Annotated in this window: 59 protein-coding genes, 1 pseudogene and 1 riboswitch (1 of these 61 cut by a window edge); of the genes and pseudogenes, 25 read left to right on the top strand and 35 right to left on the bottom strand. The window is 49.6% G+C overall.

The features are described from left to right. A protein-coding gene (locus C1752_RS22855) for a PAS domain S-box protein (RefSeq protein WP_110988371.1) crosses the window boundary here: on the bottom strand, window positions 1-202 show its start. 4397 nt of this gene lie to the left of the window's left edge; 202 of the gene's 4599 nt are visible here — the first part of the coding sequence; it begins with the start codon at window positions 200-202; its stop codon lies beyond the left edge, outside the window. Between the two features lie 433 nt (window positions 203-635). Between C1752_RS22855 and C1752_RS22850 the strand changes: the two genes are divergently transcribed. The 6 genes from C1752_RS22850 to C1752_RS22825 all read left to right on the top strand — a co-directional run bounded on the left by C1752_RS22850 (window position 636) and on the right by C1752_RS22825 (window position 4887). Further along, window positions 636-899, top strand: coding sequence for an RNA recognition motif domain-containing protein (locus tag C1752_RS22850; protein ID WP_110988370.1), 264 nt, complete (start codon window positions 636-638; stop codon window positions 897-899). Between the two features lie 99 nt (window positions 900-998). Continuing rightward, window positions 999-1805, top strand: a complete 807-nt coding sequence (locus C1752_RS22845) for a WecB/TagA/CpsF family glycosyltransferase (RefSeq protein ID WP_110988369.1) — start codon at window positions 999-1001, stop codon at window positions 1803-1805. 114 nt (window positions 1806-1919) lie between these two features. Beyond that, window positions 1920-2414, top strand: a complete 495-nt coding sequence (locus C1752_RS22840) for a hypothetical protein (protein WP_110988368.1) — start codon at window positions 1920-1922, stop codon at window positions 2412-2414. Window positions 2415-2539: 125 nt separating this feature from the next. Further along, window positions 2540-3643 (top strand): rod shape-determining protein, encoded by a 1104-nt coding sequence (locus C1752_RS22835; protein WP_110988367.1) that lies wholly within the window; start codon window positions 2540-2542, stop codon window positions 3641-3643. 68 nt (window positions 3644-3711) lie between these two features. After that, window positions 3712-4023 (top strand): hypothetical protein, encoded by a 312-nt coding sequence (locus C1752_RS22830; RefSeq protein ID WP_110988366.1) that lies wholly within the window; start codon window positions 3712-3714, stop codon window positions 4021-4023. A 417-nt stretch (window positions 4024-4440) separates the two neighbouring features. Continuing rightward, a complete protein-coding gene (locus C1752_RS22825) occupies window positions 4441-4887 on the top strand; it encodes a copper resistance protein CopD (RefSeq protein WP_110988365.1) in 447 nt (148 codons plus the stop codon). A 225-nt stretch (window positions 4888-5112) separates the two neighbouring features. On the opposite strand, the gene C1752_RS22820 is transcribed toward C1752_RS22825, so the two are convergent. Next, complete coding sequence (locus C1752_RS22820) at window positions 5113-5733, bottom strand: hypothetical protein (RefSeq protein ID WP_146242409.1); 621 nt, start codon at window positions 5731-5733, stop codon at window positions 5113-5115. A gap of 323 nt (window positions 5734-6056) precedes the next feature. Here C1752_RS22820 and C1752_RS22815 point away from each other — a divergent pair, with 323 nt between their 5' ends. From C1752_RS22815 to C1752_RS22805, 3 genes are all read left to right on the top strand, one after another. Then, on the top strand, window positions 6057-6605 hold the full coding sequence (locus tag C1752_RS22815; RefSeq protein ID WP_110988363.1) for a tetratricopeptide repeat protein: 549 nt from the start codon (window positions 6057-6059) through the stop codon (window positions 6603-6605). A 243-nt stretch (window positions 6606-6848) separates the two neighbouring features. Beyond that, a complete protein-coding gene (locus tag C1752_RS22810) occupies window positions 6849-7355 on the top strand; it encodes a hypothetical protein (RefSeq protein ID WP_110988362.1) in 507 nt (168 codons plus the stop codon). A gap of 90 nt (window positions 7356-7445) precedes the next feature. Beyond that, on the top strand, window positions 7446-9992 hold the full coding sequence (locus tag C1752_RS22805) for a glycogen/starch/alpha-glucan phosphorylase (RefSeq protein WP_110988376.1): 2547 nt from the start codon (window positions 7446-7448) through the stop codon (window positions 9990-9992). A gap of 21 nt (window positions 9993-10013) precedes the next feature. Here the strand turns inward: C1752_RS22805 and C1752_RS22800 are convergent, their stop codons facing one another. The 6 genes from C1752_RS22800 to C1752_RS22775 all read right to left on the bottom strand — a co-directional run bounded on the left by C1752_RS22800 (window position 10014) and on the right by C1752_RS22775 (window position 17326). After that, on the bottom strand, window positions 10014-10913 hold the full coding sequence (locus C1752_RS22800; RefSeq protein WP_110988361.1) for a sigma-70 family RNA polymerase sigma factor: 900 nt from the start codon (window positions 10911-10913) through the stop codon (window positions 10014-10016). Between the two features lie 52 nt (window positions 10914-10965). After that, entirely contained in the window at window positions 10966-11190 is a 225-nt protein-coding gene (locus C1752_RS28130; protein WP_158535165.1) for a hypothetical protein, read from the bottom strand. Window positions 11191-11344: 154 nt separating this feature from the next. After that, window positions 11345-12706 carry a CCA tRNA nucleotidyltransferase gene (locus C1752_RS22790; RefSeq protein ID WP_110988359.1) on the bottom strand — a complete coding sequence of 454 codons (1362 nt, stop codon included), beginning with the start codon at window positions 12704-12706 and terminating at the stop codon, window positions 11345-11347. A 129-nt stretch (window positions 12707-12835) separates the two neighbouring features. Continuing rightward, on the bottom strand, window positions 12836-15574 hold the full coding sequence (locus C1752_RS22785) for a cation-translocating P-type ATPase (protein ID WP_110988358.1): 2739 nt from the start codon (window positions 15572-15574) through the stop codon (window positions 12836-12838). Between the two features lie 82 nt (window positions 15575-15656). Beyond that, window positions 15657-16541, bottom strand: coding sequence for a DUF6544 family protein (locus tag C1752_RS22780; RefSeq protein WP_199464491.1), 885 nt, complete (start codon window positions 16539-16541; stop codon window positions 15657-15659). Window positions 16542-16660: 119 nt separating this feature from the next. Further along, entirely contained in the window at window positions 16661-17326 is a 666-nt protein-coding gene (locus C1752_RS22775; protein WP_110988357.1) for an alternative oxidase, read from the bottom strand. A 450-nt stretch (window positions 17327-17776) separates the two neighbouring features. On the opposite strand from C1752_RS22775, the gene C1752_RS22765 reads away from it, so the two are divergent. After that, window positions 17777-18058, top strand: coding sequence for a hypothetical protein (locus C1752_RS22765; RefSeq protein ID WP_146242407.1), 282 nt, complete (start codon window positions 17777-17779; stop codon window positions 18056-18058). Window positions 18059-18496: 438 nt separating this feature from the next. After that, complete coding sequence (locus C1752_RS29445; protein WP_233501839.1) at window positions 18497-18700, top strand: hypothetical protein; 204 nt, start codon at window positions 18497-18499, stop codon at window positions 18698-18700. Between the two features lie 44 nt (window positions 18701-18744). Here C1752_RS29445 and C1752_RS22755 read toward each other — a convergent pair whose 3' ends face one another. From C1752_RS22755 to C1752_RS22745, 3 genes are read right to left on the bottom strand one after another with little or no spacing between them, the layout of a single operon-like run. Further along, window positions 18745-19866, bottom strand: coding sequence for an NAD(P)/FAD-dependent oxidoreductase (locus tag C1752_RS22755; protein WP_110988354.1), 1122 nt, complete (start codon window positions 19864-19866; stop codon window positions 18745-18747). Then, window positions 19863-21263, bottom strand: a complete 1401-nt coding sequence (locus tag C1752_RS22750; protein WP_110988353.1) for an FAD/NAD(P)-dependent oxidoreductase — start codon at window positions 21261-21263, stop codon at window positions 19863-19865. Before C1752_RS22750 ends, C1752_RS22755 begins: the two co-directional genes overlap by 4 nt. Continuing rightward, on the bottom strand, window positions 21256-21552 hold the full coding sequence (locus C1752_RS22745; RefSeq protein WP_110988352.1) for a (2Fe-2S)-binding protein: 297 nt from the start codon (window positions 21550-21552) through the stop codon (window positions 21256-21258). Before C1752_RS22745 ends, C1752_RS22750 begins: the two co-directional genes overlap by 8 nt. Window positions 21553-21784: 232 nt before the next feature. On the opposite strand from C1752_RS22745, the gene C1752_RS22740 reads away from it, so the two are divergent. Next, window positions 21785-22843, top strand: coding sequence for an ornithine cyclodeaminase family protein (locus C1752_RS22740; RefSeq protein WP_110988351.1), 1059 nt, complete (start codon window positions 21785-21787; stop codon window positions 22841-22843). 69 nt (window positions 22844-22912) lie between these two features. Here the strand turns inward: C1752_RS22740 and C1752_RS22735 are convergent, their stop codons facing one another. The 4 genes from C1752_RS22735 to C1752_RS28125 are packed head-to-tail and all read right to left on the bottom strand — an operon-like array spanning window position 22913 to window position 24867. Further along, window positions 22913-23191 (bottom strand): TehB family protein, encoded by a 279-nt coding sequence (locus tag C1752_RS22735; RefSeq protein ID WP_110988350.1) that lies wholly within the window; start codon window positions 23189-23191, stop codon window positions 22913-22915. A gap of 42 nt (window positions 23192-23233) precedes the next feature. Beyond that, window positions 23234-24328 carry an Acg family FMN-binding oxidoreductase gene (locus C1752_RS22730; protein WP_110988349.1) on the bottom strand — a complete coding sequence of 365 codons (1095 nt, stop codon included), beginning with the start codon at window positions 24326-24328 and terminating at the stop codon, window positions 23234-23236. A gap of 28 nt (window positions 24329-24356) precedes the next feature. Further along, complete coding sequence (locus C1752_RS28570; RefSeq protein WP_110988348.1) at window positions 24357-24608, bottom strand: hypothetical protein; 252 nt, start codon at window positions 24606-24608, stop codon at window positions 24357-24359. 34 nt (window positions 24609-24642) lie between these two features. Continuing rightward, complete coding sequence (locus tag C1752_RS28125; RefSeq protein WP_146242406.1) at window positions 24643-24867, bottom strand: hypothetical protein; 225 nt, start codon at window positions 24865-24867, stop codon at window positions 24643-24645. Between the two features lie 416 nt (window positions 24868-25283). Here C1752_RS28125 and C1752_RS22720 point away from each other — a divergent pair, with 416 nt between their 5' ends. From C1752_RS22720 to C1752_RS22700, 5 genes are all read left to right on the top strand, one after another. Beyond that, window positions 25284-25655 (top strand): cyclic nucleotide-binding domain-containing protein, encoded by a 372-nt coding sequence (locus C1752_RS22720; protein WP_110988347.1) that lies wholly within the window; start codon window positions 25284-25286, stop codon window positions 25653-25655. A 317-nt stretch (window positions 25656-25972) separates the two neighbouring features. Then, the gene (locus tag C1752_RS22715) at window positions 25973-26590 is read left to right on the top strand and encodes a CPBP family intramembrane glutamic endopeptidase (protein ID WP_146242405.1); all 618 of its coding nucleotides are present in this window, start codon (window positions 25973-25975) and stop codon (window positions 26588-26590) included. Window positions 26591-26767: 177 nt separating this feature from the next. After that, window positions 26768-27118 carry a DUF5335 family protein gene (locus C1752_RS22710; RefSeq protein ID WP_110988345.1) on the top strand — a complete coding sequence of 117 codons (351 nt, stop codon included), beginning with the start codon at window positions 26768-26770 and terminating at the stop codon, window positions 27116-27118. A gap of 29 nt (window positions 27119-27147) precedes the next feature. After that, complete coding sequence (locus C1752_RS22705; protein ID WP_110988344.1) at window positions 27148-28233, top strand: DJ-1/PfpI family protein; 1086 nt, start codon at window positions 27148-27150, stop codon at window positions 28231-28233. A gap of 153 nt (window positions 28234-28386) precedes the next feature. Further along, window positions 28387-31137, top strand: coding sequence for a cation-translocating P-type ATPase (locus tag C1752_RS22700; RefSeq protein ID WP_110988343.1), 2751 nt, complete (start codon window positions 28387-28389; stop codon window positions 31135-31137). A 101-nt stretch (window positions 31138-31238) separates the two neighbouring features. Here the strand turns inward: C1752_RS22700 and C1752_RS22695 are convergent, their stop codons facing one another. Continuing rightward, entirely contained in the window at window positions 31239-31679 is a 441-nt protein-coding gene (locus tag C1752_RS22695; RefSeq protein WP_110988342.1) for a pentapeptide repeat-containing protein, read from the bottom strand. A gap of 290 nt (window positions 31680-31969) precedes the next feature. Next, a riboswitch (Glutamine riboswitch) is annotated at window positions 31970-32055 on the top strand. A 37-nt stretch (window positions 32056-32092) separates the two neighbouring features. Between C1752_RS22695 and C1752_RS22690 the strand changes: the two genes are divergently transcribed. Further along, complete coding sequence (locus C1752_RS22690) at window positions 32093-32443, top strand: DUF4278 domain-containing protein (protein WP_110988341.1); 351 nt, start codon at window positions 32093-32095, stop codon at window positions 32441-32443. Between the two features lie 145 nt (window positions 32444-32588). Here C1752_RS22690 and C1752_RS22685 read toward each other — a convergent pair whose 3' ends face one another. The 18 genes from C1752_RS22685 to C1752_RS22605 form a co-directional block, all read right to left on the bottom strand. Then, window positions 32589-33038, bottom strand: a complete 450-nt coding sequence (locus tag C1752_RS22685; RefSeq protein WP_110988340.1) for a DUF6691 family protein — start codon at window positions 33036-33038, stop codon at window positions 32589-32591. Between the two features lie 10 nt (window positions 33039-33048). Next, on the bottom strand, window positions 33049-33477 hold the full coding sequence (locus C1752_RS22680) for a YeeE/YedE family protein (protein ID WP_110988339.1): 429 nt from the start codon (window positions 33475-33477) through the stop codon (window positions 33049-33051). 89 nt (window positions 33478-33566) lie between these two features. Continuing rightward, on the bottom strand, window positions 33567-33821 hold the full coding sequence (locus C1752_RS22675) for a hypothetical protein (protein WP_110988338.1): 255 nt from the start codon (window positions 33819-33821) through the stop codon (window positions 33567-33569). A gap of 237 nt (window positions 33822-34058) precedes the next feature. Continuing rightward, entirely contained in the window at window positions 34059-35375 is a 1317-nt protein-coding gene (locus C1752_RS22670; RefSeq protein ID WP_110988337.1) for a permease, read from the bottom strand. Between the two features lie 18 nt (window positions 35376-35393). After that, entirely contained in the window at window positions 35394-35639 is a 246-nt protein-coding gene (locus C1752_RS22665) for a thioredoxin family protein (protein WP_110988336.1), read from the bottom strand. Between the two features lie 226 nt (window positions 35640-35865). After that, window positions 35866-36645: a sulfite exporter TauE/SafE family protein gene (locus C1752_RS22660; protein ID WP_110988335.1), complete on the bottom strand. Its 780-nt coding sequence runs from the start codon at window positions 36643-36645 to the stop codon at window positions 35866-35868. A gap of 119 nt (window positions 36646-36764) precedes the next feature. Continuing rightward, the gene (locus tag C1752_RS22655) at window positions 36765-37253 is read right to left on the bottom strand and encodes a rhodanese-like domain-containing protein (protein WP_233501837.1); all 489 of its coding nucleotides are present in this window, start codon (window positions 37251-37253) and stop codon (window positions 36765-36767) included. An 80-nt stretch (window positions 37254-37333) separates the two neighbouring features. Beyond that, entirely contained in the window at window positions 37334-38032 is a 699-nt protein-coding gene (locus tag C1752_RS22650; protein WP_110988374.1) for an MBL fold metallo-hydrolase, read from the bottom strand. Between the two features lie 160 nt (window positions 38033-38192). After that, window positions 38193-38432 carry a hypothetical protein gene (locus tag C1752_RS28120; protein ID WP_146242404.1) on the bottom strand — a complete coding sequence of 80 codons (240 nt, stop codon included), beginning with the start codon at window positions 38430-38432 and terminating at the stop codon, window positions 38193-38195. Window positions 38433-38473: 41 nt separating this feature from the next. Then, a complete protein-coding gene (gene nifJ / locus C1752_RS22645; RefSeq protein ID WP_110988334.1) occupies window positions 38474-42106 on the bottom strand; it encodes a pyruvate:ferredoxin (flavodoxin) oxidoreductase in 3633 nt (1210 codons plus the stop codon). Between the two features lie 297 nt (window positions 42107-42403). After that, window positions 42404-43297, bottom strand: a complete 894-nt coding sequence (locus tag C1752_RS22640; RefSeq protein ID WP_146242403.1) for a hypothetical protein — start codon at window positions 43295-43297, stop codon at window positions 42404-42406. Further along, on the bottom strand, window positions 43278-44567 hold the full coding sequence (locus tag C1752_RS22635; RefSeq protein ID WP_110988332.1) for a hypothetical protein: 1290 nt from the start codon (window positions 44565-44567) through the stop codon (window positions 43278-43280). Before C1752_RS22635 ends, C1752_RS22640 begins: the two co-directional genes overlap by 20 nt. 371 nt (window positions 44568-44938) lie before the next feature. After that, window positions 44939-45256: a type II toxin-antitoxin system YhaV family toxin gene (locus tag C1752_RS22630; RefSeq protein WP_233501836.1), complete on the bottom strand. Its 318-nt coding sequence runs from the start codon at window positions 45254-45256 to the stop codon at window positions 44939-44941. Between the two features lie 173 nt (window positions 45257-45429). Further along, on the bottom strand, window positions 45430-45885 hold the full coding sequence (locus C1752_RS22625) for a helix-turn-helix transcriptional regulator (protein ID WP_110988331.1): 456 nt from the start codon (window positions 45883-45885) through the stop codon (window positions 45430-45432). 95 nt (window positions 45886-45980) lie between these two features. After that, the gene (locus C1752_RS22620) at window positions 45981-46484 is read right to left on the bottom strand and encodes a PIN domain-containing protein (protein ID WP_110988330.1); all 504 of its coding nucleotides are present in this window, start codon (window positions 46482-46484) and stop codon (window positions 45981-45983) included. Beyond that, window positions 46468-46719 carry a UPF0175 family protein gene (locus tag C1752_RS22615; RefSeq protein WP_110988329.1) on the bottom strand — a complete coding sequence of 84 codons (252 nt, stop codon included), beginning with the start codon at window positions 46717-46719 and terminating at the stop codon, window positions 46468-46470. The genes C1752_RS22620 and C1752_RS22615 overlap by 17 nt, the downstream gene beginning before the upstream one ends. Window positions 46720-46832: 113 nt before the next feature. After that, the gene (locus tag C1752_RS22610) at window positions 46833-47735 is read right to left on the bottom strand and encodes a geranylgeranylglycerol-phosphate geranylgeranyltransferase (RefSeq protein ID WP_110988328.1); all 903 of its coding nucleotides are present in this window, start codon (window positions 47733-47735) and stop codon (window positions 46833-46835) included. A 24-nt stretch (window positions 47736-47759) separates the two neighbouring features. After that, window positions 47760-48299, bottom strand: coding sequence for a hypothetical protein (locus C1752_RS22605; RefSeq protein ID WP_110988327.1), 540 nt, complete (start codon window positions 48297-48299; stop codon window positions 47760-47762). A 366-nt stretch (window positions 48300-48665) separates the two neighbouring features. Here C1752_RS22605 and C1752_RS22595 point away from each other — a divergent pair, with 366 nt between their 5' ends. From C1752_RS22595 to C1752_RS22565, 7 genes are all read left to right on the top strand, one after another. Next, window positions 48666-48878 carry a DUF2949 domain-containing protein gene (locus C1752_RS22595; protein WP_233501834.1) on the top strand — a complete coding sequence of 71 codons (213 nt, stop codon included), beginning with the start codon at window positions 48666-48668 and terminating at the stop codon, window positions 48876-48878. A 56-nt stretch (window positions 48879-48934) separates the two neighbouring features. Further along, a complete protein-coding gene (gene groL, locus C1752_RS22590; RefSeq protein ID WP_110988324.1) occupies window positions 48935-50548 on the top strand; it encodes a chaperonin GroEL in 1614 nt (537 codons plus the stop codon). 115 nt (window positions 50549-50663) lie between these two features. Next, a complete protein-coding gene (locus C1752_RS22585; protein WP_233501833.1) occupies window positions 50664-51185 on the top strand; it encodes a hydrogenase maturation protease in 522 nt (173 codons plus the stop codon). Next, entirely contained in the window at window positions 51173-51514 is a 342-nt protein-coding gene (hypA, locus tag C1752_RS22580; protein ID WP_110988322.1) for a hydrogenase maturation nickel metallochaperone HypA, read from the top strand. Before C1752_RS22585 ends, hypA begins: the two co-directional genes overlap by 13 nt. After that, complete coding sequence (gene hypB, locus C1752_RS22575; RefSeq protein ID WP_110988321.1) at window positions 51514-52359, top strand: hydrogenase nickel incorporation protein HypB; 846 nt, start codon at window positions 51514-51516, stop codon at window positions 52357-52359. Before hypA ends, hypB begins: the two co-directional genes overlap by 1 nt. 109 nt (window positions 52360-52468) lie before the next feature. Next, a complete protein-coding gene (gene hypF, locus C1752_RS22570) occupies window positions 52469-54856 on the top strand; it encodes a carbamoyltransferase HypF (RefSeq protein WP_110988320.1) in 2388 nt (795 codons plus the stop codon). After that, on the top strand, window positions 54847-55077 hold the full coding sequence (locus C1752_RS22565) for a HypC/HybG/HupF family hydrogenase formation chaperone (RefSeq protein WP_110988319.1): 231 nt from the start codon (window positions 54847-54849) through the stop codon (window positions 55075-55077). Before hypF ends, C1752_RS22565 begins: the two co-directional genes overlap by 10 nt. A gap of 494 nt (window positions 55078-55571) precedes the next feature. Here C1752_RS22565 and C1752_RS22555 read toward each other — a convergent pair. Beyond that, window positions 55572-56194 (bottom strand): annotated as a pseudogene (locus C1752_RS22555) (IS630 family transposase); the annotation flags it as partial. Window positions 56195-56320: the final 126 nt, after the last annotated feature.

The raw sequence follows: 56320 nt of genomic DNA, 5'->3' as shown, positions 1-56320 counted from the left end.
GGTCCAGTACGAGCGCACAACTGGTCTGCCGCTCTGTCATCGGTTCAAGGTCAGAAGCAACCGTTTCTTGGATTCGGGTTTGATGACGACTCGACGCCTGACTCATTAGGTCGATAACGTCTGCCAGCGGTGTATGAGGCGAAACCACTAGAGGAGAGCGGTCAAGCGCCTGCTCTAACGAGACAGTTAGGATTTGCTGCATTATTACCGAACAGTGAGGAAAAGCGGGAGCCTAAAAGTATGATTGGCAGTTGTGAAGAAACCAAGAACGGCTAGAAGTCTAAATATGTGGTTTTACGCTAAATATTTAGTAAATATCGTTAGGCAACCTGCCAGCCCCCTTCAAGGTCAGTCGTGACAGTTATTGCTCCCCCTGAATTGTATACCCGTTTTCCGCTTGTATATTCCCAGTATTGGTGACGAATAATTCAACAAAACGGATGTTGATGCCAAATATACAAGAGCTTTAATGCCCCTGGACTTTGCATTCTAAGAAATCAACGACATCGCTCACTTTCCTCACAACTTCCTCATGAGTGAGCCATAGGCTCTTAGAAAAGACAGTAGGCATCGCCCAAATTTCTATCGCTGCCAGACATATGGCCGCAATACCGTTCATTTTGGAGGAATACTCCATGTCAATTTACATCAGCAACCTTTCTTTTAAGGCCACTGCAACAGATATCAACAACGTCTTTTCAGACTATGGAACCATCAAAGGTATTCATATTCCCCAAGACCGAGAGACCGGTCGCTCTAGAGGCTTTGCCTTCGTAGAAATGGAACGTGCTAAAGAAGATTCTGCAATCAAAGCCCTCAACGGCATCGAGCTGATGGAACGTGCGCTCACCGTAAATAAGGCCAGACCTAAGGTAAGCCGCGATCTCAATAATCGCTAAGCCCTCTAGCCTTAGAGTCTCTGCAAGTCAACCCATGCTTGCAACAGCATCTCTCTTCCTGCATGTAAGGGGTTCTGAACCACAATTCCTCTAAAAACTATGACTCCATTTAGAGCATCTCATCGCATTCCGGTTACTGACATTGATATTCATGCGCTGTCTCTCAATCAGCACGTCCAGCAGATCATTCGCTGGGCTAAGCAGAATATGAGTCGCTCTGTCTGCGTTGCCAACGTCCATATGCTGATGGAAGCCCACTGGAATAATACCTTCAGGCAAATTTTGCGTTCGGCTGACTTAGTGACGCCAGACGGGATGCCGCTGGTGTGGATGCTGCGGTTATTGGGTGCTTACGGTCAAGAACGAGTCGCCGGGATGGATCTTTTTACAGGTCTCTGTCAAGAAGCTCAGAGCCAAAACGTGAGTATCTTCTGTGTGGGGTCTCAGACCCAAATTTTAGCTAAGATGCGCTGCCGTCTAGAGAATGAATACCCTGCTTTGCAGATCGCCGGGATGGAACCACTCCCCTTTCGATCGCTCACTGCCAGAGAAGATCGAGACCTAACCAATCAGATCAATCAGACTCAGGCGGGGCTGCTGTTCGTCTCTCTGGGCTGCCCCAAACAAGAACAGTGGATTGCTCAGCATCGCGGCAAAATCAACGCGACCATGATTGGCCTTGGGGGTGTCTTTCCGGTATACGCAGGGATTCACAAACACGCACCCCAGTGGGTCCGCACCTCGGGTCTGGAATGGGCCTATCGACTGTGCCAGGAACCCAGGAGGCTTTGGCGACGCTATGCATCAACCATTCCCCCGTTTATCTGGCTGGCGATTCAACAGCTCATCAGATGTAAGTGGATCGAAATGAAGAACTCCGATGCCATCAGAAATATTGGCTCTTAATCACAACCCCACCTTCATCGTTCTAGCAACAGCAGCATCACAACTTCCTCAATAGTTTTCGCTAGCCTCAGACATATAGAGAACGCTACGTATCAATTTCTGAGGGTAATGGTTATGACACATGCAACTTATCCCCCCTCCTCAAATCCTGATCTTGGCAAGCCGAGCGAAGACAGTAGACCTGATCCTCCAGCCTCGTCGCAAGACATGGAAGCACTCCAGCGAAGGGTCGATTCTGAAGTCAATCGCTTGAGCGCAGAGATTGCCAGTAACCGAGGCCAACCTCTAGAGCTGCTGGGGGCACTCGGGACTCTTGTAATCGTGCTAGCTGCTGTTTCAGGCTGGCTCGTGTTTCGGGTACAAAAGCTCGAAAATACGGCGCAGCTCAGCTTTGATCCAGCATTGAAAAGTCAAGTAGAGGTGCTTGACCAAAAACTACAAACCCTGGACCAAAAAGTTTCACAAGATTTAGTGGGTGAGCTGCAGGCCACTCAAAAGCAGTTGACTGAGATTGAGCAAAAACTTAAGTTAGTCGAGACGACAACACAATCTCTTAGTAGCCCAGCGGCAGAACCGCCAGCCCCCCCTAGCCAGCCTCAGGCTCAATAGAAAATTACGAACGGCCAGCAGGAGACAGATACAAATCCATCCCCTGCTAACCCAAACTAAAACCGCATCAATCAAAACTTTTCTCAATATGGTCGAGCCTTCTCAGCCTTTACCCCCTACTAGCCATGACTATTAGTACTTCTCATCCTGCCAGATGGCACGTCCCAACCCCCCATCTAGACTACCAACGCCTCTGGAATTCAGTACGCCGTCTTGGTCGCCTATCGAATCGCCTCGGCATCGATCTGGGTACCTCCAAGACCTCAATTTATAGCCCCGAGCAGGGCGTGGTTCTCCAAGAGCCATCGGTAGTGGCGATCAACAAAGAGACCTTAAAACCCATTGCCTTTGGGACCGCCGCCAAAGAACTCATTGGCCGCAACCCCGAAGAGATCGCGGTGATTCGCCCCATCCGTAACGGGGTTGTCACAGAGTTTGAGTTGACAGAACAGATGCTTCAACGCTTTATGAGACAAGCGCAAGGAGGGCATCCTGTTTTTCGCCCTCAGGTGGCAGCAGCTTGTGCTCACGGCGTCACTAGCATTGAGCGTTTGGCCTTGACGGAAGTCATGTCAGAAGCCGGCGCCCGCAAAGTTTCACTGATTGATAAGTCTATTGCAGCGGCGATTGGAGCCGGATTGCCCATCGATCATCCAACAGGCAATTTAATTGTCGATGTCGGGGGTGGGACAACAGAAGTCGCCATCGTCGGTCAGATGGGAACGGTCATCAATGTCACGAGTTGGGAAGCTGGAGAAGCAATTGACCAAGCCATTCAATACTTCTTGAAGTCACGCCATCACCTCCTGATCGGAGAACTCATGGCTGAAAACATCAAGATTAAGTATGGCTCTGCGTTTGCCAACCCTCAGCAGGACAATCAAGAGAGCAATATTTCGGGTCTCGACCCCGTTTCAGGGCTATGTAGAAGCGTAACTATTTGCCGGGGCGATCTCAGAGAGGCCATATCTAAACCCTTACACAGCATTGTAGATACCGTAAAGCGAATTTTAGAGCTAACGCCACCAGAGCTAATTTCAGACATCGCAGATCGCGGCGTCATCTTGACCGGCGGTGGGGCTTTGCTCACTGGCCTCGATCAGCTCATTAGCCATGAAGTCAACCTGTTTGTGCAGATGGCTTCAGACCCCCTTAACGGAGTCGCAATGGGTGCAGGCTACACGCTGGAAACCCCCGTTCCCCATAGCAAAATTTTGGTGGCTCAATAGCGGTCTTCAGTCAGTTTCTGAACGGCGGCTCTGAGAGCTTGTTATGGGTCAGGCGAGTTCTAAATATAGTGATTTCGTTTGGGGTAGATGTCGATGTCTCTGAGGCCAAGCTAGATATATCTGCGATCTCAACTCTGCTCAAGAATAGTATTAGCGTCGGTCAAGACGTGAAGATTCTTGCTCAAACCAGTGGATTGACCCAACTGGAGCTAGATAGCCTGGAGCCACCCTTAGGGAGTGTGACGCTCCAGAAAGCTGATCTGCATCGACTCTACAAACGATTGTCTGCCCTGAAAACGCAATCGGAGCTACTTTATCAAAAGTCGGGCATCAAGGTCGATGTTTCAGAACCTGAGGGTGAAGTCTTAGAGCCTCGATAGATCTGCTGGAGTTGGCCGTGCTAGGCTGCTCTGAAACTCAAAAAGAGGAAGAACTCAACCCTCACAACTTCCTCAGGTTCCTAACTTAAGGTTTTGGCAGAGTCAGCAATGACCCGCGATGCTGACGATAGCAGGCCAGATGAACCTTGACATCTGGTTTTAAGTGGAGTGTGGAGTTTACAGACAATTATGGACGAAGTACGGGGAAGAGATCTCATGGCCGATGAGGAACTGCTTTACCCTCGTCATGGTGCTGTTCGTAGGCAAAGCCATTATAGTCATTTGGCAGCAACCGACCCAAGCACAGCCAACAAAATTGATGCCAGAGGAAGCTCGCTGAACGTTCTCGATCTTAGTCTCCGCACTTGATATTGATATTTAGAGGTTTAGCGATGATTCATCATTACCTTAATACCGATGCTGTTTAAACTGCTTGTCATTCTGCACACGCTGGGGGCCACAGTTTGGACAGGGGGGCACCTCGTCCTTGCTGTCACGGTGCTGCCCAGCGCCCTGAGAAAACGTGATCCTGAACAAATTCATGCCTTTGAAGAAAAATTCGAAGGGTTTGGGCTATCTGCCCTGCTGCTTCAAGTAATCACGGGGCTGTGGCTGACCAGGATTTATTTTCCTAGTATTCAGACTTTTTTCGCCTTTGAATCTTATTTATCGACCTATATTGCCGTCAAGCTGGGCCTGTTGCTCGGCACTTTAGCATTAGCAATTCATGCCCGCTTCTTTATTATTCCCAATCTCACTAAAGAGACCCTGAATTCATTGGCCTATCATATTGCTGGGGTGACCACACTGGCCGTGCTGTTTGTTGTTCTGGGAGCTGGAATTCGCCTCGGAGGTTTACCTTAAAATCTTGTAGAGTTATAGAAAAGCTAAGTATTTTTAGGGAATTGGTTACTATCAGCTCTCAATCTCCCGCACCATTCGTAGCAGGTAACGGGCCTGCTGTAAGGACACCTTGAAGCAATAAAACAAGTCGAAGTCTCTTTAATAAAAGCCGTGGTAACTACGCTTGCAATTACCACGGCTCTTTAGAGAACAAATTAAACGTTTATCCTCCTTTTTCTCTAAACACTAACGATTGAGGTTGTAGCCAATGCCGAGAAAGACGCCAAAGTCTGTATCATCAATGAACCCGGCATGAACGCCAGTTGTGGCAGTGAGGTTCCGGTTGAGTGGAAGATCGACACCACCAGTGACCATGGGGCCAAAGTCTCCATCGGTAGTGACTGCCATGCCTCCTCCGAGGTAAGGAGCAAACAGGACTTGAGACTGACCGATCTTGCCTGCTTTAATGGGCGCAAAGTCAAAGGTTGCAGGCAACAAGAAAGTTGCATCATCTTCAAAGTCAGTGACGACGGCGGGACGAACTGAGAAGAACTCAGTCAGGCCAATCTTGCTGTAGATAATCAGACCATCTTCCCCGACAGAGGTGCCTCCAAAGCCACCAAAGTTACCGCCAATGCCGATATAGCTAGGTCCAGAGCGTGTGGCTTGGAAGGGCTGAGCTTCTTCCAAAGGAGCCTGACTCACGACTCCATCTTCTTGAAGCTGCAGAGATTGAGCTTGCTGACTTAGGGACTCAGCACTAGGAACCGGCTCAGAAGCCAGTGCCGCTTGAGCAATCAACGAAGCACCCACAATACCGACACAAGCGAGAGAATACTTCATCCAAGACAAACGACGGGTTTTCATTTTAAACCCCTCCATTTTTGATTTAATAAAATGTTTTGGACTAATAGCTCTGAAAACAAGAGATAAACTCTTTATTCCTTTGCTATACTTCTATTTTAGCGTTTTTAATCTGGAACAGCTTGCTTTTTGATCTCAATGACTTGCATTCATCCCATCAATGAAAGTGAGTTGTTTGACTGTTCCTGCCCAAGAGAATTTGGCGAAATATAAGTTAGGTGTCGTCCTTGAATCAGGCTTCACAGAAACGCCAAGTTTCACTGCTTATATCAATATAGAAACCTATTTCTACACTTATGCGTGGTTCCCGCGCTTAGGAGGAAGCGATGGCTGTTTTATCACGCATTTATAGGGTCTTGGGCGTCGTGGCTGCGATCGGCGTTGCGATCGCGACCCATAATCTTGACTGGACAAAGCCTAGCCTTGCAAAGTCTCAAGATCGTACTAACGCAGTCGAAATCGCCCTAGGTCAGCCAGAGGCGATCAATCGAGAAGATCAGTCTGTTATCCTCCACAGTGCCGGAATTCAAAAGGCTCTACAGGGCAACTATCTGGATGCAATTGAGGATTACAGCCAAGCACTACGGCTGTCTCCCCGCAATCCTGATATTTTCTTCAATCGTGCCGTTGCCCATTACGCTGTTGGGCACTCACAGCAAGCGCTGAGGGATTTTAATCACGTCATTCAACTGCAGCCCACGATGGCAGAAGCCTATGCAGATCGAGCAACCCTTCGCCTAGAGGCAGGAGATTCAGCGGGAGCCATCGCTGACGTTCAGAAAGCAGCCGATCTATTTGAGCAACAAGGTGAGCCAGATTTAGCCGCAGAGATGCGGGAATGGGTTCAGCAACACAACACAGGCTCTGACTTTTAAGCTGCTCCTTTCTGTTCGACCAGAAAGGGAAGCAGCAGGGCTTGTAGAAATACCCCAAGGCTCATAAGTTCCTCAACAAACTTTTCTAAGATCAAGGTGTAGAATCCCTGTGGCTTTGTCTGCAGCCAAAGCGCAAATGGAATGGCGTAGATAAACGATGCCAGATCTAAACTGTCTGGAGTCAGTCTGGGAACTCACATCCGTTGCTGTAATACAGCAGCCTAATCAAGGGAGGAGCGCAGCATGTTTGTTCGTTCTACCAAGCGAGTGAAGCTACTCGGGGCACTGGTCTTCCTGGCCGTGATGATGACCGGGACTGCGAATGCTGATATTCGTCGCTACAAAGATCTAACGCTGGCCCGCAACGCTGAGCCAACTAGCCATGTTCTTAGAGGGTATAACCGGGGGGCTATCTCCCTACACCACATCGTGGGTTCCCGAGATGGCGATCGCAATATGTGCATGGGCTATGGTTCCTACGATGCAGATCACATCATCAAGCTCGAACAACGGCTCCCGAATCTGACCCTTCAGGTCAGAAGCAAGTACCCAGATACAACTCTTGCCGTTATTGGCCCCCATCAAAAGCTCTACTGTGCCGATGATTCTCCATCGGGGAGGGCGGCCCAACTAGAACTGCACGATCTGAAGCGTGGAACCTACAAAGTCTGGGTCGGAGGTATTGATCAAGGTGCGGCTTTCAAATACACGCTGAAGGTCAGTCAGCCAGATGCCGTTTCACAGAAATAATGTATTCAATACGGTTGTTGCCTTATGTTTAGACATCCCTGGAATCCGGCCTCAGACCTTGAAGAAGAGACCTCGGGCCAGTCTGACTCGATGGACGTTCAGACTGGCCCCCAGATCGAAGATGACCGCACCGGCTTTAGTATTGAGACCCTGCGACGTGCGATCGCAGATAACCTCTACTACATTCAGGGCAAATTTCCTGAGATTGCCACCCAGTATGACTACTACATGGCCTTGGCGTATACCGTGCGCGATCGCATTCTCCACCGCTGGATCAACACCGTCAAAACCTACCGAGAGCAAGACGTAAAAGTCGTCTGCTATCTGTCTGCCGAATATCTCCCTGGTCCCCATCTGGGAAATAACCTCGTGAACCTCGGCATCTATCCGCAGGTTGAACAGGCCGTCAGAGCATCCGGTCTAGACCTCAATGCACTCCTCGCAGAAGAAGAAGAACCCGGCTTAGGCAATGGTGGCCTCGGGCGCTTAGCCGCCTGCTACATGGATTCCCTCGCCACCCTAGAAATCCCGGCCATTGGCTACGGCATTCGTTACGAGTACGGCATATTTGATCAAGAAATCCGCGATGGTTGGCAGGTGGAAATCACCGACAAATGGCTACGACTCGGCAATCCCTGGGAAATTCCGCGTCCTGAAAATGCGGTAGATGTGAAATTTGGTGGCTATACTGAGTCTTACACCGATGACCAAGGACACTATCGGGTTCGCTGGGTTCCCCATCAGGTGGTTAAGGGTGTCCCCTACGACACACCCATCTCAGGCTATCGCGTCAACACCACCAATACTCTCAGACTGTGGAAAGCAGAGGCACCGGAATCCTTTGATTTTCAAGCCTTTAACCTCGGTGACTACTATGGGGCAGTGGATACCAAAATTACCTCTGAAAACCTGACAAAGGTACTCTATCCCAACGATGAGCCGATTCAGGGAAAGCAACTTCGGTTAGAGCAGCAGTACTTTTTCGTCTCCTGTTCCTTGCAAAACCTGCTCAAAATTCATCTGCTCAGAGAAGATCCGTTAGAGACCTTTGCTGATAAATTTGCCATTCAACTCAATGACACTCACCCGGCGATTGGCATTGCTGAACTGATGCGATTGTTGGTAGACGAGTATCTGATCAATTGGGAAATTGCCTGGGACATCACTCAAGAGGCGTTTGCATTCACCAATCACACCCTACTTCCAGAAGCTCTGGAGACTTGGTCTCTAGAGCTATTCGGTCGTCTTCTCCCTCGCCATCTAGAAATCATCTACGAAATCAATCAGCGCTTTCTTGATCAGGTGCGGCTCAAGTATTTAGGAAACACTGACAAGCTGGCTCAGCTCTCTCTATTGGATGAACGTCGCGGGAAACGGATTCGGATGGCGCACCTCGCCTGTGTGGGCAGTCATGCCATTAATGGGGTCGCAGCCTTGCATACGGAACTGCTCAAAACTGGGGTGCTGCGCGATTTCTATGAGCTGTGGCCCGAGAAATTCAGCAATAAGACCAATGGCGTCACCCCTCGCCGCTGGATGGTTTTGATTAACCCTAGACTCACCCAACTCATCTCTCGCAACATTGGCGAAAGTTGGATCAAGCAGCTTGATGATTTGAGACAGCTTGCCCCCCTGGCGAATGATCCGAGTTTCTGTCATGAATGGCGGCAGGTGAAGCGGGCCGTAAAACAAGATCTAGCTGACTACATCCAGACGACCCAAGGGCTAACCATCAACCCAGACTCAATTTATGATGTCCAAGCCAAGCGCTTTCATGAATACAAGCGGCAGCATTTGAATGTGCTGCACATCGTCACGCTATACAACCGAATCAAGCACAACCCTGAGATTGAGATGACGCCTCGGACCTTTATCTTTGGCGGCAAGGCTGCACCGGGATATCGGATGGCGAAGCTGATCATTAAGCTGATTACTGCGGTGGGGGATGCGGTGAATCAAGATCCTGATGTTTGCGATCGCATCAAAATCGTCTTCATGCCCGACTTCAATGTCACCAACAGTCAGCGAATTTACCCGGCGGCGGATCTATCCGAGCAAATTTCTACCGCCGGTAAAGAAGCCTCTGGCACCGGCAACATGAAATTCTCAATGAACGGAGCCTTGACCATCGGCACCCTAGATGGAGCCAATATCGAAATCCGGGAAGCCGTCGGCGCTGAGAATTTCTATCTGTTTGGGCTAACGGCCCAGGAGGTAGCCGATCTCAAGGCAAGCAGCTACAACCCCCGAGCATATTACGATTCAAACGCTGCTCTGCGAGAGGCACTTGACTTGATCAGCTCAGGATACTTCTCTCACGGAGATGGCAGCTTGTTTCAACCCTTAGTTGAAGGGCTTTTGCACCACGATCCGTACCTAGTTCTTGCTGATTACCAGTCCTATATTGACTGCCAAGACTCCGTGGGACAGGCGTTTCAAGATCAGGAGACCTGGACCCGCACCGCGATTCTCAATGTCGCTCGGATTGGGAAATTCTCCTCTGACCGGGCGATCCGCGAGTACTGCCAAGACATTTGGCACGTCGATCCGGTCCACATTAAGCTTGAGGAGTATGTGCAGGCTAAAGCGGCTTTAGCAGGCGATCACTGCCTTGACGCGAACGCCTGTCCTTTCTAGCGAGTCTGCCGTTATGACGCTCTAAGCCGATAAGAGCTGCTGCAGTTCTCCTGATTTTCGCAGTTTAGAGATGGCCGACCGTTGAAGCTGCCTGACCCATTCACGACTGACTCCCATTTGCCGACTGATGTATTGCAGTGAACGAGGGACGCCATCATTGAGGCCATAGCGGAGGATCAAGACGGTTCGCTGATCGTCTGTAAGGTTTGTCAAAGTAGACCACATAGTCCCCCGCAGCAAATCCTGGTTTACGGTTTCGTCTGGTCCCATTGACTGTTGATCTTCAAGGAGATCAATCAGTTCCGTATTGCGCTCATCTCCGACCGGCCTATTCAGCGACTGTGGATTGGCCCTGCGCGCAGCAGTCAAGATCTGCTGCAGCCGATTTTGAGTCATATCGAGCTTTAGAGCGATTTCAACATCTGTGGGTTTTCTGCCCAATTGTTGAGACAGCTCTCGCTGAACCTTCTTAATCTTATTCAGCTTTTCAGAAACGTGAATCGGAAGCCTAATGGTGTGAGACTGCGTTGCGATCGCTCGGGTAATCGATTGGCGAATCCACCAGTAGGCATAGGTGCTGAACCGATACCCTCTAGAAGGGTCGAACTTCTCTACTGCCCTCGCAAGTCCCAGACTTCCTTCTTGGATCAGATCCAGCAGCTCTAGGCCCCGTTTCTGATACTTCTTCGCGATCATCACAACCAACCGCAGATTAGAGCGGATCATTTTCTGTTTGGCCTGCTGACCCCGTTGCTGAATCTGCTCCAATTCAGCCTGGGAGGCGTCCGCTGGAAGGTGCAGGAACAATTGCACTTGGCGACCCAATTCAACCTCTTCTTCGTGAGTCAATAATGGATATCGCCCAATATTGGACAGATAGGTCCCAAAGGTATCCTTAACAACTTTCACGGTATTAGACATACAACTCACCACCCCATTTTTTTAAGCATCGCTGCTCCACTAGCGGCTACCCCTAGCGATCAAACATTGATGTTTGCTGAGGGGACTCTGGCAGGCTTGAGCTAGCTTCGATGCGGCTCATGGTAATCGCAAAACTCAAAACAATCATCAGAATTACGAATGCCCAGAATAGCGTGAGTCCAAATCTGGGGAGCCAATAGTCCAGAAATAGCTTGAGATTGTTGGGTGACAGCATCATCAGTCCTCCTATCACTCGCTCTAAAATCTCTGCAAGCATCCCACCAGAAACGACGGTACGTTTGGTAAAGGCAGCAAGTGTTTCTCTACTTTTAGAATAGGAAAAAGACTTGTGAAACTTGTGAGGCAGTCTATTACAGCGATTGAGGTGTTGCGATCGCACTCAAAGCATTCACTCAATTTGGGGGTTCATTCTAGAGGGGAAAGTAATCTAGGACTAGCCTTTCTGCCTCACCTTTTGTTTGAACCACTCCATCAAGTGTCGCGAATAGCACCTTCGATAATATTGCGTTAAAGTCACGGCCCGGTTGATACCCGAGACAGATCAAATCATTTCCGTTTAGCAAGGGTTTTACCGTCTTCCACTCTTGCAAATACTGCCAGATGCGCTGACGCACAGTGAGGGGGCTTTGGGCTGTAACCAAAAGGAGAGTGGGAAGATCGTAACGCCGCAAACATTGGACCACCTGGCTGGGGCTGCGAGGGTAAATCAAAACGGAATGGATCTCTGCTTGCATTGGAGCTAAGGTACTCAAACGCTGGTGACTATGCTCACCTAAACAAAGATTCTCAGCGACTTTAGCTCGATCTTCACTTCTTAGCTGTGCCACCAATAGCTCCAAGATAAGTTGCCACGGCTGGATTGCTTTCACGCTCGGATCGAATAGGGTCAACCAGGATAAGGCCAATTGGGTCTGTTTCCACCACGCCTGATCAATCTTGAGCTGGGGATGGAGACATTTCAGGGCATCCAACTCTGACAACAAGACCAAAGCGGTTTCCCAGTTTGGCAATTTGAGAATGGCTTTTAGCTCTTTTTTTAAGCGTGACTGCAGGGCCGGAACAGGGTGGTGGTGAGTTTGTGTTTGCTGATAGATGCCAGATGCGATCGCATCTCGAATATACCCTTCTGTCTGAGGTTCAATCACAAACCCAAAGCGGGTCGCAAACCGCACCGCCCGAAAGATCCGAGTCGGGTCTTCAACAAAGCTATTGGGATGCAGTACCCGAATGTGCTGATGGTGCAGATCCGTCAGCCCACCAAAGAAGTCGAGTAGGACAGGGGTATTTTCTAAGCATCTTGGGGGTGTTAAACGCACCGCCAAGGCGTTTATTGTGAAATCTCGGCGAGATAAATCTTGCTGAATAGAACCCACGACAACATCTGGGTCAGCGGCAGGGTAGGGATAAGATTCTGTGCGGGCCGTGGCGATGTCGACGCTGAAATTGCCTAGTTGAGGATGCGATCGCCAAATCATCGTCGCCGTTTGAAAGCGTCCGTACACCTGAAGATGCGCCTCAGAGTAAAGCTTGTGTAGGGCACAGCCTAGTTCTGCAGCGCCCTGAACCGATGCAGAATGATTGGCATCTACAACTAAATCAAGCTCACGAAAATTGATGGCTTGCTCAGTCTGTTGCAGTAACAAATCACGCACCGCACCACCCACAAGATAGAGCGGCCAGTTTCTATCGTTAGCCTCTACTGCAGCCGCTGACAGCAATTCCTGGAGCGGTAAGGGCAGGGTCTGTAGTTTCGTCTGAATTGAAGAATGCATAGACCCATGAGTTAACTTTTCGGTTGGCTATCTCCACGATCGCGATAGCAGTTTTAGCCGCTATCTAGCTTCAGCCCATATCCTGGAACGACCTTAACCGATAGTCATTTGTGGCATTCCTTAGAGACCCTAGGCACCAGACCCGGAGCGCTGACGAAACATTTTCTTCTTAAATTCCACACTGAAAAAGACTAGTGCTCCTAACCCTAAACTGACACCTAAGTCAGTAGCCGACAGCGGCACCGTTTTAAACATTGTCTGGAGTAAGGGAACATAGACCACCAGAATCTGAAAGAGAAAGGTCACAATCACAGCCAGCAACGCAGGCTCGTTAGAGAACAAACCAATCTTAAAGAGAGAGTCTTGGTCAGAACGAACCGCCTGGGCAATACTAATCCGAGAAAACGCCAGTGTGCAAAACACCATTGTTTGCCAATTTTCCAGCCCCAAATCCCAGTAGCGGTAGCCCACTCCCAATAGAACAGCACCTAAAAACAGACCGATCCAGATGATGCTCTGACCAACACCCCGACCAAAGATACTCTCATTGGGTTCATAGGGGGCGCGTTTCATAATATTTCGCTCTGCGGGTTCAACACTCAAAGACAGCGCCAGGATGCCGTCAGCCAATAGATTGATCCACAAAATTTGGAGCGGCAGAAGCGGCAAGGGCATCCCCAGGAAAGGGGCAAACAGAATCACCCATAGTTCACCAAGATTGCCGGTGAGAGTGTACAGAATAAATTTACGGATGTTGTCATAGATCACCCGACCTTCACGGGTTGCCGCCACAATCGTGCTGAAGTTATCATCAAGCAACACAATGTCAGAAGCATCCTTGGCGACATCTGTACCCGTGATGCCCATCGAAATGCCGATATCCGCTTGCTTGAGGGCCGGGGCATCGTTAACGCCGTCTCCGGTCATCGCCGTAATTTGTCCAGAACACTGAAGGGCATGGATAATATCTAACTTATGCTGGGGGGCAACGCGGGCGTAGACAGAAACCTGCCCGACGGCATCACATAACTCTGCTTCAGTCAACCGATCTAGATCTTGCCCGGTGAGCAGCTTACCGTTGGCAGCAATTCCTAAATCTGCGGCAATATGTTGAGCGGTTAGAGGATGGTCGCCGGTAATCATCACGGGTCGAATTCCGGCGGTTTGACAGGTTTGTACGGCACCATACACATCTGAGCGAATCGGATCGATCATGCCCACTAATCCAACAAAGATCAGATGTTGTTCAACGGTGGAAAGGTCATCGGGGATTTCCTTGAGAGATTGGTAGGCCACGCCCAAGAGCCGCATTCCTTCTTGGGCAAGCTGATCATGGGTTTCGAGGATGCGATCGCATCTCTCCTCCGTCATCTGCTCAATGCGATCGGCCTCCCAAACCCAATCCGAAATCTTGAGCAGCCGGTCCACTGCACCCTTGCAGAACACAACGTATTGGCAAGGATCTGGCACCTGAGCAAAGGCCAAAGTGTCGGCAACCAGAGATAAGGCTGGGGAGCTGTCTGTTCCCCGACAATGTACGGTTGTCATTAGCTTCCGGTCTGAATCGAAGGGAACTTCCTTGATCCGGTGCAAACATGCTTCTAGATCTATTTTTTTCAGCCCCGCCTGAGCCGCAGCCACCACCAACGCCCCTTCCGTTGGATCACCAATCATACGGAAGCCCTGAGGCGCAGCATCATCAAGATTGAGAGCGGCATCATTACACAACGTCCCGGCCATGAGCAAAAGAGAATGTACAGGCTGCGTCTGGAAGTCGGTGGAAGGTTCACCGTCTAAGAGAGAGGAAGGATGCTGGGTGAGATCAATGCGTTTCCCTGCTGCCACTACAGAAGCAACGGTCATACGATTTTCGGTCAATGTCCCAGTCTTGTCTGTACAGATCACCGTCACCGAGCCGAGGGTTTCCACCGCAGGTAGTTTGCGGATCAGTGCCTGCTGCTTCAGCATTCGCTGGGCACCCAAAGACAGCGCAATCGTCACTACTGCCGGTAGACCTTCCGGGACTGCCGCTACGCCCAAACTGACAGCAATCATAAACATGGCCTGAAGTTCTTCGCCCCGCAGCAGACCCAGGCCAAAGACGATCAGAACCGTGACTAGAATTGCGATCGCAAGTTTCTGCCCCAGTTGATCGAGCCTTTTCTGCAGATGCGTCGGCTCTGACTTCACCGATTGAATGGCCGCCGCAATCTGCCCTAGCTCAGTGGACATAGCGGTCTCAGTGATGACGACCTCACCGCGACCATAGGTGACAATAGTGCCCATGTAGACCATATTTACGCGGTCCCCGAGCGGCAGATCGCCCTGATCTAATGCGTGAGAGACTTTATCAACCGCATCCGATTCCCCCGTGAGGGAGGCTTCCTGAACACGGAGGTTGGCGCTCTCTAAAATGCGTCCATCTGCTGGGACCAGATTGCCCGCTTCCAGGAGGACCACATCTCCCGGCACCAGCTCCCGAGAGGATAATTCTTGTACCTGTCCCGCTCGTTTGACTCTGACAGTGGGCACAGCCAGTCTGCGGAGAGATGCGATCGCCTGTTCTGCTTGATACTCCTGCCGAAAACCCAGCACTGCATTGAAAACAACAATCAGGAAAATAGCGATTGAGTCTTGAATATCGCCTAGAAATGCAGACAGAACCGCCGCCACAATCAAGATCAGAACCATCGTTGCGGTGAGCTGCTCTCGCAAAATTACCCACGGGTTCTTGGTCGCCTTCTCAACTAATTCGTTTGGCCCCTGCCGAGCGAGGCGCTGCTGTGCCTCTTCTTGACTCAAGCCTGTTGCGATAGTGCCAAATTTTTCTAAGACCGCTGGGGGGCTGAGTTGATACCAGGTGCTCATGTTTGCAATTTTAGGGGTTGCGATCGCATTTTCTACAGCCTAAATCTTTTATCATGCAAGCAGCCCCATTGGCATCATCAACCTATCCTTCAACAACCTGAGGATGTAGTGGTTGATTTAGGGACCCAAAACTGAACATTGAATCACCCTCTGGATCAACATCCAGTTGAGTAATACGCCCCCGCCAATAGCAAAAGGGACCGTCTTCAAGCAGCCAACTTACCTCTCCACGAGTCGGGATTCGGTAACCGCCAAGCACTTTGTAATCCGCAAAGGTTCCAAACCAAGGCGTCTCAATCTCTTGCCCCTCAACTAAGCGTGGTCGATCCGGCGCACTACTGCGAACAATATTGCCATTTAGATCAAAGTCAAAGCGCACAGCCGCTCGTTCTGGCCCAGCGGCAACTTCCACCGATGAAGGATCAAGTTCCCGCCACTGTAGGGAGGAATTATTGAGCAGAGCATCAGGACAAAAGACCAACTCCGCCAGATATCGCATCAGTTCACCTTTGTCTGTCCCCGCTCCTTCAGCCTTAGCAAGTGAAATAGAACCGAATAACCTAGCCTCTAGATACCCGTGGCCATCAACATAGCTATCAACCACCCTAATTTTGATTCGCGGGGCAGCCCGGAATCTTGCTCGCCAGACAAATCCTGGCTGTTGAATAGCAAAGTCTTGAGTGGCGGTAAAGGGAATCCACTCTCCCTGCTCAGACAGGCGCATCTCACCTGTTTGGTGAATCCGTATTGTTTCTGGGCAGCGCTGAGATGAGGGACAAGAGCGTAAAACAAAGTCACGGATCAGAGCTGGTGGATGAGTCGGCTGCTCCTGAGAATGGAACATTCTGAGCGTTGACACCTGTCGATCCCCAAGGATTTGGAACCGCCTCGCTAACCAGAGATGCACAATGATTAGAACGGATATCATCCCCAACAGAATTTTGATACTGAGGGATAAGTCAATCATGACAACCTCCTAACGATGCGCTACGGCGTAACTCTCTAATGGGTTGAACGTCTCCCAAAATGGCCTGAATGCATTTAATAGCTCCAAATTGGGAGGCGAGTGCAATATCACGGCTGCCGTTAGATTTCCTGAGGCAAAGCTTCTTGTGTATGGGGACTCTTGAAGGTTCGTTGAGCATCAGGGAGCTGACAAGCCTCCATTGTTTTGACATGCTCCATCTCATCATCTCGAATATTGATGAAGGTGTCATAAAGCGTCTCCACTACTGGACGACGCGATTCTGGCCGAGTCGTAGTTTGGAACTCATCGAACATATAGAGATCACCATCTCGGTAATATTTGACAGCCACCGGAGGGGCAGGCTGCTGTTTAAGGTCAGATTCATGCTCCTGCAGAAAGACATCGTAGGTGTGATAGGCATGCTGCTCCACGAGTTCCATAAATTGGTAAGCAGACCGAGGAGAAATGACGTAAATGCCGACGATAATCCAGTAGTAGAGTAACGCCGCGTGACGGGCCACAAACCGATCAATCCATTGTTCACTTCCACCCAATGACTCCATAATCAGTAAATGGTGCAGCTCATTCCAGGATTCAGCAAAGTGGACTTTGAGCCAGTCAGCCTTTCGCCACAGACCTAAAGTTTCGTAGAGGTGCAGCACAGACATATAGGCAAAATAGGGCACACGGGCAACGGTTTCTAAGACATAAAAACGAGGATAAGGGCGATCTCGATAGACAACGTTGATCACAAAAACCAAAATGCCAACCAAAATACGAATCATGCAGTTTCTCCTATGTGTTGGGTAAATGGCGCATGGTTTTATCTCTTATAAACGAGTCAAAACCTGATGCACCTTTGGGAAGAATGAAGTTGAAATGCAGTCCCTCATTTTCATTTCCAACCTAGAGCAGAAGCTTGAGGAACCTGTGAGGCACTCTGCAGCATTGAAAAGCGTAAGCAAACCTATCAAGATCATTACATTGGGGCCTACTCTCAGCCTGCTTAGCTCCTCAGTTGTTCCTCAAGATATTGACTTACAGTTGAAGGGAACAGACAAAGTACAGTAGGTGCTGAAAGCTATCGGGCGATGCAACACAATATCCCATTTAGCTGTAGCAGAGTTACTCGCTTAAATTTAGTCGAAACGTTATTCACTAAATCTGTCTCAGTAGTTGGCAGGATCGCTATGTTCTGCGGCTATTCGTTCCCATGTAACGTAAAGGGGGGCACTATGAAATCTTCTGTCAACCCATCCATGGGTGCGAGTCAGGACTATCAGCCTACGACTGAAAGCTCGCAACCTATCAAAGAACAGAGAGATACAGGCGTATATTCTTCTGGGACTCCGGTAAAAATCTCGAAGGGTTCTTTTCGAGGCTGTATCGGTCAGGTCGCAGCCTGTACCAATGATGGTGTCTTTTTTATCCGAAAACATTCAGACCCTCAGCAAGATAGGTGCGATCGCATGCCCAATGGTCCCTTCTTGGATGACGAATTTGAGTATATAGATTGACTCAATCCGAAGAAGCTAAAATAGCTTAAAATCGTTTGCGCCCCGACATAGTTCTGATCCAGTATTCTGCTTTCCCGTATATGACTTTAACAGCACAGGAATAATGAATAGACGAGAGGCGTCACTTTCAGATCTTGCAGACGTGCTATCAGTAGAGCGTGCCGCATTTGGTGGTGACGAAGAGGCTGAGCTGGTGAGGAACCTTCTAAACGACCCGAGTGCATAGCCTATCTTATCGTTGTTAGCCGTTGAAGATGATCGTGCTGTAGGGCACATTTTGTTCACCACAACCCATTTGACTACAACTCAAAACGCGCCGAAGATAGCGCTTCTAGCCCCCTGGCAGTTATACCGGATGCTCAGAAACAACGCATTGGCTTTCAGCTCATTGCCAGAGGACTTCGGCTTTTAGCAAAATCAGGAATAGATCTAGTCTTCGTGCTAGGACATCCAGGCTACTATCCACGCCACGGCTTCAAACCCGCGCAGCCTGTCGGATTTGAACCACCCTATCCTATTGCGGCTGAGAATGCAGAGGCATGGATGGTTCAAGCGCTTCGTCCCAATGTGATTGGCTCGTTTTCAGGAACGCTCATGTGCGCCGATGCACTCAAGAAGCCCGAACTCTGGCAAGAAGAGTAAAGTAAGCACTTTATCGTTCACGATTGAGTCTCTGCATGCTAAGGTCACGGCTGAAACCGCTTAATCGAAAAGGGTTCAATTGCAAGGGAACTCTTATCCTCTAAAATCAGTTCCGACAGAATGCGCCCCACAACAGGCGATAACTGGAAACCGTGGGCAGAGAAACCAAACGCATGATAAACGTTAGGGGCTTTGGCACTGGGACCAATGACCGGAATCTGGTCGGGCATAAACGCCTCCAGTCCTGCCCAGATTCTGACAATTCTCACATCAGCCATTCGGGGAAATAAGTCCAGGGCTGTATGACTGCTTTCACTGAGCTTGGTGAAATCAATGGCGGTCGTCTCTTGCTCCCAGTCATGGTCGGCGAGATGAGCACCACCAATTAACACCGTGCCGTTCTGCATTTGCTTAAACGACAGCTTGCGGGATGCTGCACCCACTACTGGGTCAAGGAAATGGGGCAAACGCTCTGTCACCATCATCATGGGAGCACCGACCCTCAAAGGAACGGGTTCTCCTAAGTCCGTGCAAAGTTTTTCGGCCCAGGCTCCGGCGCAGTTCACAAGCACAGGAGCATCAAAGTTGGCTGGCTCTGTTTGCGATCGCTCTGTGACCACTCGCCAACAGTCCCCCACCAGATCAAACCCGGTCACTCGGCAACCTGTTTGATACTGGACGCCTAGAGATTGCGCCTTGTGACGAAACGCCGTGAGGGCATGGTAAGGACGGGCAAAGCCATCCCCTTCCGTGTAGAGGCCTCCGACACAGTGGGGGGCCAAAGTAGGCACCAACTGGTAAAGGCGATCGCGATCAATCAGTTGCTCATGCGCAAACCCCAAGGACTGAACCAGCGCTGCCCGATCCGCAAGTTTCTGCAGATCGGCCTCATTTTCGGCCACCTTGACCTGACCACTGAGCTGTACATCACAGTCACTCCCCACCAACGCCCGGATCTCTCGCCACATTTCCGCAGCCGCCACCGCCAAGGGAATTTCTGCCGGATGGCGATTGAGGCGACGTAATCCCCCGGCATTTACCCCGGAGGCATGGCGACCGGGGCTATCTTTCTCAATCACCATGACCCGCTGACCCTTGAGTGCAAGGTGGAGTGCTGTTGAAGACCCGATTAGTCCGCCCCCGATGATGATGGCGTCCATCGTCATTGTTCTGCACGCTCCAAACTTGCGAGTTGGGCAAGACTGAGGGGTCTGATGGGGGGGCGGACGCGGAAAGGCTGATAGTCAGACACAGGGCGATGTTGTTCGGCAGCGACAAGGTGGGCCACCGCTGGGGCACACTGCCGTCCCTGACACGGTCCCATGCCGCAGCGCAGGTTAAACTTCACCTGATTGGGATCGAGATGTCCGGTTCGCACGGCGGCGCGAATTTGTCCTGCTGAAATTTCTTCACAGCGGCAGACCAGAGTATCGTCATCGGCGGGAACGAGCAGGGACTCCGGTAGACGATGCAGCGCTTCAAGGAAGGGCCGGACTTGCAGGTCTCTTTGCAGCCCCTTGAGGTCGTTTTGAGCTTTGCGATCGCGCTGTTGCACACTAATCCTCTGTAAATAGCGAGCCGCTTCAAAAGCCGCCAAGCGTCCACGATACTCAGCGCTTCGTGCGCCCCCAATGCCTGCACTATCTCCGACAATGGCAAGCCCCGGCACAGTGGTATAACCCCACAGATCAACCTGGGGTCGCCAACACTGTTGTCCCCGATCCCAATGATGCTCACAACCAGCAGCGCGGGTGAGATTGGTCCTCGGAATCACGCCAAAATGGACCAAAAGGCTCTCTGTAGGCAGCGTTTCGCTCCGCCGGACCCCAAACTGATTCCAACCATAGGTCACAGCCTCAACCCGGTCGTTCCCCTCAGCCCGTAAGTGAGATACCCCATAGTAAATGGGCACGCCTCCCCTTTGGAGGTCCAGCGTATATTTCAAGCCCCGATGGAGGTAATCCCCCGCTCTCAGTGCCCTGGGTAAATGCGGCACGGCCCGCCATAGATTGAGGCTAGGGGCAAGGTCCAAAACGGCTTTGATCGCAACCCCAGTCCGCAGGTACTGCCACGCCACCAGAAGGGGGAGCGGCCCGATGCCTGCAATCACCGTTCCATTCGCAGGCACCACGCCAGACATTTTCAGCAAGAGTTGAGCGGCTCCCGCATTCATAACTCCCGGCAGGGTCCAGCCCGGAAACGGCACGGGACGCTCCATCGCCCCGTTGGCAATAATCACCTGCTCGGCTTCAATGAGGCGGGCCTGCCCCTGACGCAGGATGCCAATCTCTCGCTTGGAGTTGAGAGACCAAATAGTGGTCTGGGGCCAATATTCAGCGCCACTGGCGTTGAACGCTGCCACCAACTCAGCTCCCCGTTGGTAATCGGCCCCCAACATCGCGACTCGTTCTGCTGGAGCCTGGGCGATCGCCCGATAGACTTGTCCGCCGGGGGAAGGTTGCTCGTCTAGGACAACCACAGGAACGCCGAGCCGAGCTGCAGTAGTTGCCGCACACAGCCCCCCTGGTCCAGCACCAATCACCACTAGCGGAATTTTAGGCATTGTCGCCACCGACGCCCTGCTGACGACGAATATCCATGCCCTCTGCCACCTGGATCTGACAGGTTTGACGGTTGGGCAATCCATCAATTTCCATTAGGCATTCAAAGCACACACCCATCATGCAGAGTGGGGCGCGGGGCGCGCCTGAGATTGGGTGGGTGCGGGTATAGCCGAGATCGTGAACCAAGACTGCGGCGGCGACCGTTTCACCCAGCGGCACCTGAACTGCTTCACCTTCAATCTTGACGGTGACGGTCTGAGGATTGGAGGGGGCAAGGCGCTTGAACATTGGTGGTTAAATGGGCAATTGCAACTTCAATAAACAGCAAACCAATGGCATTGTAATCGAAATACCCTCTAACGCTCATCGCCTCCCCCATTGAAATTTTGCAGGACTGCGCGAGTAACGATCCGTAAACGTTCGGTATCCACCGCTACCCTTCGGGTTCTAGGATGAACGTAAGAGCCACAGCATTTCTAACCGTTACGCAACGTGAACGAACAGCAGAGGTTAACCCCAGATGCTCAGTCATCAAATTCATTGCCAGTACTTCTCCCAAGAAGATTTGCTAGCGTCAGGTTGCCTAGATGTACGAATGGCAATGCAGGCCACAGAAAGCGCTCTCAAAGCATTCCATCGCGGCGACGTGATTTTCCCCGACAAAATCGTTCAGATTTTTGATGATGATACTCAAGAGCGGATCAATTGCCTCCCAGCCACGTTCAAGAACCACAAGATCTGCGGGGTGAAATGGGTCTCAGTGTTCCCGCCAAATCCTGCAAAACACGGCATTCAAAATCTTTCTGCTGTCATTATCCTGTCTGAAATCGAGCACGGCTTCCCCATTGCGTTCATGGAGGGTACCCTCTGCTCGAACCTGAGGGTGGGAACGATGGGTGCGATCGCAGCCAAGTACCTAGCACGCCAAGACTCCAAGATAATTGGCTTAATAGGAGCTGGCGAACAGGCAAAAATGCATCTGGTCGCCATGAAAACAGCGCTGCCGTCGCTCCAACACTGTCAGGTGGCCGCTAAGACAGAAGACGAAGAAACGCAATTCATCCAGGAAATGTCGCCCATTTTGCCGGATGTCGAGATGGTGGCTTCCCACATGAATCTCCAAGCGGCTATTGAAGGAGCCGATGTGATTGTCACGGCCACCAGTGCCCAAGCCCCGCTGCTGAAGGCGGCATGGGTCAAAGCAGGCGCATTCTACAGCCATGTCGGAGGGTGGGAGGACGAATATGGGGTGGCGAAACTGTGCGACAAAATTGTCTGCGATGATTGGGAAACAGTTAAACACCGCACCCAGACGCTGAGCCGAATGTACAAAGACGGTGAACTGAGCGATGGGGATATTTATGCCAATCTGGGGGACATCGTAAACAGCGAGAAAAAGGGCCGCAGCAGCCCTGACGAGCGGATCTACTTCAACGCAGTCGGTCTTGCTTATGCTGATATTGCTATTGCCTATGCGATGTTCAAGCGGGCTTCAGAGGCAGGCTTTGGTCAAGACCTCAGAATTCAAAAGGAAATGATTTTTGAACATGCCTACCTAAAGAACTGGGTGCGACTCTAACGGCTCAACACTAGCTCTGCCCCTCCTCTCAGTTGCGAAATAGACAAGGATGGATGGTGGGTTCATAACTTATGTACGGTAGAATTCCACATAAAATTCAACGGCTCCCATCGGCTCAACGTGATGGAAAACTTGGGGTTCAATGATACCCGGTAAATCTGGAGTGAGCGTATAGTCCCCTGGCAGATCAGTAAGGATCCGATAGCAAAGTTGGCCTGACAAAACCCAAATCTTGCCCCAACTGCCTGCTTTGCTGGAATGACGTTCGAGGAGTGCTTTCGGCATGGTTGCCTGAGTAAAGACGGGGGTTTTCTTGTATGAGATCGCATCAAAGGGAAGTGCTTTCATTCGTAGTTTCATCTCATCCAAAGGTCTTACCACCACCCTTGCTCAAATTATGACGGCCTCAACAGGGCGTCGGAGCGATCGCGGCATCTCTGGGCCACGACCAAACCGGATGACTAAATCAGGACGGCGATCTCCAATCCCAAGATAGCTGGCAAACGGAGGCCGCAGAGTCGCAACTTCTACCGGCTGATTCAAGAACGCCGTCCGAATCCCTAGTGCAGTTGCCTGCAGGGCAAAGCGCTGATAGCATCGCCCCGACTCAATCCAATGAGATGGCGTATTCTCATCGGAGACGAAGATGGCAATCCCAGCAGAACTGCGAATTTGATTCGTGTACTTTTCGTTTTCAACTTTGGGCGTAAAAAACCGATCAAACATAAGGCTGCCTAGCCAATGCGGGGCGGTCGGGTTCCCGGAGGACTTGGCAAAAAGTCCGTCCCCCTTACGCACTGCTTCTTTCTCGTTGAACCGAATCCAGGCTTTCAGCTCTTCAACAAACGCCGGATCGTTCATTTGGGCTGTATTGCCCTCAATCACATGCTCTAGAACCTGTTCCTTCGATGGCTGATCAGTCAACAGGATTAAATTGACGCCCTCTCCAGTAGCCACTTGTTCTAACTGCTTTAGCTCCTCATTCTTGAGCGGTTGACCGTCATAGTCCGTCCGCGTCGATTGCCGCAGGGGAATAGCCTCAAAGAGAGATGATACAGAAGGCTGAGTCGGTTCCATCTGGATGCAGATTTGGTTAGCCATAGCGACCTCAACCGTCCCCTGCAACCCATAAGCGTTGGCGGCTTGCAAGAGGTTTTCTGTGGCACAGCCCAGGCTGGCATAGAGGTGATGGTCGTCTGGATCAACCGCAGGACAGCGACGTTCAAGATCCGGCAGGATTGAAATGCACTGAGCGTCCAGTTTAAATTGCCAGCATTGGGTGTTGTGGCTAGAAGCCGCAAGTGTGGCATAACGCACCAACTCGTGCTGAATTGCCATTTCATCTGTCGGGATTGGTTTGATATGACGCCAAATTTGGCTGACCGCTTGTTCATAACTATGGTCAGGAGCAGCGTAGGACTGGGCCACCCCAGCCCCTGATGTCGTTGCTGCCGCTGTTTGGACAAACAATCTTCGGTTGAGCATGGGAGATTTCCTCCACAAAATATTGAGGCTAGGCTTGGGGAAAAATATGGCGCTGTCTACGACGTAATGTACAAAAATACCCTGACTTTTTGATCAGCTTGTAAAGCAGTTCAGGATCCTTTTCTGTATGCTCTATCGCAGGTATCCATCTGCTTTGCGATGTCGGTGTGGTACTCTCGCATGCTTCGTCACGACGGGCAAGCTGATCAACTAAATGGTTTGTAGCTTGTCGGAGGTCTTCAAACTCTTTGGTTAAGGGTTGCTTGTAAGTGGGAATCATCACTCATGTCTCTGTAAATTTTGGAATGAGATGTTCAACGGCTAGACAGGGCAATAAGGGCCTCTGCTTTGCGACTGAGGTGAGACTCTAGCAATCGCAATGGCCGATCGCCGGTTTGAGACCTTTGCATTTTCCCTTGCCTAGGTTCAAAGCTCTCCAGATTGGGAGTCTCTTGCCAACAGTGGGGACAGAACCAGTAAATGTGGCCATGGCCGATGTGACGCAGGAGGTCATTTGAGCAAATCGGGCAATGATTCATGGGGAACCTCAGGTCTTAAATTGGGTTTATTAAGTGGCAATCAATAGCGCTTTTCACAATAGAGAATAGCGGTCAAAGTTGAGGATCATATGAAGGGATCACTGCAGTAATAGTCATCTCGCTCAGCTTCTTCGGATTTCAGCACTAGTAAGCGTATGCATTGTCTGGTGAAACTCACCCACAAAAAAATCAGATCGAACATTCTTTTGATCCTGGTTTTAGCTTGATTCGTATAAATGCCCCGCAATGAAGAGATTGTTCTGACTGGCTTGGATATCTAATTTTTGGGCATTGATCCCTGGGAGAATCACCTTGAGGCGAAAATTCTTTAACCGATGCTTAACTCAAAGCTTGGATCATTGCCCTTATGTTGGTCAGTACTATCGATATTGAAATGACATTCAATCGAGGAAACTATGTTGAAGCCCGTAGAGACTATCGAAATTCTGCAAAAACAGCCTGATTCTCAGGCTTTTACTGCAGGCGATACGATTTTCTCTGAAGGAGAAACGGGCAAGGTGATGTACGGCATTCTAGAGGGAAAAGTTGAGATATTGGTCGATGGTAACGTCTTAGAAACCATTGACAGTGGCGATATATTTGGCGCAGGTGCTTTGGTGCATGTTGACCATAAAAGGCAATCTACTGCGATCGCAAAGACAGACTGTAAACTCGCCTCTCTCGACCAACGCCACTTTCTGTTCGCAATTGAGAATACCCCAATGTTCGCAGTCGAAGTGATGAGAAGCTACTCTAATCGGCTGTATCACTTTAAGCACGATTCCTAGATCCAAACCTCACAAGTTCCTCATTGGTTGGTCTTAGCGTAGAGCTATAGCCCTCGATCAGCAAAGGACTGAGAGCCTGATGATCTGGCATATCTTTACCAATAGGAAACAAGTTGACGTATCGTTTCATCCGCCGCAAACCTTTCTTATGGTTCTCAATATTTAGCTATCTCTTCTCATGGATATCTTGGCTCATTGCTCCCCTTGTATTCAATGAAACGGTAGCCACAGTTTTTTATACATTGGGCAGCTTTGGCCCCTTAGTGGCAGCGAGTATTGTTCTGAAAGAGCAGGGTCGATCGCTGAAAGCTTGGGGTATGAGCCTCTTCAAATGGCGGTTGAATCCAGGCTGGTATCTCTTCGCCTTTGGCTATCCGATTGTCCTGATCGCGATCGTTTCGCTAGTTTATCTACTGCTTGGCAATTCGCTCGATTTTACAGTTTTGTCGGATCGGCTGACGGCCTATCTGCCCACTCTCCTGTTCCTCACAGTCGCTGGGGGTGGAAATGAGGAACCGGGCTGGCGTGGGTTTGGGTTGCCCGCACTACAACGACGTTGCAGTCCTGTCGTTGCCACCTGTGTTCTGGGTCTAGTCTGGGCCTTCTGGCATCTGCCGCTATTGGCGATTAATCCTGATGTGGCGAGTGGTGCGATCTCAACCACCCAGATCTTATTGATTGCCGGGGTCACACTAGTCAGCATTACAACACATGCCTTCTGGTACACCTGGCTGATTAATCGAACAGGCAGCGTCCTGTTGTGCATTATTCTGCACGCCAGCTACAACGCAGCGAACGGTCTGCTGCTCTTAGTTCCCGAAGAAGCACTACGCGGCAGCTCATACCAGTCACTTCTAGTTGTGATGACTGTGGTTCTTGGTGTCTCCGTCTCTGGACTGCTCATCACAACAAAGGGTCGGTTAGGAGCATCTTGAGTTTCAAACGCAGATTGTTTCTCCAGCTAGCTAGAGGACAACAAATACATCTTAGGTGCCGTTTCTCAATTCACTTTAGCCAACCCCCTCACAAAGATCACAAGTTTCCGCTCTATCGTACAGGTGATGAATCCCACAGTAGTCAGTGATGGCTAGTGGTTTCGAGGGAGAGCAATCATGAGCAAGCAGACGATTCAAGAGACACAGCAAATTCCCCAAGAGCAGTGGTCAACGTTTTTTGATCAGTTTACGAAGACTAACAGTGAACGGATCCTCAGCCTTGAAGTGGCAGACAAAGAAATGGGGGACGAACCCCTTATCAAACAGTCGCCATTGGCTTCGATTACCTATGAGCCGGAGAACAAAGGCAACGATGTCATGATCGCGATCGGTCATGATGCATTGGCCTATTCCCATACAGTCACAGAACCTAATGCAGTTTGGGTCGCCAAAGATGATGCAGGCGAGGTCGTCGCGCTTGAAATTATTGATCACAGCGGGAATCAAACCATTCTCCGTTTCAGTTAGCAACCAAATATGAGTAAGAGGTCAACCCCATGTCATCGATTAATACAGAAACCTATAAAAAACAAATTGCTATCTTGCTAGAGGACCAGTTTGAAGACGCAATGTTCCAAGTGCCAAATACTGCACTGCGTAAAGCAGGAGCCGCAGTCACAATCCTCGGGTCTCGAATGAACGAGGAATATAAAGGTCGGCATGGCACCGTCTCAGTTCGCCCAGACTCAACCCCCACTGAGGTCAGAGCTGAGGACTTTGATGCCATCATCATTCCCGTCGGCCACATCCGCACCAATCCTAATGTGGTCCACATAGTAAAACTTGCGCTCATGCAGCGCAAACTTGTGGCCGCCATTGGTTATGGTCCACAGGTCCTCATTGAGGCCGAGCAACTGCAGGGCAAACATGCGACAGGGATTCGTTCCATTCGCAGAGATATTCTCAATGCGGGTGGGATTTATGAGAATAAGGCCGTCGTCATAGATGAGCATTTAATCACAGCCAGACAATCGGGTGATTTGCCTCTGTTCACTGCGATGATTCTCAATTCACTAGGGTTAAAGATTAAGGGTACAGTATTGCCAGAAACTCTTGATCTCACCTATGACTGCTGGAAACTGGGTGAAGCCTGGGGCGGTTCCAGCAAGCAAGAACTCATCCAAGCGCTGAACACCGCCATTATGGGCGAACGCTATACCCAGGAAGCATTCATGCAATATAGCAACCGCGTCTCAGACCCAGAGCTGCGGCAATTTTTGCAGGGCGTTAGCTCGACCAAGCACTATCATGTCGAACGCCTAGAAGCTCGCCTATTTGATGCTTTCAAGGAAAGGGTTACTTGGCAAGCTGTCGGTAGTGAAGCCTATGCGGCCCTTCAAGGCTGGCTGCAGTCCAGCAATCCGATGTCGATTATGCGTCGGGCGCTGGGAGACATCCAGACGGGTGTGGTCGATCTCCATCATCTGCGTAGTCAACTCACTGATCCTCAGACTGTGCTGCTTTTAGAAGAGGTTGAGCGAGATTTAGCAAACCACGAACAACGGTTAGCGAAGCTCTACCGTGCCCGGTCACAAGGCAAGGTCAAGCCTCCGACCCCCACCACTCTAGCTGCGGTCAGCTAAGTGCTTCAATTCAGGACTGACAATTTGAGGCTAGGATGCCAGATGACGCTGCGCTCTATCATGTAAAAGCCAAGTTGTCTGGCATTTTGTGACGGGTCAGATCAAAGTGCTAGCTTTCAAGTTTTAAATTACCTATCGTTTGCCCTTATCTGAGTGAAGTCACCCCGTCTCAGCGTCCCAAATCTCGCACCAGCACCCTGGCACTGTCAGACTACCGATGCTGTTCTCAAGCACTGGCAAGTCAACCGGAATCAGGGACTGTCCAGTGAGAAGGTTCAGCAATCTCTGGAACAGTATGGTCCCAACCGTCAGCCAGATGCTCAACCACGGTCACGCTTGAGTATTTTGGTCGAACAATTTCAAACGCTGCCTGTTGTCTTATTAAGCGTTGCAGCGGTCCTTTCCTTCTTAACGGGGGGGCACACTGACGCCATTGTGATTATGGTCGTGGTCTTGATTAATGCAGTGATTGGGTACACCACCGAAAGCCAGTCTGAACGGATCATTCAATCCCTGAAGGATCGAACCGAATATACAGCTCAGGTAGTACGCAATGGGATATTGATCGGGATCAACATCCAAAACGTTGTTCCTGGAGATATGTTGAGTTTGAAGCCAGGGAGCGTTGTGGCAGCGGATGCTCGTCTGATTGAAACAGAGCGCCTGAGTATCGATGAGTCCGTCCTGACGGGGGAAAGTCTGCCGGTCCAAAAAATCACCGACGGTCTTGCAAATGCGGTGGCGGTGCTGGGCGATCGCAACAACATGGTCTACAAAGGAACCCTGGTCACCGGGGGACAGGGTCTGGCCGTCGTGGTCGCCACCGGAACGGCTACCGAAATCGGGCGAATTCAGATGTTAGTGGGCACCACCCTTGCCTCTCCCACGCCCATGGAGCAGCAGCTTGATCAGGTGGGCAACTTGCTGGTTTATGTCTCTAGCGGAGTGTGTCTCGTCATCTTTGGCCTAGGCTTGCTGCGCGGCTACGGACTGCTGCAGATGCTGAAAACTTCTATCGCCCTTGCCGTGGCCGCTGTCCCGGAAGGACTGCCTGCTGTAGCAACCACGACCTTGGCGCTAGGCATTTTAGAAATGCGCCGCCAGAAGGTTCTGATTCGTCGCTTAGAAGCGGTGGAAGCATTGGGATCGATGCAGTCTCTCTGCCTTGATAAAACGGGCACCCTGACTGAAAATACGATGTCGGTGGTGGAACTCTTTGCCGACAACCGAACGATTCAGGTCAGTGATGGGGATTGGCTGAACGGAGACCATCCCATCCAGCCTTTAAACTCTGATGACCTTCAGTTACTGTTAAAAGTCCTAGTCCTCTGTAATGAAACGGATGTGAATGGGAGCAATGAGATCGAAAGTCTGGCCGGAAGCTCTACAGAAAAGGCGCTGGTTGAGCTAGCGATTCGGGCTGGGGTTGATGTGTCTGATCTAAGAAAAACGCTGCCTCGGTTGGTGACGCAGTATCGAAGTTGCGATCGCAACTACATGGCAACCCTACACACAGCAAAGAAAACTGATCAACAATTAATCGCCGTCAAAGGTAACCCGAACGAAGTCTTAAGGCTTTGTCAATGGCGGCTCGAAGCCGGAACCCAAGTCGTTCTTAGTGATGCAGATCGTCAAAGTATCGCGGATGCCAATCAAAAGATGGCGGGACAAGCGCTGCGAGTCCTAGGCATCGCCTATCGCCTATCAACCTGTGAATCCAAAGGCAAAACGGAGTCGTTGATTGCCCCCAACACCATTGTCTGGCTGGGATTAGTCGGGATGACAGACCCAATCCGGCAAGGCATCGGTGGCGCGATCAAAACCTTTCATCAGGCCGGTGTTGACACGATGATGCTCACCGGAGACCAGCATCCAACAGCCTATGCAGTGGGGCAAACCTTAAACCTCAGCCAGGACCAGCCACTGCAGATCCTAGATGCAAATAATCTTGACGAGAGTGATCTCGACTTGAGCGATTGCGCGGTTCATGGGTTTGCTCGCATCAGCCCTACTAATAAGCTGCAGATTGTCCAAGCCCTCCAGCAAACCGGTCGCGTCGTCGCCATGACCGGAGATGGGATCAATGACGCTCCAGCGCTAAAGGCGGCAGATATCGGCATTGCAATGGGCAATACGGGGACTGACTTAGCCCGTGAAGTCGCAGATGTCGTATTGGCAGATGACAACCTTGCCACTTTAATTACGGCCATTAGCCGGGGCCGCACGATCTATAGCAACATTCGCAAAGCCATCCACTTCCTACTATCAACCAATTTGAGCGAAATCCTGGTCATGCTGCTGGCGACGGGGGCCGCTTTAGGACAGCCCTTAAATGCCCTTCAGCTTCTGTGGCTGAACTTAATCACCGACATTTTTCCTGGACTCGCGCTAGCCTTAGAGCCGCCAGAGGCAGGCGTTCTTAATTTACCGCCCCGCGATCCGAGCGAATCGTTGCTGCGGGCTGCCGATCTCAAGCGAATGCTATTTGAGGCACTGATTATTTCAATTAGCGCTCTGGCAACCTACAGTTACGCAGTTAACCAATATGGAATTGGCCCCCATGCTACAACCCTCGGATTCTTAAGCCTGACTTCAGCGCAACTCCTCCATGCACTGAGCTGCCGCTCAAGCACACTGGGAATTTTCAGCAAAGAATCACTACCACCGAACCTCTATTTGGCTTCAGCTTTAGTATTCTCATTTAGTCTGCAGTTACTAGTATTAATGATTCCAGGACTCCGATTATTGCTCAACATTAGCTCCATTAGCGGTGGAGATGAATGCTTGATTGTTCTGAGTGCAGTGTTACCTCTATTTGTGAATGAAGCGACAAAGGGACTGTTTCATCAAGTGCTGGGAGACCAGCAACGCACGTCTGAAGGCACCCCCCCAACAAGCCCCTAGTAATTTTCATTGGGAGGGATATAACGATGATTGATTTTTTGGGCTTAATAACTTTGCGGCCCTTTATGCAACGCACCAAATTAGCGAAAAGCGCAGTCAAGCTAATTTTCGATGGGGCCACCTACACTGATAGGGGTCTCATAAATTTCGGCATCCGTTAGGGTTATATCTCGGATTAAGGCATTTTCTGCTTCAGCATGGTACATAATCGAATGCGAGAAATTCACCCCAGTAAGGTTCGTTTCATTCAAGCAAGAATTCGTGAGGAATGCGTGGCTTAGATTAGCCCCAGTCAAATCAGCCCCAGTCAAATCAGCACCTTCCAAATTAGCTTCAACTAAAACTGCGCCGCGCAAATTGGCATCTCTAAGATCTCCGCCGATCAAGTGAGCCTGGGTGAGATCGGCACCCGATAGATCACATCCCTGACAGGCACTGGTGTTTAGTAGCTGACGAACATGAACTGGATTTTCAGCTACTGCAGGTGTGATTATGCACAGCAATGTTAATAGAGAAGATGCGATCTCAAACTTGAATCTCATAGCCACTCCTCCTTTGGTGCATTTATCTCTGCGCGATGGTTGCCGACCTGCCTGCAATATCAGAATGAGCTAAATCAAGAGCGATCGCATCGAAGAAAGACAACAGAGAAGGACACCATTCAACGGGTTGAAGAGGTGATATAGCCTTAAACCTCTTCATCTTGATTTTTACATAGACTTATGTTGAAAAGATGTGTATTAAGGTCCGTTTATAGTTAGACTTACAGCTATCCGTGGCTTCACAAATTCCTCAACTTCTTTTCATAAGATACAGATGTAAAGAAGGATGAATCGTTCATCTCCTTGGACTCGCTAACGAACTATTGTTTGCAGGCTAAAGAGACGGAAGTAGAGTGAAATCTCGAAGGAACGCGCCTCATCTAATCATTCCAAGACTTTAGGGAGGCGGAATTATGAAACTCACTTATCGTGGTATTACCTATGACTACAACCCGCCTAGGGTTGTCTATGGTTCGACCTATGCACAGGGCAAATACCGAGGTCTACCTGTCACTTTTCAAACCACTGAAGTACCGATTGTAAAGCCCAGCTATAACCTCAAGTATCGAGGCATCGCTTACTGCACAGGTGTACCCACGCAGGCGAAAGAACCTGACAAGATTGGGAATGTACCTTCCAAGGACATAAAAATCCCAGTGGTGTCTCTTTCAGAGCGCTCTCGCACCTTAATGGCAGGTCATCGTCAATCGATTCGGCAGCGCGAACAAGCGATGTTGAATCGTCTGGCTGAAGAGGTGGGTTGACGGCTAATGATGCGGCTCACGATGAAAGCCATATTCAAGGCTAGGTTCGTCACAATTGCACTAAAGCATGTAACCGCAGCCCCGCCGCTATGAGCTAGGCATGAAGGCATTTGTCCACCTCTAAGCTAGCAAGCCAACTTGAACTTCAAGGAGTGTGACCCGGAGCTGTCTCGGGGAGAGCGTTCCTTGATTTAAACCGTTGATAGAGCAATGATCCTGCAATCAGTGAGATTAGAAACAAAACTGGATTCCAAATTCCGAGTACCAAAGCTGTTAAACCAGGACCAGGACAGTATCCTGCAATACCCCAGCCAATGCCGAAGATGGCTGCCCCTACAATCAAACGCCTATCAATATCTCGCCGAGATGGTAGGTAGAATTTGGGCGTAAATAGGGGCGAAGAGCGACGCAGGACAAAGCGAAAAGTAAGGAGAGTTACCCCCACTGCTCCGCCTAAAACAAACAGAAGCGTCGGGTCCCAGGTTCCTGTCACATCCAAGAAGGCTAGGACGCGATCGCGATCTACCATTTGCGAGAGGCCCAAGCCAAGGCCAAACAGGATTCCAGAGATCAAGGCAATAATCTGTCGTTTCATAGTATTCCCCTCAGAGCAGACCGGGCAAAATGTGATGGGTGATGAGGACAGTTGCGATCGCAAACCCCATAAACGTCAGCACTGCAGCCAGCGATCTTGTTGACAGTCGCCCCAACCCGCAAACGCCGTGACCACTGGTGCAGCCATTCCCCATCCGAGTGCCAAATCCCACCAAAAAGCCACCGACGATCATGGCCCAGGGTGTAAAGGTCGAGGTGGGCGTGGGTTGAGGCGCAAGCATATATTCGTAGATGGCTCCGCCAATCAGGAGGCCCACAAGAAACGTCCAGCGCCAGCTTTCAGCGGCGTCAAATCTAATCGCTCCGTTAACCATTCCGCTAATGCCCGCAATGCGACCATTGAAAAGCAGCAGAAGCGTGGCGCTGATCCCAATCAAGATGCCTCCTGACAGAGCCGTCATCCAGTTAAAAGTCGCCATTGTTGTTACTCCTGACTGACCCTGCGATCTGCAAAGGGGCGGTGGTCGCCCCTTTCGTAAAGCTTAGCTGAAGCTGTTTCAAAGCATCCTCAGAAATCACCAAGCTGAATATGCTCTGAAAGGAGTTCCTTTAACTCCACTATGTTTGCTGTCTCTTGCTGCTTAACCTTTTTCCAGAATGATTGGACGGCTCCATACCCTTCAGCGTTGGCAATATATTGGTCATACCGCCATAGGGCATCTAGTCTGCGGCTTAGGTCATGAATCATATCGTGGTCGTGGTCTTTAACACCTTGTGATTCACCCAGATGGGCGACTTCTTTTTGATACGTTTGTAAGCTCATTTTAAATTCCTCATAAACTCAATCAAAATACTTGAAGACATCGCGCATCAACGAATCAAAAGCCTTCAGCATGAGTGCATCGGTTAAAGATTATGCCGAAGGTTATTAAGTTTGCTCCACTTGAAGGCTAGATCAAGAGTTTGAGGAACTTATGTAAGCCTTCAATGCTAGATCGTAGGCAAATCTGAGATCGCTCCAGTGCGTGCTGTGACGATTGCAGGACAGCAGAAAACGTTGCTAAATGAAGATAGCTCCGAAGAGAAAGCCGCTTACGCTTGCCATCACAACAACCAGAGCAACAAATACGATAGTCTTTTTTGTACCCAAGATACTGCGAATAACCAGCATATTGGGTAGTGATAATGCTGGTCCTGCCAGTAATAGGGCCAAAGCAGGGCCTTGCCCCATCCCATTACCGATTAAGCCCTGCAAAATAGGCACTTCTGTTAAGGTCGCAAAATACATAAAAGTACCCGCAAAAGCGGCAAATAAGTTGGCCATTGGTGAGTTCCCACCCACGGCCCAAATCACCCACTCTGAAGGGAGCAACGCTTCCTGTCCGGGGCGGCCCAGCAGCAGCCCCGCAATCAAAACACCGAAGAGAAGCAACGGCAAAATTTGCTTCGTAAAATCCCAGGCGGAAGCAAACCACTCCCCTGCTTCGTCCTTATTGGTACTGGTGAGCCAAGATAGCCCTACGACTCCTGCAGAGAAGGCAACTAGGGGGGATTGCGAAAAGCGCAGTGCTAACACCACTGTTACACCAGCAACCAAAATTACTTTGCCTACATTGAGCTTAAACCAGGCGATCAGAATAAAGGCAAACACAATGGCCAAGAGGCTGGTGATCAACCACTTGGCAGCATAAATGCTGTACCAAAGTCCTGCCGTTGCAGCGGGTTGTGCCCAGTTCGCGAACACTAAAATACTCACCATCGTCAAAAAGAACAGGGCATTTTGCCAAAGCGGTCGCGTCACTTCAGACTCTGACATCCCGGCTTGGGCTTCAATTTTTTCCAGTTCCTCTTTGCGGAAGATGAAGGCCATCGCGAGGCCAATCACGATGCTGAAGACAATCGCCCCAACAGCCCTGGCAATGCCTAGCTTAAGACCGAGAACACGGGCCGTGAGGATAATCGCTAAGATATTGATCGCTGGTCCTGAGTACAGAAATGCAGTCGCAGGTCCCAAGCCCGCGCCCATCCGATAGATGCCTGCAAACAGGGGCAAGACGGTGCAGGAACAGACGGCTAATAGAATCCCAGAGACGGAAGCCACGCCATAGGCCAGAATTTTGTTGGCTTTCGCACCCAAATACTTCATCACAGCATCCTGGCTGATGAAGACTGCGATCGCACCCGCAATAAAGAATGCTGGAATCAAGCACAGTAAGACGTGCTCTTGGGCATACCAACGCACTAAATATAGGGCTTCAAAAAACGCATTTCTCAACCGAGCTGAATTTTGAATTACCTCAACCGGAAGATAGAAACACACCAAGAAACCGGCCACAATGAGCGCCAGTGGCTTCCATTCCGCCTTCCAAAAATGCATGATGGTACCTCAAAGCGTCTATGCCGTCTGCAGCAAGGATTGAATTTTGTCTGGCTCGATGACTTTCCCCTGACTGAGAACGTTGCCATCGACAACGAGGGCGGGTGTCTGCATCACGCCATGATTAATAATTTCCATCGTGTCTGTGACATGAGAAAAATCACCCTCTAAACCAAGAGCAGCCAGTGCCTTTTGGGTATTGACCTCTAGCTGCTGACACTTTTTGCAGCCTTTGCCTAAAATCTCAATGTTGAGTTTGCCCATAGTCGTAAACCTCTCCCTCAATTCAGGCAGCTTTGAACGCCGAGCGGGGTTCGATCGCCTTTGCCCTCAGGGATAAGCTAGAAGAAACACTTGAGGATTTCGTGAGGAGACTCAACATAGAGGGTTTTCCCTAAGCCGTATCCTTCATCTGAATGAGTCCGAACCAAGGGCAGTGTGGATAAACTGGAAGGAGCACCCGCTGGATCTGGACTGAGCATGGCGATCTCTAGCGCTTGGCTAAAACGAATATGGCTACTGCTAGAACAAAGTAACCAAAGCCTGATTGTAGTTTTTTGGCTTCAATGAATCGTGTTAAGTAGGCTCCAATCAGGGTACCGAAACTAGCGGCAAGGGTAAATGAGCCAATCAAATTCCAATCCACTTCAACCTGACCGAGATACCCCAGAAATCCTGTGGCAGACTTGGCCGCAATAATGAGCAACGAGGTACCTACTGCCTCTTTCATGGGAATACCGCCTAACAAAACAAGGGCGGGGATAATCAAAAAACCACCGCCGACACCGACAAAGCCGGTCAAAACTCCAACGCCCAAGCCTTCGCTAGGAATCGCAAGCCACTGTATGGGGCCGCTGTGTGGCCCATGTTTCGGAGCGGCAGATGTACTGCTGTCAGGTTGTTTTCCCCCCTTAACAATCATGAGTACACTGGCGATCACCATGACCACACCAAAGCTGATCAGTTGAAAAGTATCCGAAATGAAGGGTAAACCTGCAAGACGAGCACCTAGATAGGCACCGACCATTGCGACGGGGGTAAAAATTACGACAGTTTTGAGATTCACGTTTCCCTGGAACCAGTGTGGAATCGCTCCCACAAGGCTAACGGTCCCGACGATGGCGAGACTCATTGCGATCGCAACCTTTGAACCCACTCCCATCACATATACCAGCAGCGGCACCGCGAGGATCGAACCACCGCCACCGATTAAGCCCAAGCTGACGCCAATTCCGACCGCCAAGATATGTCCCAGAATCTGTGTGAACATAGCGGTCAAGCCTTCCAGTTATAGAGTAATTTCATAAGCAGTGGGGCATCAAGACACACAGCGATGGTTATAGGCCGTGAGCTACCGTCAACGGTCAGCATCATAGGTAGAATTCAAGTTCAGGTATCGAGGCACCCAAACAAAAGAAGGCTAGCCCCAACCAAAGTGCTTATTAAAAGACCCGAAGGTAAAACCAAAGGTCCCAAGCCAGTACTGAGGAGAATCAGAGAACCCAGCACAATTGAAACGACTCGATGGGGCTTAATGGATGTGTCTTCACTGATATATGTTGGGTATCCAGCAGCCTTCCAGGCCAGTAGCCCCCCCTGCAGGTGAATCACATGCTTAAATCCAGCCTCAAACATTTTCTGGGCAGCCTTAGCTGACCGCTTACCAGATTTGCACTGCAGGACAACTTGCTTGTTTGGGGGCTGTGGAATGCTCAATGGATCAAAGGTGGACAGCGGCATCAGCTCAGCGCCCGGAATATGCTCCTGGGCAAATTCATCTTGCTCTCTCACATCAAGAAGGAGAGCCTCATGCTTATCAATCCATTGCTTTAGCATTAAAGCATCGATTTCTTGTAGTTGACGCATGGCAGTCGTCATGGCGCATTCTCCTTGTCTCGGATTGTTTTGTACAGAAGAGTGAGCTGCAAGCCTGAGGGGCAAAAACCGACGGTCTGAACCTAGTGAACGGCAAATGCTCGACCGCATTGTTCGTTGGCAGGAACTGCCTCCATCATCTTTTTGGGATCGGGGAGGTCGAGATTGTTCATAAACTCGATGAATGAGTTGCGATCGCGTCCCTTAAACCTCAGATTCCACTGCAGTTCTTCGGCAACCGTAGAGACGGTCTGACCGTGGTAGTCATGAGCGGGATAGACGAGGGTAGCGGGCGGCAACGTAAACAGCTTCTGTGTCACCGAGTCGTGGAGCGTTCCTGGATCGCCACTCTGAAAATCGGTGCGACCACAGCCGCGTATAAACAACGCATCGCCCGTGAGCACACGATTGTCATTAATCAGATAGGCATTATGGCTATCGGTATGCCCTGGAGTTGCGATGGTTTGAATTAAGATCGCGCCGAGAGTCAAGTGTTCACCATCCTGTAAATAATGGTCAGCGCAGATGGCTTGGGCATGTTCAGGGACAACCCCCAGGCATCCCGTCCTTTGCTGAAGCTGGCTCGTACCGGTAATGTGATCGGCGTGAATGTGGGTCTCTAGGCAGTATCGGAGCCTCAAGCCCAGCTCTTTCAAAAGCTTAAGGTCACGTTCTACTTGCTCCAACACTGGATCAACCAATAGAGCTGTATGGATGCTTAGATCCGCAATCAGGTAGGTATAGGTACTCGATTCTTGATCGTAAAGCTGTCGGAATAAAATATCCTGGCTCCATAAGTTCCTTTTCATAACACCCTCCTAAATATCAAATATCAGCTAGACATTAGTCCTCTTATCTATGGGCCACAAACCCTCCAAACTGGGAGGCCCTCTTGATCGCGAAGTGATAGCGTCTTATCTCCCTTCGTCTTCAGCAGCAAAATCACCGTCGGTTCGCCCTCAAAGGCCACTCGACGGACCGGGCGCACAGGGTTCGACTTCCTGAGGAGTTAGTCGGCAAAACATCCGCTTGAGCTTGGGGCTGTGACGCAATTAGCCATGATTTATCTCGCTTCAATTGTTCACAGGCCGTCAACAGCAGCAGGAGTGCAGCGGTAAGCAAAAGGGTTGCAATAGCCTGAACATATTTTGATTTAGACGGTTTGGTCAATTTAGTTTTCATGGATTTACTCTCCGATCTCAGATTGGCGAGGCTTATTGTCGTTAGGGATGGCCCAATGGGGGTCTTGCCGCTAGATATTGATAGAGTTGCCAGCGCGTGTTCACGTCGCGTTGCGCTTCTTCTAAGAGTTGCTGCGCGGCTTCGGGCTGACTGCGCTTCAGCATCTTGAACCGATTCTCGTTGTACATAGATGGGGTGACAGGAACCTTGGGCATTCGCGAATCTATCACTAATGGATTTTCACCTTGGGTAACCCGTCTGGGGTCATGTCGATATAAAAGCCAGCGGCCCGCTTCCACCAGCGATTTTTGATGATGCATGGCGGTGGACATATTGATGCCGTGGGCGATGCAGTGGGAGTAGGCAATGATCAGGGATGGTCCCTCATAGGATTCAGCTTCTAGGAAGGCTTTGAGGGTCTGCTCGTCTCTAGCCCCCATCGCTACACTGGCAACGTAGACATTGCCGTAGGTCATCGCCATTAAGCCCAGATCTTTCTTGGGTGCAGGTTTACCCCCCGCTGCAAATTTCGCCACTGCAGCCCTCGGTGTGGCCTTCGACATTTGACCGCCCGTGTTGGAATAGACCTCAGTATCGAGCACCAGAATATTGACGTTGCGACCACTGGCAAGGACGTGATCGAGGCCACCATAACCGATGTCGTAGGCCCAGCCATCGCCACCGATAATCCAGACGCTCTTTTTGACCAGATAATCCGCTAACGCTTTGAGCTGCTTTACCTTGGCCTTCAGCGAGAGACCATCGCCCAAACTTGCGTGGTTTTCAATGTGGTGCTCAATATCTATAAGCCACTTCTGGAGGATGCTCACCTGCTGGCGTTGTTCTGCAATATCGGCCTCATCGTTCTGAGGTGCATTGAGAATCGTGTCAGCAAGGGACTGAATATAGTCCTGCTCGATGTCAACTTCGGCAGCGACCTGCTGAAGCAATTCTCTCGCTAGCTCCGTTTGCTTATCAATGGAGACTCGGAAGCCCAATCCAAACTCTGCATTGTCTTCAAAGAGGGAGTTCGACCAAGCGGGGCCGCGCCCTTCATCATTGTGGGACCAAGGCGTGGTCGGTAGATTGCCACCGTAAATCGAGGAACAGCCGGTGGCGTTGGCAACCACGAGGCGATCGCCAAATAGTTGCGTCACCATTTTGAGATAGGGGGTTTCGCCACAGCCTGCACAGGCACCTGAAAACTCAAATAAAGGCTCCTGCATCTGTTGATGACTGATTTTGTGCAGGTTCAGCGATTTCCGATCTGGGTTGGGCAAGTCTAAAAAGAAATCCCAGTTCTGGCGCTCTGTCTCTCGCAGAGGGCGCTGCGGCTCCATGTTGATGGCTTTCAAGCGCGGCATGGCCTTATTTTTGGCCGGACAGACATCGACACAGATGCCGCAACCGGTGCAGTCTTCGGCGGCCACTTGAATCGTGAACTTGAGATTGGTCCAGGCATGGTCTCGGGCTTTGGCGCTTTTGAAGGTCTCCGGTGCCTGTTCAAGCTGCTGCGGTTCGTAGACCTTGCTGCGAATGACGCTATGGGGGCAGACCATGACGCATTTGCCGCACTGAACACAGACATCCGGGTCCCAAACGGGGATATCTTGGGCAATGTTCCGTTTTCCCCATTTCGTTGTGCCGGTGGGATAGGTGCCATCGACGGGGAGAGCACTGACCGGGAGGGCGTCTCCTTCGCGCTGCATCATGCAACCAAGGACTTCGCGGACAAATTGGGGGGCGGTATCGGGAATGGTTGATTTTCGTCCGTTGGTTTCCGCGATGCTGCTAGGCTCGCCGATGGGGACTTCAAACAGTTGCTCTAGGGTGGCATCGACGGCTTTGAGGTTCATTTGCACAATCTCTTCGCCTTTCTTGCCGTAGGTTTTGCGAATGACTTGCTTGATGTTTGCGATCGCATCCTCTCTTTGCAAAATTCCAGACAAAGCAAAGAAGCACACCTGCATAACGGTATTAATCCGTCCCCCCATTCCGGCGGCACGAGCCACCTGATTGGCGTTAATGCTGAATAGCTTCAGGTGTTTCTGCTGGATCTGCTGTTGAACTGGAGCGGGCAAGTGTTCCCAAACCTCCACCGATGGGTAAGGACTATTCAGTAAGAGGGTCGCTCCTGGCTGCGCCGCCTTGAGGACATCTAGCTTGTCGAGAAAATCCCACTGATGGCAGGCGACAAAGTTAGCTTGCTCAATCAGGTAGGTAGCTCGTATGGGTTCGGGTCCAAACCTGAGGTGAGAGACAGTGACTGAGCCTGATTTTTTGGAGTCGTAAACAAAGTAGCCTTGGGCGTAGTTATCGGTTTGTTCACCAATAATTTTGATTGTATTTTTGTTGGCTCCCACCGTTCCGTCTGAGCCAAGGCCGTAGAAGATGGCCCGCACGACTTGGTCTGATTCAGTGGAAAAGGCCGGATCGTAGGCAAGGCTGGTGTGGGAAACGTCGTCGTTGATGCCGATGGTGAAATGGTTCTTAGGTGGGTCTGCAGCGAGGTTATCGAAGATGCCTTTGACCATTGCGGGAGTGAATTCCTTGGAAGAGAGGCCGTAGCGTCCGCCGACAATTATGGGGAGAGTTTTGAGCTTTGAGCTTTGGGTTTTGAGTTCCTGGAGTGTGCTTAAGACATCTAGATAGAGAGGTTCGCCTTGGCTGCCGGGTTCTTTGGTGCGATCTAGGACTGCGATCGCGTTTGTGGTAGCTGGCAATGCGACGATGAAGCGTCCGGTATCCCAGGGGCGGTAGAGGCATACCTTGATAACGCCGACTTTGGCGTTTTGCCAATTGAGGGCATCGACGGTTTCGTGGACGGTTTCACAGCCCGACCCCATGAGGACTATGATGCGTTCAGCGTCTGGATCGCCGTGATAGCCGTAGAGGTGGTACTGCCGTCCGGTGAGTTGAGCGAATTGGTCCATCACGTTTTGGGTCAGTTCTGGGCAAGCCTGGTAGTAGGGATTCACCGTTTCTCGGGCCTGGAAAAAGACATCGGGGTTTTGCGCTGTTCCTCGGATGACGGGGTAATCGGGGCTGAGGGCGCGGGACCGATGAGCACAGACTGATTCTTCATGAATCATCTGGCGTAGATCTGATGTGGGTAGCAGCTCAATTTTTTGGACTTCATGCGAGGTGCGGAAGCCGTCGAAAAAGTGGAGGAAGGGGATGCGCGATTGTAAAGTTGTGGCGGTTGCGATCACAGCAAAATCCTGAGCTTCTTGAACGGAGGCAGCACAGAGCATGGCAAAGCCCGTTCCCCGCGCCGCCATCACGTCACTGTGGTCCCCAAAAATAGAGAGAGCCTGGGCCGCAACAGAGCGGGCGGCAATATGAAAGGCGGTTGAGGTCAGTTCACCAGCAATTTTGTATAGGTTGGGAATCATCAACAGCAGTCCCTGGGACACGGTAAAGGTTGTTGTTAAGGCTCCGGTTTGCAAGGCTCCGTGGACAGCACCGGCAACACCGCCTTCGCTCTGCATTTCAACCACGGCAGGAACGGTGCCCCAGAGGTTGGGTTGCTTGGTTGCGGTCCAGGCGTCGGCCCATTCTGCCATCGGTGAAGCGGGGGTGATCGGATAGATAGCGATCACTTCGTTGAGGGCGTAGGCAATCCGGGCGACGGCTTCGTTACCATCAAGGGTGGCGAAGGTTTTGCTAGTCATATGGGGAGACTCCCAGCCTAGTCAACGTAATGGATAGAGGCACTTGATGGGCTTCTACCTAAAACCTAGGTCAAGAGTTTGAGGATGCTGTGAAGGGGAAACTGAAGACGTGCGGAACTCAAACATGGGATTCAACCGTTAGAACCTCTATGCCAAGCCACTATGTTGAAAGCATCCTTTATTCCTAATACTTATCTCAAATTTTTCTAGCCGCTAAACCACTTCAATAACTTTGACAAGTCCTATCGCCTGACTTTCAGCAAGGCAGAGTGAACCTCTTAATATCTTCATATTGAATCAAGAATCCACTTCAGACTGTTCTCCCATTTTTAATTCTATAAACTTAGCGGATTGGTTACCAAGAGATAAGGCTGAAGAAGTGATTCTCCACACAGGCGGATTCTCGATAGCTCTAGCAATAAGCTTAGGATTCTTCTTTGAGAATTCTTTAACTATTTCATTCACTCTCTTTCTTATACTACTTCGCTTTTCCATGCTTAGAAAATCCCAAAATCCAAACGAACCAGCAGCCAAAGCTTCAACAGAGAACTCTAGATTACCTTGAACTTGGTATTGCAGAATCTGTCCTATCACTCTTTCGATTATCTCAATCGACTGTAAATTATTAAAGTCATACTTAACATAATCATAGGAAATTCTTTTCAGACTTATCCCCTCTTTAATCACCTTAAGAAAACCATCATCTTGAAATGATCCCAGAACAAAGTCAATATTGTTACCATTATCGTTAGATGCAAATGAGCATAATGACAGCTTGCTTAAATCATCTTCATTATGTTCTTTAAGATAGTCTGAGAAGTTTGCTCTTGATTGCTCTGCAACAATCAACCATGTATTAATACAGACTGAGCTATCGGAAACTATATCACTTATATCTTCAGGCTGAACATTTAGATACTTTCGGATTTGCTGTTGCTTCCTCTCTGAAGGTCTATTTTCCTCTGTCCACTCGACTTGAAGAGTTTGATGGCTAGTATAAGAGTGAGAAATCGCTTCGGGATTGACACTATTATTGGACAAGCTTGAATAGAATTTAGGTTCGACTTCTATAAACTTATATCCCAATCTTACAATTTCAGAGGAGTACTCCTTGAGGAACTTGTTCTTGACTCCATAGAATAAGCCTATGAAAATATTTATTAATTTCAGACTAAAAGACGGAGACTCCATCAGCATCCTCGGCAGTGATTCGACAGCTAAACGATTGTTGTATATTTGTGAAAAACCTTACTACAGAATTCCCACAAGATCCCAACTCAAGAGAAAGTGAGACAACATCTCTATATATCTGAAAATTCATCTTTGATCCAGTTTTTAAATCTATTGAGTGAACAATAAGTCCATCATCAACCTCTCTAGGGACTCCCCATAAAAAAAATGGATCTTTCCCTGAAAAAACAACTTTACAGAAGTCGATCAAATTTTCTATAGGCTTTGATTCAAAGTTGAAATAAAGTGGTTCGCCGACCGCATCAGTTATCTTATCCTCTTTTCCAATAATTTTGATTATGTGTCTTTTCTCTATATCTCTTATCTTTGTTGAATATCTTGATCGAATTTCATTCACTAGTTCTTTATGCAGGAGAACGGAAGTGCCCTTTACAACAAACTTGCCATCATACTGAATTGTCTCTATAGCAAAGTTTGATTGACTCACTCTCTGAATACTATTTTCTTCGCCCCTATACTTGATGCTAATTTTCGATGGTACAACCTTCTCTTGAAGTGAATCTGTTTGAAATAGTTCATGTAATGCATCTGATACTTCTCCTCCTCCCCTAGCACTAAGAGTTAGATATTGTTTAAGCTCTTTTACTGTTGATTCACATTCTTCCTCAACTGGCCTCGTATTTACTTGTCTTGGTGGGTCTTCTACTTCTGCTCGATACTCTGCTTGAGATATATTTTCTTGCGTCTCAAATTTCCTGTAATCATAAGTCAGATCAAAACCTCTTAGCTGACCTTTTTGTGTAAATTCTTTAAGAAGACTTGGCCAAATCCATATCCTATCCAATTCTGTAGACTGGTTGATTATTTTTTTGATTACAATATCTAAAACATCCGCTTTAGAAACTGAGTCAAGAAACCAAAATCTACAGTCGTTCTGTACAGGAGAAATATCTAAATATGCCTCAATATCATTATCATTGTATTTCCATCTTAATACGTACAAACTTCTGTCTCCTGTCGTCTGAATGACTGGATGATGTTCTTGCTTTTTTGACTTGAATGAAAATAATGTCTCGATTTTATCTTCATTCAAGTCAGTAATAGATGAATTTTCTCCGGGCGTAAACTCAATGACATATGTTTTGACTAAATACCTGTTTCTACTTAGCTGGCTATTGTCTCTTAAATCAGAGTATGATAAATTCATCTGACTGTGTAATAAAGCAGCTACTGCACTCTTGTCTTGAACTGATTGATTGTCAAATACCATACTATTGATCTCGATTCTCTCAGGTCATTGAGTCTAAGATATTTTTTTGTTTAATTAATTTATACCATTTATTCTTGCAGTTTTATGTGACTCATAGAGTGCCCACACTAAGGTATTATTCACTCTCTCTGATTTCAAGATTGTGAAACATATGAGCTGATCTCCATAGAACTCACTAAGCAAGATATTTAGAGTGTTAGAAATATGCTGCTCGATGGTGGGTTCATCCTTTGCTAAGTGTAGATGCCTAAGTCACTTTCAACGCGGCATTAGCAAGCAACCGCTTTATCAGCCTCCTTCGACAAAAAAGTAGAAAATACGGTATTTGATTCCCTGAAGCTCTTTGATATTTGGTCTTTACTACCTAAATTTCACAGCTCATCGATACCTTTGTAGCGATCCACGATGGCTCTAGCTTCCAGCAGCAATTCTGCCCAGTCATTTGGAGGATGGCCACTATCCAGCATCTCTGCGAACACTCGATAGGCATCGGTCTTGCTGTCATAAGCCCGTTTGGTCGCTGTATAGTTCACCCAGCTATAGATAATCACCTTGCTTTGTAGGTGATATCGAAAGAACAGCCGGTACTGTTGGAACAACTTAGCCCGCAACCAGAGCCTATAGCCATCACCAAGCGTTCCCCCTTGAAGGTACTCCGGCCAGGTTGGATTTTGGGGAATGACAGACATCAAAAGCTAGCTTTGCGATCTCAGCCATACACTTCGCAGAAACAATCAAACCTCTAATGGACTCTGAAAATCTGTGACTTCTCTCCTTCCGAAAAGTTCTATTAAACTGCCAGCATCCCCAAACTTTTCTGTGGGTCAAGATCTAGTTTTTTCCATGACTTCCAACTATTTACCTATTTAGCCGTTTGGACAACCTCTAAGAGAGAGACATCAATAGAATAAGCCTTCTCTGCTTCTAACCAGCTCAAAACATCAGCCAAATGCCAAAGCGCAGGCGTTCCTTCATAGACTGGTAACGGAGAACCTGGACCGTGCTCAACAATCAACTTCCTCATATTTTGTCGGGTGTGCCCCAGCAGGTGAGCCACCTCTGTTAGCCCAACAAGATCAGTACTCGTCCCAATCAAAGCCACATTCGGAATCGACCGCTTCACATCTGCGATCGCACTTGAAACCGCCTCCCAAGCAGAAGAGGCTTCACGAAAAAAGTTGAGCGAGACCTGTCCAAGCTTCCCAACGCCGACAACCGCATCATCACATCCACTTTCATAGAGCGCTTCAAGATGGTCTTCAGGATTAGCCTGAATGTCGCTAAGTTTGAACTTCAGCGTGAAATCAAACTCTCGCATTACTAATCCTTTTGAGCTGGGCTATTGAGTTTTGTGCAGCTATCAATGGTTTTATCAATTGTCTTCGGTGGTACTTGCTTTTCTTTAAAAATGACTCAAAGGACTTCATCAGCAAGCACCAAAATATCGCTAATGATGCGATCGCTAAGCCACATCCCCTGATGACGCAGGCTATCAATGATCGGAGCAACAGCGGTTAAATATCCTTCCCGCTTAGCTTTGATCAACACACCAAGCGTTCCAGTACATTGAAGTCCGTAAAGCTTAGCAATGCGTCGTCCCAATTGATCGTCCAGAATACTCAAACTTCCGAGATGCTGAATGCCAAGAGCAATCACTTCGGCCTCTCCCTGCCCTAAATCAGTCACATTGGGAATCAGGGCCGGATTATCAACCTCAAGCATTTGAATATACTCAAGCGATTCAGGCACAGGAACATCAATTCCCTTATGTTCACCAGCCTGCAACTCCTGCTGGACAGCCTTCGGAATCGAGACCTCCTGATATAGATGTTTCAGTAGGTCAAGGTGACCAACCTGATGCAGATAGAGTAGTGGTGAAGTGTTGACAATAATCTTAGCGTTAGGCGTTGAGGACATCGTTCTCTAGCTCTTCACTAGAAAGATCAAAGGGTGAGACGCGATATCGCCCTAATTTGCCTAAAAATTCAACCCTTGACATCCCTGCTAACTGAGCCGCCCGCCCGGACGAAAGTTTTCCCAGCTCAAAGAGTTTCACCGCAGCGAGTATAGATAACTCCTGAGAGATACTTACATCTGATTCTTTTAGACTCACCAGAACTTCATCAGGAACATCAATTTTCACAACACCCATAAAACACCTTTACCTGCAGAGACAGTGGAATCTTTGTGTTTCTAGTAATACATTCATCCATCCTAATCAATATCGTGCTTCCTTCGCGTGAACCACATACCCAGTAATATCTTCTACAGCGGTGGCGCAGTCCCCAGAAGTCCAATTAAACCGATGATCATCCCCAAACGCCCCAAAGTAATCAGGCTGGTGTAGGTCGATGAGGTCTGTTTTCGCTGATAGCGTCGCAATGCCAGAGAGAAGCTAGCCAGCATGGTCGAGGAACAAATCCCAAACAGGAGGGGATGCGCCATTGAGAGGGATGCGATGGTCTCCGACCGGCCTATGGCCATCGCAACCGGCACAGACACCCACAGCAGCATCAATAATCCCCAGGCAATCGTGAACGCAGCACCCGCGCCCCAAAGATTGGCAATTGTGTATACATTTCGGTTGCGATCGCCTACCGCATCATGAATATCCCAGACAATTTCCTTCGCCAGGATGTAGCAGAACAAGAACGCACTCGGGTACAGCATCGCCAGAGGCCGACCAGCTACCAGGCTGGCAAACAAGATCAGCACTGCCACAATTGTCGCCACAACACCATTACCTAGGATGCCGCTGACGTTCAAAATCGCGGAATAATTCCAGAGCAGGAGAGTGCTAACAGCGACCAACATCCAGGACAGTAGCCCTAAAGGAATAGCCGCTAACAGGGCCACACCAAACAGGACAACCGCAGCCCACCAAGCGTGCTGTGGCATCAGAATCCTAGACGGGAGCGGTCGCTCGGGATGGTTGATGCGATCTTTCTCAATGTCATCGTAATCATTGATCGCGAAAGCACCCGCCGTTGTACAAACGAGAACAATCGCCGTCAGTCGATAAAGTAACCCTGGTGCATCTGGATTAAGAGCATAGATTGTGAGACAGCTTGCAACAGCCGCCAGCACAGAGAGCGTTGGACGACAGAGTTGAGCAAAGGCTCGGACGGTACCAAAATGGTCAATTCGTCGAGGAGTGAGACTAACCATCGTTCTACTCCAGTAAAAGATCGATCAATAATCCCAACCACAAAGCTGTTCAGGAGAACTCATTTTGACCTCAGGATATTGATAAAAACCGTCAAGGTTCAATACGGCAGCATCAAACTGAATCCAAGCAACAGGTCCAGTTTCTTCCTTGATGCTGCGGATGACATAGCCACTATTGAGGGTCAAGTAGTTGTCCAACTTCCACTGAAACATAGGTGGAGTATTAGACCAAGTATGACCGGGCCAGGAAATGACCAATGCCTGACCGATCATCTGAGTTCGCTGTGCTCGGCCACGCAGACAAACAAGATCCCCAGAATGAGGAAAGCCGTAGTAGCCATCTAGGCGATCTCCCCGTTTAGCAAAGCTAAAGCAAGCCCCTGCCCCATCCCGCCAGTCTTTGGGGACGGGTTGGCTGCAGAACTGATAGTCTCCATCAGCAAGCGTCTCGATACCTTTTGGCTTGGTCGCTTGAGAGACTGCCGACATTGGGAGTCCAGTTCCTGCGATTAGGGTTGCAATTGCAGCCATCAAGAATATCCGCAGGGTTTTTGTTGCGAACATCCTGCCACCTCCAACCTGTTTATCACAGGGGAAACGTTCTCTTTTTACTGAGTAATTCAGACAACAGTGGGCGCTCGGAGCATCCACCACATCAGAATGACAAGGGCCAAAACAATGATTTTGACCAAAATGTATGTAAAGACATCTGGGGGCCAGAAACCATACATGATTACCCCTCCTTGAAATACATCGGATAATATCCGCAGCAGCAATGCCGCTTTGGCTTCACCTTTAACGTAGATCAATAGTTTGAAGAACTTATGACGAAACTTTAGTTCCAGGCATTTAGACCACTGCCAGACTGCAAATGTCTCTCAAATTCCCCTCACAAGTTCCTCAGGTTTAAGCACTACAAATTTAGCCATAGTGAAATCCATCCTCACCATGTGGCTCACCAACTATCCCCGCTTCCTCCAGTTTCTGCAAAATGATTTAGAACTATCGCCCTCTGCGATCGCAACTGCAACCAAGCTCAGTCAACGCGATCACGGCCCCCTATCCATCGCGTTGTGGCACTACGGTTTAGTGACGTTGGAACAGCTAAACCTGATCTTTGATTGGTTGGAACGAGACCGTTAAAGAAAAAGCTCACCAGGCAACCATCCCCCGCAAGTCAACACAGGAGAGTAGACACCATGGCTAAATCTTTGACCTACGATGATGCAGCACGCTCAGCTCTGGAACGCGGGATTGATGTCCTGGCCGAAGCGGTCGGAGTGACCTTAGGGCCAAAAGGGCGAAATGTCGTTCTCGGTCAAAAATTCGGTGCGCCCAAAATTGTCAACGATGGTTTCACCATTGCCAAAGACATTGAGCTTGAAGATCACATTGAAAATACGGGGGTCTCACTGCTCAGACAGGTGGCTTCTCAAACCAATGATGTTGTCGGAGATGGCACTACCACCGCCGTCGTTCTGGGCCAAGCCATCATTCACGAAGGCTTGCGTAATGTAGCGGCTGGAGCTAATCCGATGGCGATTCGGCGGGGGATTGAGCAGGCCACGCGAACTATGCTGGACCTCATTCTTGAACACGCACAGCCGGTCAAAGACTCAGAAACGATGGCTCAGGTCGGTACAATTTCAGCCGGTAACGATGCCGCAATTGGTCGCATGATTGCCAAAGCAATGGCGGAGGTCGGCGAGGCAGGCACCCTTTCCCTTGAAGATGGCAAGTCCATCCAAACTGAGGTTGAAATGACAGAGGGAATGCGATTCGATCGGGGATACATTTCGCCCTACTTCGTCACCGATGCCGAACGGATGGAGACGCTCTATGAAGATGCTTACATCCTATTGACGGAACAGAAAATCAGCCGGGTTCAGGATTTAGTCCCCATTTTGGAGCAGGTGTCTAAAAGTGGTAAGCCCCTACTGATCATTGCCGAAAATATTGAACAAGAAGCGTTAGCAGCCCTAGTGGTGAATCGGCTCCAGGGCATTCTGAAAGTGGCTGCGGTCAAAGCATCGGGGTTTGGAGATCGCCGCAAAGCCATCCTTGAAGATATTGCTGCCCTTACTGGGGGACAAGTCATCTCCGCAGAGACAGGTCTCCAGCTCGAACAGGCTGAGCTAGAGCATCTCGGCCAAGTCCGTCGCCTCACCCTTACGAAGGACCACACAACTCTTGTGGCAGAAGGCAATGAACAGGCCGTGCAAACCCGCTGTGAGCAAATCCGCTATCAAATTGAAGAGACTGATTCTGCTTACGACCAAGAGAAACTAGAAGAACGGCTAGCCAAACTAACCGGCGGCGTCGCCGTCATTAAAGTCGGGGCTGCAACTGAGACCGAAATGAAGGAGCGCAAGCTCAAGCTAGAGGACGCCATCAATGCCACGAAAGCTGCTGTTGATGAGGGGATTGTGCCGGGTGGGGGAACCACCTATGTCCATCTCATTCCTGATCTAGAAGCTTGGTCTGCAGAGCACTTAACCGGAGATGAACTGGTTGGAGCCATGATTGTGGGACGGGCGTTAGAAGCCCCTCTGCGCCGAATTGCCATCAATGCAGGTCACAATGGAGCACTCGTCATTGAACATCTCAAAAATCAGCCCTTCAACACCGGCTACAATGCCGAAACCGGAGAGATTGTTGATTTGTTTGAAGCTGGTATCGTTGACCCTGCGAAGGTCACTCGTTCCGCCCTCAGGAATGCAGCATCGATTGCCGAGATGGTCTTAACCACCGAATGCATTATTGCTGAGCAATCTCAAAAATCATCTGCATTAGCAGTGGCAGGCAGTTCCTAGCCCCTAATGATTCAGCAATATGGGGTCTGAGGATCTGGCAAAGCTTCACATTCTCCTCAACTTTTGGCCCTAGAGTAAATGTAGACAATCCTCACGCTTTATAGAGAGCATGATTATGAAAAGCACCCTTCCCACGCATTCGGTTTTGGTGATTGGTTATGGCAATGAACTCCTAGGAGATGACGCCATTGGTCCCAGAATTGTGAATGCGATTGAAGACTGGCAGGTGCCGACGGTCCAAACCAAGATTTTGCATCAGTTGACGCCAGAACTTGCTGAAGAACTCGCCAACTCTGAATGGGTCATATTTGTTGATGCCTGTCAGTTTAACGGTCCCCATAATGTTCAAGTTAGACCCCTCGAAGCCCTAGGGTGTGAAACACCGGGAAGCTCTGTCCCAGCTTTAGGGCATACCTGTGACCCGCAGTCGCTATTGGCCCTCGCTCAGTCTACCTATGGTCATCGGCCCCACGCCTGGTCGGTAGCAGTACCCGCTGAAGACTTTTCGATGGGTGAACACCTGTCGGCAACGGCTGAGGAAGGCATAGCAGAGGCTTTAGAGATCATCCAGACCCTAATTCCAACGCAGAAGATGGCGGGCTTATCCACACCCGAGGAACCCATATGCATGAAGTAAGCATCATGCAGAATGCGCTCGATCTCGCACTGGCCCAAGCGGCTCAGCAGGGTGCACAGCGGATTCACTGGATTAAGTTGCGGGTCGGAGAACTGTCTGGTGTGATTCCAGATGCTCTTACCTTAGCTTTTGAGATCGTGACTGCTGGCACTATTGCTGCCGAGGCTCAATTGGAATTGGAAACGGTTCCGGTGCTCTGCTACTGCTCAACTTGCCAGCAAGATTTTCATCCTGACGATTGGATTTATAGCTGTCCGATTTGTAATCAGCTCACGACTGAGTTACGGCAGGGGCGAGAGCTGGAACTAACATCGCTGGAGGTGTCTTGATGTGTCAAGATTGCGGCTGTAGTGAGGTTGGGCCGATCCAGATTGGTTATGAGCATCACGTTCATATTCCTGAGCAGCCGAGTCAGCTCCAGACGGAAAGCAAACCAGATCTGATGGAGCCTTTGCCGCGTCGTCTTGAGATTCAAACGAATCTTCTGAGTCAGAACGATCGCATCGCAGCCCAAAACCGGTCCTTCTTCGATGCTCAGTGCTGGCAGGTCATCAATATCCTCTCAGCGCCTGGATCGGGCAAGACGGCTTTGATTGAGCGCTTGGTAAAAGATTGTCGCGATCGCTGGCAAATTGGGGTCATCGTCGGGGATTTAGCCACCGACAACGATGCCCAACGTCTTGAAAAAGCTGGGACCACAGCAGTTCACATTACGACCGGGAATGCCTGTCATCTAGAAGCTGGGATGATCGCAAAGGCGGTAGAACGTTTACCAAAGGCACAATGGGATCTATTAATCATTGAGAATGTGGGCAATCTGGTTTGTCCTGCGGCCTTTGATCTAGGAGAACATCTGCGCGTGGTGCTTTTATCCGTGACGGAAGGGGAAGACAAGCCGCTGAAGTATCCGACGATGTTTAAATCGGCTCAGGTGGTCATTGTTAACAAAGCCGATATTGCTGATGCGGTGGGATGGGATCGGGAGAGTGCGATCGCAAATATCCAAAAAATAGCCCCTCAAGCCACAATCTTTGAAGTCTCTGCCAGAACTGGAGAAGGCATGGAACATTGGTACGCCTATCTGGATAATGGCATTCAGCAAGCTCAGATCTCACAACTTTCGCAGACTAGCAATCTAAGGTTGGAGTATGGGAAAAACATCTTGAAGCGTTGAATTTCATGAATTCTATGAGCGCTGCATTGGCCCCCCCGGCCCCACAATTCAGGGGGAATAGATCAAGTGTGATCCCGCTAAACTCAACAACTTTCGCGGGATATGGATCATGACTTTGCGGCGACTTTGTTTGACCCTTCAGGGAGCAGTTCAAGGTGTCGGGTTCCGTCCATTTGTCTATCGATTGGCAATCAACCTGGACCTGAAGGGTTGGGTGAATAATTCAGCTCAGGGAGTTGAAATTGAAGTGGAAGGCCCAACTCACTTACTTAACTCATTTCTAGGGCAACTGAAAAATGATCTACCGCCTCGTGCTGTGATCGAGATGATTGAGTGTACTGACGATGCCCCCATTGGCTATACATCCTTTGAGATTCGCCCGAGTACTGAAGGATCTTCAACTGCGCTGTTGCTGCCTGATATTGCCACCTGTGCTGACTGCCTGCGAGAGATATTTGACCCTTGCGATCGCAGGTATCGCTACCCCTTCACCAACTGCACCAACTGCGGACCTCGATACAGCATCATCCAATCTCTCCCCTACGACCGTCACAACGCAACGATGAGGCACTTTAAGATGTGCCCAGACTGTCAATCAGAGTACACAGATCCACTATCGCGTCGGTTCCACGCTCAGCCAAATGCCTGTCCCATATGTGGTCCCCAAGTTGAATTATGGAACGAAGAAGGACAGTTAGAAGAAGGTTGGCAAGACGAGCCTATACAGCACGCGGCTGAAGCAATCCGGCAGGGAAAGATATTGGCCGTCAAAGGTTTAGGGGGCTTTCACTTAATGGTTGATGCCCGAAATCAAGCGGCAGTTGAACGCCTGAGAGAACGGAAACACCGACCGGATAAACCCTTTGCCTTGATGTATCCGTCCTTGAAACGAGTGAGGCACGATTGTGAAATTTTAGAAGTGGAGGCGGAATTGTTGCGATCTCACACGGCCCCCATCGTTCTCCTGAAACGAAAGCAAAAAAACTCAGTGAGGGTCGATCCCGAGAACAACATTGCCGAAGCCGTCGCACCCGGATACCCCCACCTCGGCATCATGCTGCCTTACACACCACTGCACCATCTGCTCATGGCAGACCTGGATTTTCCAGTAGTAGCCACCAGCGGCAACCCCAGCGGCGTACCTATTTGCTTCAACGAAAGGCAAACACCGCAAGACCTCAAAGGACTCGCAGATCTATACCTCATCCATAACCGCCCCATCCTAAGCCCTAGTGACGACTCCATTATTCAAGTCATCAACAACCAACCCCAAATCCTCCGCCGCGCCCGAGGATACGCACCCCTCCCCATCTCCCCGTCCCCCATTCAAAATTCAAAACTCTCATCTCCCCCTACAATTCTTGCCGTTGGCGCTCATCTTAAAAACACCATCGCCTTATCCCTTGGCGATCGCATCTTCCTCAGTCCTCATCTCGGCGATCTAGGAACCGTTCAATCCCTGAAGCGTTTTCAGAAAACCATCCGTGACTTTCTCCAGATTTACGACTGTCAGCCCGATATCATTGCCTGTGATGCTCATCCAGACTACGCCTCTACGCAAGCCGCTCATACATTCGCTCAGGAGTGGCAAGTTCCAGTAATTCCGGTTCAGCATCACTATGCTCATGTCCTGGCCTGTATAGCTGAGCACCCTTTAGAAAGGGCAGCACTTGGCATTGCTTGGGATGGCAGCGGCTACGGTTTAGACGGCACCCTTTGGGGAGGAGAGTTTCTGCGAATTACAACCTCTGGATTTGAGCGGGTAGGATACCTGCGCCCCTTTCAACTGCCAGGAGGTGAGAAAGCGATTCAAGAACCCCGACGCGCTGCCCTTGGCTTACTCTATAGCTGCTTCGGTGAAGCGATAGAGCAGAAACAACTTGCTCCAATGCAAGCCTTTTCACCTCAGTCTTTGAAGTTGTTGTATACAATGTTGGACCGCCACATTAATACACCGATGACCTCTAGTGTAGGGCGGTTATTTGATGCGATCGCATCCCTCACAAACAAGGTGCAAATTTCTAGCTATGAAGGACAGGCCGCCGCAGCCTTAGAGTCTGCACTCACCGGTTTTGAGACAGAAGAACACTATCCCGTTCAAATATCGTCTACATTACCCCTAATTGTGGACTGGAGGCCCATGCTCAACGCTATCCTAGAAGATATCGCGGTGGGTCTTGATGCCGGCCTCATCTCATCTAAATTTCACAACACGTTAGTAGAAATCATCGTCAATGTATCCCATCGGGTTGGAGAATCTTACGTTGTCCTCACAGGCGGATGCTTCCAAAATCGGTACTTAAGCGAACGAACCTCGAAACGCTTACGGGAAGAGAATTTTCAACCTTACTGGCATCAGCAAATTCCAACCAATGATGGAGGCATTGCTCTAGGCCAAGTGATGTCTATCAAACGAAGTCATAGAAGTTCAATAAATATTCAAGACGTTCTCTCAGACCCGCAACCACTTCCACCGAGGACCAGTTCATGTGTCTAGCTATTCCAGGAAAGATTGTGAGTACTACCGAAAGTGGTGATCCGCTCCTTCGCACCGGGAAGGTGAACTTTGGTGGAGTATGTAAAGAGGTGAATCTTGCTTACGTGCCTAAAGCTGACCTTGAGGATTATGTCATTGTCCATGTAGGGTTTGCGCTGAGTGTTCTTGATCCTGAGGAAGCCAAGATTACTCTAGATCTTATACAGCAAATGCATAATTAAAAGTCTTTGATCTAGAGGCTAAACAAAACCAAGAACATCGAGAACTATTCCCGCAGGCCAGATCCGGTCATTCTCTATGCAAGTCAAATCCTAAGAAAATCAGAGTTTTACAGGGGACTGTCAACTTAACCCATTTTCTACTTTCTGATTGCAAAGTGACTCTTTTTGACAACGATAGATTAAGCATCACAGGCTTGGGAAAGAACTCGTATTCTCAATAAATGGGACCAACTACAGTTAAGTTGACAGTCCCCTTACAACGCAGTGCCGCTTTCGAGACTGTCGGCACCAGCAGGAACCCGGCTGTGCGATCCAAGCAGCCCTGACGGCTCGCCAATTGGAGCAGTCGCGACTCCAGAGCTACCAAAAGCTTCAGAAAGAAGAAGCCTACCTGAACCGGAAGCAAGATCAAAAGGCGCAGCTCAACACAAAAGCTCGTTGGAAGCAGAGGACTAAATCGATACGCCAGCAGCAAAAAGACAACTCATATAGCGCTACGCACATACGTCAGGACACTCCCTGAAAGCAGCATCGACACAGTCTCGAAAGGTCTCAAATTCACCCCACCGCTGCTTCATCCAGTTTTTAAGCACAAACCACCAGCGCTCTATCTTGTTGAGGTCGGGTGAATAGGGCGGTAGATACCAAATCTCACAACCCGCATCAGCGACCATTTCCTCAATTGCTTGGCCTTTATGAAAACTGGCATTGTCAATGACGATGACATCTCCCGGCTTTAACTGCGGCAACAGACACTCTTGAAGCCACATCTCGAATAAGCTGCGGTTGCACGAACCTTCAAAGGTGATGGGGGCAAATAGAACTTTCTCCTTGACGGCACCGATAAAACTCACGCGCTCGGTCCGCTTGCCTGACTTAAGACAATGAAAGCGCTCCCCTATCGCGCAGTATCCATAGGGATAGTCGTCACGATTATCAATGCCGGCTTCATCTACATAGGTAAGCTGGTCTGGACGCTTTGTACTCAGACGCTCGACAAAGGCTTGGCGCTCTACTTCGTCACGCTCTTGGTAGCCATAGGTCTTTTTTTTCGAGTCACGCCCATCTTACGGAGGGCATCGCTGATATTCTGCTGCGTGACGCCTTCGCCCCATAGGGGTCATGCCGACATACGCCTAATTTTTCTCACAGGATCCCTGTAAGCCTTCTATCGCAATGCATTAACGATTTTAAATCTACTCTACACATCAGAGACCTTAGCTTTCGGACTTACGTACCACTC

The organism is Acaryochloris thomasi RCC1774, from assembly GCF_003231495.1.
In the GTDB taxonomy this organism is placed as follows: domain Bacteria; phylum Cyanobacteriota; class Cyanobacteriia; order Thermosynechococcales; family Thermosynechococcaceae; genus RCC1774.
The sequence above is the reverse complement of the archived record's forward strand: the minus strand, read 5'-3'. Positions and strand labels throughout refer to the sequence as shown.

What these genes read in the sequence shown, in the direction of transcription:
- C1752_RS22690 (WP_110988341.1), top strand. Translation starts at nt 32,093, where the DNA reads ATGAAACTCACTTATCGTGGTATTACCTATGACTACAACCCGCCTAGG.
- C1752_RS22735 (WP_110988350.1), bottom strand. Translation starts at nt 23,191, where the DNA reads ATGAAAGCACTTCCCTTTGATGCGATCTCATACAAGAAAACCCCCGTC.
- C1752_RS22680 (WP_110988339.1), bottom strand. Translation starts at nt 33,477, where the DNA reads ATGGCGACTTTTAACTGGATGACGGCTCTGTCAGGAGGCATCTTGATT.
- C1752_RS22740 (WP_110988351.1), top strand. Translation starts at nt 21,785, where the DNA reads ATGCTCAGTCATCAAATTCATTGCCAGTACTTCTCCCAAGAAGATTTG.
- C1752_RS22785 (WP_110988358.1), bottom strand. Translation starts at nt 15,574, where the DNA reads ATGAGCACCTGGTATCAACTCAGCCCCCCAGCGGTCTTAGAAAAATTT.
- C1752_RS22850 (WP_110988370.1), top strand. Translation starts at nt 636, where the DNA reads ATGTCAATTTACATCAGCAACCTTTCTTTTAAGGCCACTGCAACAGAT.
- C1752_RS28130 (WP_158535165.1), bottom strand. Translation starts at nt 11,190, where the DNA reads ATGCTTGCAGAGATTTTAGAGCGAGTGATAGGAGGACTGATGATGCTG.
- C1752_RS22775 (WP_110988357.1), bottom strand. Translation starts at nt 17,326, where the DNA reads ATGATTCGTATTTTGGTTGGCATTTTGGTTTTTGTGATCAACGTTGTC.
- C1752_RS22670 (WP_110988337.1), bottom strand. Translation starts at nt 35,375, where the DNA reads ATGCATTTTTGGAAGGCGGAATGGAAGCCACTGGCGCTCATTGTGGCC.
- C1752_RS22825 (WP_110988365.1), top strand. Translation starts at nt 4,441, where the DNA reads ATGCTGTTTAAACTGCTTGTCATTCTGCACACGCTGGGGGCCACAGTT.
- C1752_RS28125 (WP_146242406.1), bottom strand. Translation starts at nt 24,867, where the DNA reads ATGAATCATTGCCCGATTTGCTCAAATGACCTCCTGCGTCACATCGGC.
- C1752_RS22640 (WP_146242403.1), bottom strand. Translation starts at nt 43,297, where the DNA reads ATGGAGTCTCCGTCTTTTAGTCTGAAATTAATAAATATTTTCATAGGC.
- C1752_RS22720 (WP_110988347.1), top strand. Translation starts at nt 25,284, where the DNA reads ATGTTGAAGCCCGTAGAGACTATCGAAATTCTGCAAAAACAGCCTGAT.
- C1752_RS22745 (WP_110988352.1), bottom strand. Translation starts at nt 21,552, where the DNA reads ATGTTCAAGCGCCTTGCCCCCTCCAATCCTCAGACCGTCACCGTCAAG.
- C1752_RS22835 (WP_110988367.1), top strand. Translation starts at nt 2,540, where the DNA reads ATGACTATTAGTACTTCTCATCCTGCCAGATGGCACGTCCCAACCCCC.
- C1752_RS22805 (WP_110988376.1), top strand. Translation starts at nt 7,446, where the DNA reads ATGGACGTTCAGACTGGCCCCCAGATCGAAGATGACCGCACCGGCTTT.
- C1752_RS22565 (WP_110988319.1), top strand. Translation starts at nt 54,847, where the DNA reads ATGTGTCTAGCTATTCCAGGAAAGATTGTGAGTACTACCGAAAGTGGT.
- C1752_RS22665 (WP_110988336.1), bottom strand. Translation starts at nt 35,639, where the DNA reads ATGGGCAAACTCAACATTGAGATTTTAGGCAAAGGCTGCAAAAAGTGT.
- C1752_RS22765 (WP_146242407.1), top strand. Translation starts at nt 17,777, where the DNA reads ATGAAATCTTCTGTCAACCCATCCATGGGTGCGAGTCAGGACTATCAG.
- C1752_RS22585 (WP_233501833.1), top strand. Translation starts at nt 50,664, where the DNA reads ATGAAAAGCACCCTTCCCACGCATTCGGTTTTGGTGATTGGTTATGGC.
- hypF (WP_110988320.1), top strand. Translation starts at nt 52,469, where the DNA reads ATGACTTTGCGGCGACTTTGTTTGACCCTTCAGGGAGCAGTTCAAGGT.
- C1752_RS22845 (WP_110988369.1), top strand. Translation starts at nt 999, where the DNA reads ATGACTCCATTTAGAGCATCTCATCGCATTCCGGTTACTGACATTGAT.
- C1752_RS22755 (WP_110988354.1), bottom strand. Translation starts at nt 19,866, where the DNA reads ATGACGATGGACGCCATCATCATCGGGGGCGGACTAATCGGGTCTTCA.
- C1752_RS22810 (WP_110988362.1), top strand. Translation starts at nt 6,849, where the DNA reads ATGTTTGTTCGTTCTACCAAGCGAGTGAAGCTACTCGGGGCACTGGTC.
- C1752_RS22715 (WP_146242405.1), top strand. Translation starts at nt 25,973, where the DNA reads ATGAGCCTCTTCAAATGGCGGTTGAATCCAGGCTGGTATCTCTTCGCC.
- C1752_RS22695 (WP_110988342.1), bottom strand. Translation starts at nt 31,679, where the DNA reads ATGAGATTCAAGTTTGAGATCGCATCTTCTCTATTAACATTGCTGTGC.
- C1752_RS22780 (WP_199464491.1), bottom strand. Translation starts at nt 16,541, where the DNA reads ATGATTGACTTATCCCTCAGTATCAAAATTCTGTTGGGGATGATATCC.
- C1752_RS22620 (WP_110988330.1), bottom strand. Translation starts at nt 46,484, where the DNA reads ATGTCCTCAACGCCTAACGCTAAGATTATTGTCAACACTTCACCACTA.
- C1752_RS22705 (WP_110988344.1), top strand. Translation starts at nt 27,148, where the DNA reads ATGTCATCGATTAATACAGAAACCTATAAAAAACAAATTGCTATCTTG.
- C1752_RS22820 (WP_146242409.1), bottom strand. Translation starts at nt 5,733, where the DNA reads ATGAAAACCCGTCGTTTGTCTTGGATGAAGTATTCTCTCGCTTGTGTC.
- C1752_RS22710 (WP_110988345.1), top strand. Translation starts at nt 26,768, where the DNA reads ATGAGCAAGCAGACGATTCAAGAGACACAGCAAATTCCCCAAGAGCAG.
- C1752_RS22660 (WP_110988335.1), bottom strand. Translation starts at nt 36,645, where the DNA reads ATGTTCACACAGATTCTGGGACATATCTTGGCGGTCGGAATTGGCGTC.
- nifJ (WP_110988334.1), bottom strand. Translation starts at nt 42,106, where the DNA reads ATGACTAGCAAAACCTTCGCCACCCTTGATGGTAACGAAGCCGTCGCC.
- C1752_RS22635 (WP_110988332.1), bottom strand. Translation starts at nt 44,567, where the DNA reads ATGGTATTTGACAATCAATCAGTTCAAGACAAGAGTGCAGTAGCTGCT.
- C1752_RS22615 (WP_110988329.1), bottom strand. Translation starts at nt 46,719, where the DNA reads ATGGGTGTTGTGAAAATTGATGTTCCTGATGAAGTTCTGGTGAGTCTA.
- C1752_RS22610 (WP_110988328.1), bottom strand. Translation starts at nt 47,735, where the DNA reads ATGGTTAGTCTCACTCCTCGACGAATTGACCATTTTGGTACCGTCCGA.
- C1752_RS28570 (WP_110988348.1), bottom strand. Translation starts at nt 24,608, where the DNA reads ATGATTCCCACTTACAAGCAACCCTTAACCAAAGAGTTTGAAGACCTC.
- C1752_RS22655 (WP_233501837.1), bottom strand. Translation starts at nt 37,253, where the DNA reads ATGACGACTGCCATGCGTCAACTACAAGAAATCGATGCTTTAATGCTA.
- C1752_RS22815 (WP_110988363.1), top strand. Translation starts at nt 6,057, where the DNA reads ATGGCTGTTTTATCACGCATTTATAGGGTCTTGGGCGTCGTGGCTGCG.
- C1752_RS22605 (WP_110988327.1), bottom strand. Translation starts at nt 48,299, where the DNA reads ATGTTCGCAACAAAAACCCTGCGGATATTCTTGATGGCTGCAATTGCA.
- C1752_RS22730 (WP_110988349.1), bottom strand. Translation starts at nt 24,328, where the DNA reads ATGCTCAACCGAAGATTGTTTGTCCAAACAGCGGCAGCAACGACATCA.
- C1752_RS22675 (WP_110988338.1), bottom strand. Translation starts at nt 33,821, where the DNA reads ATGAGCTTACAAACGTATCAAAAAGAAGTCGCCCATCTGGGTGAATCA.
- C1752_RS22685 (WP_110988340.1), bottom strand. Translation starts at nt 33,038, where the DNA reads ATGAAACGACAGATTATTGCCTTGATCTCTGGAATCCTGTTTGGCCTT.
- C1752_RS22840 (WP_110988368.1), top strand. Translation starts at nt 1,920, where the DNA reads ATGACACATGCAACTTATCCCCCCTCCTCAAATCCTGATCTTGGCAAG.
- C1752_RS22790 (WP_110988359.1), bottom strand. Translation starts at nt 12,706, where the DNA reads ATGCATTCTTCAATTCAGACGAAACTACAGACCCTGCCCTTACCGCTC.
- hypA (WP_110988322.1), top strand. Translation starts at nt 51,173, where the DNA reads ATGCATGAAGTAAGCATCATGCAGAATGCGCTCGATCTCGCACTGGCC.
- C1752_RS22630 (WP_233501836.1), bottom strand. Translation starts at nt 45,256, where the DNA reads ATGTCTGTCATTCCCCAAAATCCAACCTGGCCGGAGTACCTTCAAGGG.
- C1752_RS22800 (WP_110988361.1), bottom strand. Translation starts at nt 10,913, where the DNA reads ATGTCTAATACCGTGAAAGTTGTTAAGGATACCTTTGGGACCTATCTG.
- groL (WP_110988324.1), top strand. Translation starts at nt 48,935, where the DNA reads ATGGCTAAATCTTTGACCTACGATGATGCAGCACGCTCAGCTCTGGAA.
- hypB (WP_110988321.1), top strand. Translation starts at nt 51,514, where the DNA reads ATGTGTCAAGATTGCGGCTGTAGTGAGGTTGGGCCGATCCAGATTGGT.
- C1752_RS28120 (WP_146242404.1), bottom strand. Translation starts at nt 38,432, where the DNA reads ATGAAAACTAAATTGACCAAACCGTCTAAATCAAAATATGTTCAGGCT.
- C1752_RS22625 (WP_110988331.1), bottom strand. Translation starts at nt 45,885, where the DNA reads ATGCGAGAGTTTGATTTCACGCTGAAGTTCAAACTTAGCGACATTCAG.
- C1752_RS22750 (WP_110988353.1), bottom strand. Translation starts at nt 21,263, where the DNA reads ATGCCTAAAATTCCGCTAGTGGTGATTGGTGCTGGACCAGGGGGGCTG.